This is a genomic window from Kaistella haifensis DSM 19056 (assembly GCF_000735695.2).
GTDB classification, from domain to species: Bacteria; Bacteroidota; Bacteroidia; order Flavobacteriales; family Weeksellaceae; genus Kaistella; species Kaistella haifensis.
Window position 1 is genome coordinate 1 of the sequence record NZ_JASZ02000016.1, and the last position, 51,301, is coordinate 51,301.

The window sequence follows — 51,301 nt, forward strand, 5'->3', positions numbered from 1 at the left end:
TAATAGACCAATTCCCATTTCGGAAAATCATTGGGTAACATCCTCCATTGGCAACCGGTTTTCACCAAATACATTATGGCGTTCCAAATGGTTCTTAAACCATATTTTCGCTTTCTGTCATTGAGGTTCAAAGTCTTTTTTATAAATTGCCACTGATTGTCAGAAATGTTTGTCGAGTAATTTTTCACTGTAATTTAATTGATTAGTAACCAACAAGTTACGGAAAATAAACAACATAAACAACTGACAATCAGTTTTTTATAAGATTATTTTATAAAATAAACGCCATACGAATTTTTCTAATTTAATTTTTAAACAGGCTCTTAATTTAATAAAATTAAACCCTCCTTCCGGTTAAAAGATTAATCACAGCCAATAAAATAATAGAACCAACAGCTCCGGTTAAAATCTGACCGATTACCGCTGTACCAAAAGTGGTCCCTAAAAGGTAATACCCAATTACACCACCGATAATTCCGACGATAATATTCCCGATTAACCCAAGACTTCCGCCTTTAAAAATCTGCGCACCAAGCCAGCCTGCAACTGCACCAATAATGAGTGTCCATAAAATTTCCATAATTCTATATTTTTAATGTTTGCTCGTTTTAATACATTAAATATGCCATTTTAGAATTCAAATAAAAAGTATCGGGGCTAAAAAGGCATTAAAATCCACCTTAAATCGCCATTAAATAAGATCAAAAATCACCATCAACTGAGATTTGAAAAAATAAATTCGCAGAAAAACCGTATATTTGCTCACGAAAATTTAAAACGATTAAATATTTAACCGCACTCAATACGGAGTGCCAAAGACGAAACCAATTTATGAATGCTCCACAAGCAATTATTGAAAAATTTCAATTAAAAGACGGCCGGGAAATCACGTTAGAAACAGGTAAACTGGCAAAACAAGCCGATGGTTCGGTAGTAGTAAAATGTGGCGGAACGATGTTGCTCGCAACAGTAGTAGCCAACAAAGAAGCCAATCCTGGTGTAGATTTCCTTCCATTAACAGTAGATTACCGCGAAAAATTCTACGCCGGCGGTAAAATTCCTGGAAATTTCTTTAGAAGAGAAGCAAGACCTTCCGACGAAGAAATTTTGACGATGAGATTGGTAGACCGAGTTCTACGTCCACTTTTCCCTGAAGATTTCCACGCGGAAGTTCAGGTGATGATCTCCCTAATTTCTTATGACAAAGAAGTAATGCCGGAAACTTTAGCAGGTCTTGCAGCTTCTGCAGCCATTGCTATCACTGATATTCCTTTCAACGGACCAATGTCTGAAGTAAGAGTTGTAAGAATCGATGGTAAATTTTCCATCAACCCAAGTCTTGAAAATTTAGCGAAAGCAGATTTAGACATTATGGTAGGTGCTACAAAAGACTCTATCGTAATGGTGGAAGGTGAAATGAAAGAAATCACCGAAGCTGAAATGATCGAAGCAATTCAGTACGCTCACGAAGAAATTAAAATTCAAATAGAAGCTCAAGAAAGATTTGCTGCAAAAGTAGCGTCTTCTCTTACCAAAAGAGAATATTCCCACGAAACTCACGACGAAGAGATTCGCGAAAAAGTTTGGAAAGAAACTTACGACAAAGTGTATGCAGTAGCTAAAACACCTTCTACTAAAGAAGAAAGAGGTGAAAACTTCAAAGCAGTTTTAGATGAATTTTTATCACAATACTCTGAGGAAGAACTAGAAACAGTAAAACCTTTCGCAAAAGTTTACTTCCACGATGTAGAAAAAGAGGCAATGCGCCAAATGATCCTCAACGAAGGAATCAGATTAGATGGTAGAGATCCGAAAACAATCCGTCCGATTTGGTCTGAAATCGATTATTTACCAGGAGCTCACGGTTCCGCAATCTTTACCAGAGGGGAAACTCAATCTTTAACAGCGGTAACTTTAGGTTCTGTGAAAGATGCAAACATGGTAGATTCTGTTGCGATTAATTATGATGAAAAATTCTTCTTACACTATAATTTCCCACCATTTTCAACTGGTGAAGCAAGACCTTTAAGAGGAACTTCAAGAAGAGAGGTTGGACACGGAAATCTTGCTCAAAGAGCCTTGGCAAATGTGATTCCTAAAGAAAATCCATATACCATCCGTATTGTTTCCGATATTTTGGAATCCAACGGTTCTTCTTCCATGGCAACAGTTTGCGCAGGAACATTAGCATTAATGGATGCCGGTGTACAAATTTCAAAACCGGTTTCCGGAATCGCAATGGGATTAATTACCGATCCTAAATCAGGCAAATTCACGGTACTTTCTGATATCTTAGGAGATGAAGATCACTTGGGTGACATGGATTTCAAAGTAACCGGAACTGCCGACGGAATCACCGCTTGCCAAATGGATATCAAAATCCAAGGTTTAACAATGGACATCATGGAAACCGCGCTAAACCAAGCAAGAGAAGGAAGACTTCATATTTTAGGAGAAATCCTGAAAACAATTGATAAGCCAAGAGTTGATGTGAAACCACACGCTCCGAAAATGGAAGTATTGGAAATTCCAAAAGAATTTATCGGTGCTGTAATCGGACCTGGCGGAAAAATTATTCAACAAATGCAGAAAGATTTCGAAACCGTAATCGCGATTGAAGAAATCGGTGAAATCGGAAGAATCGAAATTTCCGGTGTAAACAGAGAGAATATCAATGCGACCATCGCTGCGATCAACGAAATTACTTTCGTACCAACAGTTGGTGAAGTTTACAACGGTAAAGTGGTGAAAGTAATGGATTTCGGTGCGTTTGTAGCGATTGCAAAAGGTACTGAAGGTCTACTTCACATCTCCGAAATCGAATGGGCAAGACTTGACAAAGTTCCTTACAACGAAGGCGACATGGTGGAAGTGAAATTCATGGGTTATGATGACCGTAAGAAGATGAAACTTTCAAGAAAAGTGCTTTTGGAAAGACCTCCGAGAACTGAGCGTAAAGAAGGTGAAGGTGAGAACCGTGGCCCAAGAAACGACAGAAGAGATGACCGCAGAGACGGCGGCGACAGAAGACCGGGCGGAAACAACCGAGGCGGTAACGACCGACCACAACACAGCGGAAGAACTGAGGAAAGACCAGCTGGCGAAGATACCTTCAAGCCACTGAACGAAAGTGAAAATACTGACGATGTGAAGCCGGAAGGATTCTAATCTAACAGATAAATAATAATGAAACCACCGATGATTCGGTGGTTTTTTTTGTTTTATACGATCGATATATAATCTATGATTAGAAACCGTTTTCCCTTTTCACGATAATGCCAAGTTTTTCCAGGGTTTGATCATTGGGGAAAAGCACCTTGGCAAAACCCACGAGCTGCGTATATTTTGGATAAAGCAGATCCAGCGCGGCATCCCGCGTATCGGTTGCTCTCTGCGCCTCGCCGAATTCTTTTTTCTGAGATTCTTTCAACGCCGAAACTTCCTCCAGCGCGGCTTGTTGCGCAGCAATTGCGGTATCGTCAATATTCACTGTGGCGGCTTTGGTTTTGAAATCCGGATTCGCTAAAATCTGAGAATAGAAATTATTGACCTGCTGATACCACGCCGCATACGCCTGTTTGCGACCATCATCTATACCCAGCGTTGTATTGGCCTGGCGGTCGCCTTTAAAAATAATTTTTGCCAGATTGCGGTGGCGGGCAAAGGTGGTATCGATCGCTGCTTTCTTTTCGTTAAACAGATCGGTCGCGGCAAATTGCTCCCCGTATTCCTGAATCTGTTGCTGGCTAAGCTGTTCCAGGTTGGTAATATCGGCCAGGTGAGCATCCAGCTGGGTTTCGGTAATGCCTACCGTGGCAAGTTCTGCTAAAATTTCGGGCTGTTTGGCGTTGGTAAAAGCGACTTTCATTTTCGCAATTAACTGTTCAGCGGAAACATATTGGTTTCTGGGAGAATTACCGCTTTGCGGATTTGTGTTTTCAGGATTTTCCATTATTTTATGTATTTAATTGTAAATATAACAAATAAATAGTAAAATAAACAAATTATCAATTACAGAAATCATTCCGCAATGTTGTTTTACCATTTCCTGCACTTGCGGAACCATTTCCTGCACTTGCGGAATGATTTCTTACAGTTGCGGAACCATTTCCTGCAGTGGCGGACTCATTTCCTGCACTTGCGGAATGATTTCTAACGCTTGCGGAAGAATTTTTTGGGGTTGCGGGAGGATTTCTTGGGGTTGCGGGAGGATTTGGCAGCGCAAAAAGAAACCTCCGAAGTGGGAACTTCGGAGGTTGGGTTTAGTGGGGGCTACGCTATGGAATCGCGCGGGAGCGGGGGATTCTATAAATCTCAGCCATTACGTTTGGTTACACTAATCCAAGATTTATCAAAACCTAATGCCGTTAAGACATCTTCTTTATTTAGCGGTTCGGGCTCTTTAATTTTTATTAGTAAACTATCTTCTGGAATTTCCTCAATTATGGTAAACTGGGATCCATGAGGTTGCCATGTAAACCGGTGTTCTGTTGTAGATTTCTCAATCCCAACAAGATTATCATTTTTGTTCCATTCCCAAGCAAAAAGCTCCGGATCATATCGAATAGTGTCAAATTCAAATACCACAACTTCAGTCAGGTCGTTAGATTTTACTAAAACTACTGTTCGTAAATTTTGAAATTTTTCTCTAACAGCAGAAACTCTTTCATTCCATATTTCTAAAACGGATTGTCCAACTGCATTTGGATCATGCTGTGTATCAATCGTTTCACCGAAAGAATACACTGGGGAGTTTCGGCCTGAAATTAATCTTACCTTTTTCTGCGTTACAGGTTTAGTTGCTTTAACAGTTTTTGCTCCCCAAGCAGTATTTCCAAGAATAATATCATCAAGGCCAACATTGGAGGGTTTCCATTCAGCACCTATACAAGTTGCAAAAATTGCCTCGAACTCGGAGCCTTCGAGTATCGCCTTACCTTTGGATGCTAGTAGATAAACTAGTTCTTTTCCAAGGATAAATGGAAAATTTTTTGGAAACTCATTTAAAGGAAATGGTGGTAACGATTTCTCTACCGTTCTTAGCTTGGGTTTATTTTTTGCCATATTCTACTTGATATTCTCTCAAAACAGTTGTCATATCCAAAGTTGTTGCAACATAAGGCAATAACTTTAAAATCGTGGCTTTTACCAGGTTTACAGGAACTGCGTTTCCTGCTTGTTTTCTCGCCTGAGTATCGTTATTAATAATATGGTATGTGTCCGGAAAACCTTGTAATCTAAACATCTCTCTTGGAGTTAACCTTCTTTCGCCATTTACAAGTAAATAATTATAGGAAGCTCCCGCTCGTAATGCACAAGAATATGGATAGCTGCAAATATTTCCAGATTTGTTTTCGTGCCAAATGGATAGTTTATATGCGGATTTATGGCTGTTCTTTCTTTTTTCTCTTATATATTCAGAAGCATGATACTTTTGGTCAACCTTTTTCTCTAATATTTCAGATAGAGGTCTAAATGGACGCACAGGTGAAGGAAAAGAAAACAGAATTGGTTCCCTATGTCCTACTATTAAAACTCTTTCTCTTTTTTGTGGGAGACCGTAATCAAGGGCATTTAATACTGCATATTGAACGTGATAACCAAGATCACTTAAGGTTTTAAGGATAACCTTTAACGTTTGGCCTCCATTATGTCCTACCAATTGTTTCACATTTTCAAGAATAAATGCCTTGGGCATTTTTTCTTTCAAAATGTTAGCAATATGAAAAAACAATGTTCCTCGAGTATCATCAAAACCTTTCATCTGTCCGATGATACTAAAAGGTTGGCAAGGAAAACCCGCAAATAGGATATCATGATCAGGAATTGATTTTACGTCAACTTGTGTAATATCCCCTGCAGGCCTATGTCCAAAATTATTTTCGTAACTATCTTGGCAATATTTATCTATGTCAGAAGAGAAGACACACTTGGGAACAATGTTGTTTTCAGTACAAGCCTCATCCATTGCAACTCTGAAACCGCCAATCCCACAAAACAAGTCAATAAATTTTATTGTTTCCATTTTGAAAATTATATTATGCAAACTTAATGTATTTAAGATTATTAAGAAAGTATGTATTTAAATTACCTGCAAAATCAATCTAAAACATTCCAACTTTACTACAATTCGTTAGCAGTCAAATCACAGAGCAAAATTTCATTAGAAACAAAGCTACTTTCTCAAATAAACTTTATTTTTGAAAAAAAATTTAAACATGATCTTAAACCAACTCAAAACCTCCCCTACGACCATCAACTTTAAAGAGGTGATCGCCTATATTGATGAACATTACGTATTCGTGCCGACGAAATTCAGAAACGGAACTGCGGTGAATGAAGCGGGGGAAAATAACGGCTAGTGTAAGGTTTTCAGTTTTGCAAAGCTGAAGGGGCTTAACGAAGAGGAAACGCTGGCGCTGTTCGGGGATTTCTACAGAACTGATGTGCTGGAAAATCCTGAAGGCAACGACCACCAAAACATCCGCAACTTTATGCAATATGGCTGGGACGGAATTGCTTTCGAGGGCGAGGCACTGGCTGAAAAGAACTAACCTGCAAAATGTTTGGCGTAATTCTTGAAAGTGCTAAGTCATAAAAAAATATTATTATGAATCCAGCACTTTTAAGAAAAATCCTGATGTGGGTTGCGCCAATTGCAATCGGTTATTTTATGAAAAAATACGAAGAACGACAAGCCAAAAAACAACAGGAAAAAGCAATGGCAAACGCCAAGTAAATAAAAATACCGCATCTTATACGATGCGGTATTTTTCTTATTTTTAAAGTTCAAAGGCTTTTGCTTCTCGATATTCTTTCAAAAGATTTTCAAACACCTTTTCTACCGGCAATATCTCATCAATTAATGCGGAAACCTGGCCGATTTCCAGTTCACCATCTTCTAAATCGCCTTCGAACATGCCGCGTTTTGCGCGCGCTCTTCCGAGGGTATTCTTTAAAGCTTCGGCATCTCTTCCCTTTTCATAAAGTTCTTCCAATGCGTAGAAAAATTTATTTTTAATCAATCGAACGGGTGCTAATTCTTTCAAGGTAAGTTGAGTATCTCCTTCCCCTAAAGAAATAATTTTATTTTTAAAATCAGCATGAGAGCTCGCTTCTTCGGTTGCTGCAAAGCGAGAACCGATCTGTACGCCATCTGCACCGAGAATCATCGCAGCTTTCATCTGAGAACCCAAAGCAATTCCGCCGGCGGCAATCAGCGGTTTTGTGATGTGTTTTCTCACATTCGGGATGAGGCAAAATGTAGTTGTTTCATCTCTTCCGTTGTGACCTCCGGCTTCGAAACCTTCGGCTACAATTGCATCAACTCCCGCTTCTTCACATTTCATTGCAAATTTTGTTGACGAAACCACGTGCGCCACTTTTATGCCTTCTTTTTGTAAAGTTTCTGTATAAACTTTAGGATTTCCGGCAGAAGTGAACACGATTTTCACGTCTTCTTCCAAGATAATATTGATGATTTCTTCTAAATTTGGATAGAGCAATGCCACATTTACCCCAAAAGGTTTGTCGGTTGCAGCTTTGCATTTCCTGATGTTTTCGCGCAAAATATCGGGATACATACTTGCGGAACCAATGAGTCCCAAACCACCGTTATTGGAGACCGCAGATGCCAATCGCCACCCGGAATGCCATATCATTCCACCTTGGATGATGGGATATTTTATTTGAAATAATTCTGTGATTCTGTTTTGCTTTTCCATGTAGATTTTTTCGGCGATTCCGAAATCGATAAAATTGCTCATGATGTAAATTTAAAAAAAATCTGAGAAGCTTGGAACCTTTATATTTCAAAAAAAAATCTCCGCAATTGCAGAGATTATAAAATTATTTGGCTTCAGCTTTGCGCCAATCGGTTTTGAAAGTACAATCTTTATATCGATCGTTGATGGAGATAAATACATCTGGTAATTTCTCTTTCACCCATTTTTCAACCATTTCGTTTTTCTTTTTATTAAGCGCCATTTGCTTAATTCTGTCGTAATCGGTCACAAGGTCCAGTTGGTGAGCTGCGATGATATCGTCAACTTTCACGATACTTACTACTTTTTTATCTTGTTGCAAAGTATCTTGGAAAACATCAGTAATATCCCCTTTATTTAAACCAGCAATCTGATAAGAGATGGATGGAGGGAGATTCAGTTTTTCAATTCTGTCGGATCCATCTTCTGCAGTTATAATACCAGCATTGAACTTCGTTTTCTTGTCATCAGAAAATCGATAAGCTGCTTCCTTAAAGGTAAGTCTGCCATTTAAAATTAAAGTTCTTATACTATCGAGTTCTTTTTTTGCCGCTTCAATTTCTGCATCATTAGGTTCAGCTTTCAATAAAATGTGTCTTGCATCGTAGTTCTTACCGCTTTTTTTCACTAATTGAATTAAGTGATAACCGAATTCAGATTCTACTGGATCAGAAATTTCACCTTCCTGCAGATTAAGCGCCGCAGCTTCGAAAGGTTTCACCATTTTCCCTTTAGAAATATTCTTGTACAGACCACCGTTCGCTGCGGAACCCGGATCTTCGGAGTAAATTCTAGCCAGATTTTCGAAAGATTCGCCGGCTTGAATGTCTTGTTTTATTTTGTTGAGTTTAGCGATGATTTCGTCTTTATGAGCATCTGTAAGCTTCGGATACATCGTAATTTGTGACAAACTCACCTCGTCTTTCACTTCGGGCAGCTGAAATTTGTACGTATTGAAAAAATCAGTTACTTCGTTCGGAGTTACGTCGGCTTTCTCGGTAATTCTACCATATTTCATTTGCCCGTAATAATTATCGGTATCAATTTTTTCGATGGCGTTTTTCATCTCATAGCCTGTACGGAATTTATAAGTTGCCAACATGGTTTTTTCGTCGGGAAACTGACCTAGGATCTGCTCGTACTTTTGGTTAGCAGCTTCTTTGATGGCTTCGGATCTGTTTTCGATCAAAGTATCTCTTTTGGCTTCATAAATCATCAATTTGTTGCTGATGATGCTTTCTACAAATTCGCAACGATCGGACACTTGCGCACCTTGTTGTTTAGCATAATTGGCTTGATCCTCGATATCCGATTCCAAAATAATTTCGTTTCCTACTACCACTGCAATACCATCCACCAAAGCTCCGGATTGTAATTGTGCATTTAATTTCACCCCAAAAAAGGCAAAAATCATGGTAAAAAGAAGCGCAAATTTTATTTTCTTGTTCATATTCATTTTTTAACGATTTGCAAAATTATCATTCTAAACGAGATAAACTGCATTTTTTATTATAATTATTTCTTAAAATTCTTTTCCAAATCTTTCATAAACTCGGGCTGAATCACAATATTGGTGTTGGCTTTTTGCTGAGCGATAATCTCGGAAAGCTTCGCTTCAGTTACTGCATCTTTTAGCAATTCTTTAGCTTCTTCCTGCGTCATTTGGGTAGGCGGAAGGATTTGGTCGATTGCGATAACCAAAGATCTTTCCTCCATTTTAGTTTGATGAACACCGGTTTTGAAAGGAACTTTGTATTTGGTAAAAACATCTGCATCTTCCGACATTTCCCCTTTTTCGAAATGCACGAGGATTTGCTTTTTATCATTGAGTTTACCATAATATTTAGCTTTCAAGTTTTCCCAGTTTTTAGGATTCTTGATTTCCTTTTGAATTTCGCTATTGAGTTTTTCATCAGCAATGATGGCCACTCTACCTTCTGCTCTGTTACCCCAAAAGTATTTTGCTTTGTTTTTATTGTAATATTCGGTAAGCCATTCCGGATGTTTTGCAATTTCTTCGTTTAGATATTTTGAAAAAATATAATCTGAAAACAAACCTTTTCTGAAATCGGTAAGTTCTTTTTTAATCTCTTTTTGATTGGTGAAATCTTCGCTGTAAAACCTCATCACATCTTGATTATTAACCCCTTTCAAAGCTTCTGCCCACAATTCCGGAGTTAATTTTTCTGCTTCACTTTTTTTATCAGCAATTAATTTTTTTAAATCACCTACAGTTGTTTTATACTTTTTATACTGGTAAAGAACCGTATTATCTTTCGCCGCGTTGAATGCTTGGTAAGATTTTTTGACGGTCTGAAATTCCGGAAATTCCTTATAAGATGGATCGGATTTTACGAAAGCAAGCATTTTTTCCTGAAGATTTTCGCCATACAATGCGCTGTTCATGTCTTTTAAGAAAAATTCTCTGTTTTTATCCGTCAAAATATAAGGTTCAACATTATAAAGATTAAAAACAAAATAATTTTCCCCGAAAAGAATTGGTTCCGGCAAATAATACCCGGATTTTTTTCCTTTGAAAGCTTCATACACGTCATCAGGAAGCGTCGGTGAACCCATGACTACTCCACCGTTTTCTTTTTCATGCTCGTTGGCTCCGTACAATTTAGCAACTTCTTGGAAGCTTTTTCCGGATTTCAAATCGGTGTAAATTTTGGTTTTCATCGCTTCGGACTCGGCATTTTTCGGATAAGAAATAGTTCCGAAAATCATATATCCCAAACTTGGTCTTGAGCTTTGAACTTTAGCAAAAGCTATATAATTTGGAGTATTTTGCAATTTGGTAAGTGAATTATTTGGCAAAACCTTTATTTCAGAATACAAACTGTTATCAACACTTCCCGGTTTGATGTAAATCCCTTTCGGACCGCTTTTCGTGTACTTCGAAATCGCATCTTCCATCGTCATCTTCCCGGATTTCACGTCATCGTAAATCTGTTGATAATTATTTTTATCGCCTTCCGCTTTTTGCACCATGAAAATTTGCACCAATTTCTCGGTCTGGCTGTCTTTCAAATATTGGCTCAAAACCGGATCTACCACATTTTTAGGATAGAAAAATTTCGACCGCAATTCACCTTCTTTATCCATCATTTTCTCGCGGAAAGCTGCCGTTGTATCAATCTGTTTTTGGGCTGCAAACTGTTGCAAAAGAATAAAATCTTCTGTTGCTTTGATGGTTTTTGTGATGCCTGCATTTTGCAAACCATATTGGTACTCCTTCTTGAAATCGGTAAGCGAAATACTATCTTTCCCGATAATCATATACTGCGCAGAAAGGGCGTTTCCCAAACCTGCCAACATCATGAAAGCAACTATTTTTTTCATACTTCGGTCTTCTTATGGTGAAGATTTAATTTATTTAAAATTTCGATTTTTTTTGAAATAATTTATACTTCTACTTCAAAAGTCGTTAAATCTTTGAAATCCTGGATTCTCTTCATCATTTCAGCCTCGGTAACTTCCTGTAATTTTTCGGTTCCGAATTTTTCAACGGTGAAAGATGCCATCGCCGAACCTACGATCAAAGCAGATTTCATGGTTTCGAAACTGAAATCTTCTTTTTTGGCAAGATAAGAAGCGAAACCACCTGCAAAAGTATCTCCTGCTCCGGTTGGATCGAAAACTTCTTCCAAAGGAAGCGCAGGAATTGCGAAAATTTTCCCTTCGTGGAAGAGCAATGCGCCGTGTTCTCCTTTTTTAATGATGACAAATTCCGGCCCCATTGTATGGATTTTTTTTGCTGCTTTTACCAAAGAATATTCTCCGGAAAGTTGGCGCGCTTCTTCGTCATTAATGGTAATCACATCGGTTTTGGCGATCATTTGCATCAACACATCCCAAGCTGAATCCATCCAGAAATTCATGGTGTCGAGAATAACTAATTTTGGACGTTTGTTCATTTTTTCCAAAACAGAAAGCTGTACTCCAGGATGAAGATTTCCTAAAAGCAAAATCTCGGAATCCTGCATAGATTCTGGAATTTTTGGATCGAAGTTTTCTAAAACATTCACTTCAGTTGCTAAAGTATCTCTAGAATTCAAATCGTTGTGGTATTTTCCGCTCCAGAAGAAAGTTTTTCCGTCTTTCACAACTTCAATACCTTCGATATTTACGCCTCTTCCGCTCAACATATCTAAATCGGATTGATGAAAATCGCCTCCTACAACCGATACAATTCCTGATTTCACATTCAAAATTGAAGCTGCAATACCAATGTAAGTTGCGGCTCCACCTAAAATTTTATCTGTTTTTCCGAATGGCGTTTCAATGGCATCAAAAGCGACTGATCCTACGACTAAAAGTTTCATTTATAAAGTTTTATTTTAATTAAAAATTATGGGTTTGTTATTCTTTCTACTGCTTATTTCCACTGAAAAGTATCGATTAAATGCAGCATATCTTTTTTGATATATTCTACCGCAGGTGCCAAAGAATCCGGTTTTGGCCGAGAATTAAAATATAAATTGGCGGTCACATAATGCCTTGTGGAATCGGTGACAAAAAACTGGAGATTCGATGCTGTTGGACCTTTCAGCTCATAGAAATTCCCGAAAACTTTGCGTTCCGGATAACTGAAAGATTTGGTATCAATCGAGCTGGCTTTGATCGTATGTTCGTACACCATTTTCTCGGATTCTTTAACATGAAGAGCAAAATCGTTCTTTATCGGAAAATAAGTGATGAAAACTTTGGCTTTCATTTTTGGGTAATAAATGTAATACCAACAAGCATTTTTGGCATTTTCAATTTTGGCAAAATCCGAATATTCGAAAGTAAAATTACATGGCGAAGAAAAAGCCTGATATTTGGGTTGCGGATATTCCAAACGTAGTTCACCGGAAGGTTTCGGCTGCGTTTCTGGACTGCATGAAACCAAAACAAATCCTAAAAAAGTGAAAATGAGTTTTTTAAACATTGCGCAAAAGTACAAATTAGATTTGAGATGGTGAAGCAGATTTCCCAAGAGTGATTTCTTGTTAATTTTCATTGTTATTTTAAACAAAAAAAGACTTAGGAATCCCGGTTTTGTGGTATCAATCATTCAATTCTATGAGATTCCTAAGTCAGATTAAAAAGTTGTGTTTTTAAGGCAACTTTTGTTTTTAGATTTTATACAAATACATAAGTTAAACCTCTGTTAATCAATATTTTTTAAATAATTTTCTAAAGGTTTTGGGAAAGATTTTTGATGAGAATCTTCGAGATTGGCGATTGTATAATCATATTCTTTAGCAAAATCATTCAATAATTTTTTCGTTGGTAAATTGACCTTATATATATGTATCTTCAAATTTTTATGGGTGAGTTTGTGCAAAACCGTCTTCATCGATACTACATATTTCGAAAAAGATTCAGGAATTTCAATCGGAAATTCATACAATTTTTTCCAGATAAAATCTTCTTTTCTTTGTTTAATTAAAAACGAATCGCCGAACTCAACAAAATAATAAGTAAGTTCCAAATCCTGCGGCTTCACCTTCTTCGATTTCACCGGAAAATCCTGAATTTTTCCTAAATTAAATGCCAAACAATCTTTATTTAAAGGGCAAATTTCACATTTCGGATTTCGAGGTTTGCAAATTTCCGAACCCAAATCCATCATCGCTTCATTGAAAGGACCGGCATGCTTTTCAGGCATGATCAGCAAAGCCAATTCGGAGAAATATTGAAACGCTTTGGAATTCGACACATCAAAATCATCTGCAAAAACCCTTGACAATACCCGATAAAAGTTACCATCAACCGCCGGAATTTTCGCACCAAAACAAATACTGGAAATCGCTGCGGCTGTATATTTTCCGATCCCTTTTAATTGTAAAATATCATCATACTTTTTAGGAAATATCCCTTGATAATCTTCGATAATTTGTTGTGCCGCTTTATGAAGATTTATTGCGCGAGAATAGTAACCAAGTCCCTTCCAGTAGAGCAAAACCTCGTCTGAATGTGCATTTGCTAAGGTTTCTACATCTGGAAATCTGTTAATGAAATTATGATAATGATTAAGACCTTGTTCGATTCTGGTTTGCTGAAAAATAATTTCGCAGATCCAAATTTTGTAGGGATCATTTGTAGATCGAAAAGGCAAGTCTCTTCCGTGCGTTCTGTACCAAGCCAATAGTTTTTCACCAACGTGAAGAAAATCAGCATTTTGTTTTTTAGTTTTCAAAAAATGTTCTTATATTTGCACACCAAAAATATAAATAAATAAAGGAAATGACAAAGGCAGAATTGGTGAACACCATCTCAAATAAATTGGGAACTGAAAAGAATGAGACACAGAAAGTTGTAGAGGCGTTCATGCAGGAAATCAGAACTTCAATGTATAATGGCGACAATGTTTATTTAAGAGGATTCGGATCATTTGTAATCAAAACCAGAGCAGCAAAAACGGGAAGAAACATTTCTAAAAATACAGCAATTGAAATCCCAGCTCACAATATCCCGGCTTTCAAACCATCAAAAACATTCGTTGAGAAGGTGAAAACCAAAGTAGCAATTAAATAGTAAACTGAATAAAACGATAAGTTACAAATTAAAAATTTATAAATTATGCCAAGCGGAAAGAAAAGAAAGAGACACAAGGTTGCAACTCACAAAAGAAAGAAAAGAAGAAGAGCGAACAGACACAAGAAAAAATAATCTCTTCGCGATTTACAATATAACAATATAGTTGGTGTTTTTATATTCATAAAACCTCACCAACTATATTTTTGTTTTATCTAAAATTTGAAAACTCTCAAATCATTGCAGATTTTTCTCACGAAAATCTCCCATTAATCAATCTTTTTCAAATATCCTTTAAACAGATAAAACATCATTAAGCAATAAAAAACAATTAAATAATTTTAAACAATAGCCATAAAATCCAGAAATCTTTATTGACTATCCCTCTAAATTTTTTAATTCCTTAACTCAACAATGAAGAAAGAACTGATTATTTCACATGAAGATGAGAACTCCAAAATCGCCCTACTCGAAGACGGTCGGCTGTTCGAATTACACGAGCAGGAAGACAAAAGCGACTTCGTAGTTGGGGATTTATTTATTGGTAAGGTAAAAAAACTGGCTCCCAACCTCAACGCAGCTTTTGTAAACATCGGTTACGAAAAAGATGCTTTCTTGCACTATCAGGATTTGGGACCGCAATTTCTCACGTATAAAAAATTCCTTAAAGATACTCTCGCTAAAAAACAGCAGAATTCTTCACTGAAAAACTTCGAAATTCAGCCGGAAATCAACAAAAATGGAGCGATAGACAAAGTTCTCGCAAAAGACGATAGCGTAATTTTGCAAATCACTAAAGAACCGATTTCCACAAAAGGCCCTAGAATTTCTACCCAAATTTCTTTAACCGGAAGATTTCTAGTATTAATTCCTTTCGACAAAAGCGTTTCAATTTCCAAAAAAATAAGCAATGCTGAAGAAAGAGAACGCTTACGTACTTTAATTGAAAGCATTAAACCAGAAGGTTTCGGAGTGATCATCAGAACCGTAGCCGAAGGTAAAAAAGTTGCCGAACTGCACAATGACATGAATCAATTGGTGCAGAAATGGGAAACAACCTTCAAAAATCTTCAAAAAAACAAAGTTCCAAGCAAAATTTTAAGTGAAGAAGATAAAGCTTCTGCGATTCTTCGCGACAATTTCAATGCAGATTTCGTTTCTATTATTTGTGATGACGAGCAAATGGTGAACGATATGGAAGCTTACCTGGAAGTTATCGCTCCGGAAAGGAAAAATATCGTGCAATTCTACGACAAACCAATTCCGCTGATGGAATATTACAACGTAGAAAAACAACTGAAACAAAGTTTCGGCAAGCACGTAAATATTCCAAGTTCTAAAGGCGCCTATTTGGTCATCGAACACACCGAAGCACTACATGTGATCGATGTAAACTCCGGAAATAACATTTCATCAGGAACTTCGGCGAGCAAAGAACACGCATTGAATGTGAATAAAATGGCCGCCACAGAAATTGCTCGCCAACTGAGACTTCGCGATATGGGCGGAATTATCGTGGTAGATTTTATCGACATGATCAACGCCGATCACCGAAAAGATTTATACGAACATCTGAAAGCGGAAATGAGCCGCGACAAAGCGCGCCATAAAATTTTACCACCAAGCAAATTCGGACTCATCCAGATAACGCGACAAAGAACGCGACCCGAAAACCAAATAGAAACCAAAGAAGAAAACCCAAATATCGACGGCGAAATTCTAGCCCCGATTGTGGTTGTGGAACGCATGGAAGAAGTGATAAGAAACATCATCCAGAAGGAAAAAGGCAAAATCTTCCTACACGTCCACCCATTTGTCGAAGCTTATCTTACTAAAGGTTTCATAAGCACCCAAATGAAGTGGTTTTTAAGATACAAAAAGTGGGTCACCATCATCCCAAGAGATTCCTTTAAATACTTGGAATACAAGCTGGTGAACTCAAAAAAAGAAGAATTAATGAGTTATTCGAATTAAAAATTTGAAACTCAGAAAGTCCCATTTTTTTATAAAAATTCAGAACTCTCGTAAATTTTCGGGAGTTTTTTTTTGATTTTTTGATAAAAAATCCTTTGAAAACATTTCAATTTTAACATCTATTTAAAACAAATTCCATCCTCAATTTCATATATTTGGGATATGGAATTATATGGACGAGATTTAGTAAAAAAAATACAAACCGCCGAACTTTCAGGCGAAAATGCCCACGCCATTTATTCGCCACCATATCGCCCCGTATTTTCTTATGACGAAATCCTTACCAAAAACCCAAAATTTGCGGCGGTAAATATTGTTCTTTACCTGAAAAACAACGAATGGCATTTCCCATTGATGGTAAGAAGCACGAACCAGCGCGACCGTCATAGTGGCCAAATTTCACTTCCGGGTGGAAAAAAAGAAGAAAACGATCTTAATTTTGAATCAACCGCAAAACGCGAAACTTCTGAAGAAATGGGAATTCCAGAACATTACATCCGGATTATTCGGGAAATGTCGCCTATCTACATTCCGCCAAGCAATTTTTATGTAAGACCATTTATTTCCTATACGAAGAAAAATCCGGAATTTATTTTACAAGAGAGCGAAGCTGTCGAATTAATTGAGTTTCCGGTTTCCTCTATCCTCTCGCTTTCCGATAGGCCGGAAATGATGGTTTTGCCAAGCTCCAGAGGGATTGAAGTTCCGGTAATTAACTTCAATGGATACATAATTTGGGGAGCAACTTCAATGATTTTAAGCGAATTCAGTACATTAATGAAAAATTTGTAAATTCGCAGATTATGATAAACTGATAATGGCGAAGAAAAATATTTTCACGGATGCATTTGGCAATCTGTATTTCCTAAAAAGACTCATCATTTTCATTCTGGGGATCGTGTCTTACAGAAGATTTAATGGTTTTAATAAACTTAAAATTTCTGGAACCGAAAATCTGGTAAATCTTCCGGATTCCAATGTTCTTTTCGTCTCCAATCACCAAACGTATTTTGCCGATGTAGCGGCGATGTATCACGCTTTTTGCGCGGTGAACAATGGTTACCTTAATTCCATTAAAAATCCGATTTACCTGCTGAATCCGAAAGTAGATTTTTATTACGTAGCTGCCGAAGAAACGATGAATAAAGGGTTGATGACCAAAATCTTCAAACTTGCAGGTGCTGTTACCGTAAAAAGAACTTGGCGCGCAGAAGGGCAAAATGTGAATAGAATGGTAGATTTAACCGAGGTTGAAAATATCATGAAAGCACTAGATAACGGATGGGTAATCACTTTCCCACAAGGAACAACCTCGGCTTTCGCGCAGGGAAGAAAAGGAACCGCTAAGCTGGTAAAAAACCAAAGACCGATCGTGATTCCTATTAAAATTAATGGTTTTAGAAGAGCTTTCGATAAAAAAGGTTTGCGAGTTAAAGTAACCGGCGTTAAACCTACGATGGAATTTAAGAAGCCTTTAGATATTGATTATGATAATGATGATGCACAAACCATTCTGAATAAAATAATGGTCGCCATCGAACAGACCGAAGATTTCAACGTTCTACATGAATACGATGAAACCTTGAAAGCTCAAAAAGCTACTGTAAAATCTTAAAAATTCTCTTAATGAAAAAAATTATTGCATTATTCATATTTGTAATTTTAGCTGCCTGTAATTCGCAGAAGAAATATTCTGATTTCGATTACAGCTATTCCCGAAGCGGCGGTTTTGCTCCGATCTACGAAAACCTTTTAATCAAAGGGAATAATGCGCATTATTCTTTCGAAGGACAGGGCAAGAAATTCAAAAAAGATTTCAAAATTACATCCGAGGAGCGCAAAAAAATTGAAAATGCACTTTCGCAAAACAATTTCCGAATGATTCGCGAAGATTATCAAAAAGTTTACGACAATATTTCGACAAGCATTAATGTAAAAATCGGGAAGCAATCGGGAAGCAAATCCGATGCATCGATGATTATGGAAGGCGATAAAAACCGTTGGAACAATATAACTTCGGTTTTTCAGGAAATCATCAAAAATAAAATTAACGCTACTTCATAACTTTTCGATCAAAGACCATGACCTTTTCAGAAATCTTGCAATATTCTACAAGCAAAACTCGTGTAGTACTTTATACATCTCAGTTTTCTATTGCCAAATTGGTTTTTCACGTACTTGATTTTTCAGGAAAAGAATATGATTTTTTTCTAATGAATGGCGAAAATCGATTTTCAAATCATGATTTTGTAATTTTAGAAACGGATGATGCCGAAAAAGCGAAAGATTTTGAACCAAATATCATTTTAATATCCGAAGAAATCAACTCAGATGATTTAGTTTCAGTATTAGAAAAAATTACTCCCGGCGGAGTTTTGATTTATCCTGAAAACAAAGAAGTGCTTATAGAAAAGGCAGAAAATTATTTCCGTAAACTTCCTTTTTCACCTACCGAAATCGGTAAATCCGACGATAATTTTATCCTGCATACGGATATGGGAAATATCCCTTTAATTTCAAAAGAGGAAGATCTCCTAAAAAACATCAATGGAATTCAGCTTCTTTGTCAGCAATTCGGCGTGATGGAGGAAGATTTTTATGAGCCGATGATGACTTTTGAATAAATATCCAACTCCTTTTTCGTTTGATTTTCAACCATTAAATATCTGAAATTAAACCAGATATATTCATTCCCTCAAGATCAGGAAAATTTCATTAAATTTACGATAATTAAAAAGTAAATAAAAATGAGATACCACCATTCCGGAAAAATACCTCAGAAAAGACATACGATTTTCAAGTCTGAAAACGACCAATTTTATTACGAACAATTGTTTGGTACCGAAGGTTTTCACGGAATTTCATCCCTACTCTATCATATCCATCGTCCAACGCAAATCAAATCGATCAGCGAACCTAAAGATGTGACGCCGAAAATTGCAGTTGAAAAAAATGTGACTCCCAGAATGCTTAAAGGAATGAATATCACTGCAGAAAACGACTTTATCGACAGCCGAAAAGCACTTTTGCTGAACAATGATCTGAAAATGGGATTGGCAAAACCGAAAAAATCCACCGAATATTTCTACAAAAATGCGGAATGCGACGAGTTACTCTTTATTCACGAAGGTAAAGGAACGCTGAAAACTTTTCTTGGAAATCTGGAATTTTCCGTGGGCGATTATCTTATTATTCCTCGTGGTACCATTTATCAAATCGAATTTGAAACCGAAAACAATGTATTATTCTTCATTGAAGCGCACTCGCCTATTTACACCCCAAAGCGCTATCGAAACGAATTTGGGCAACTTCTGGAACATTCTCCGTTTTGCGAAAGGGATATCATTGCGCCAACCTTTGTAGATCCCAAAGATGAAAAAGGTGAATTCACGATTAAAATAAAAAAGGAAAACCAAATTTGGGATTTCGTATACGCAAGCCACCCTTTCGATGTGGTTGGTTGGGACGGATATTTTTATCCTTTTAAATTTAATATCAAAAATTTCGAACCTATTACCGGTCGAGTTCATTTACCACCGCCTATTCATCAAACATTTGAGGCGCACAACTTCGTAGTTTGTTCGTTTGTGGCAAGAATGTACGATTATCATCCGCTTGCTATTCCGGCTCCTTACAACCACTCAAATATTGATTCGGACGAAGTTCTTTTCTATACTGAAGGCGATTTCATGAGCAGAAATCATATCGATTTGATGGATTTTACCCTACATCCGGGAGGAATTGTACATGGCCCGCATCCGGGAGCGATGGAACGCAGCATTGGCAAAAAATTTACCGAAGAGTACGCCGTAATGGTTGATCCTTTCCGCCCTTTGAAGCTTACCGAAGAAGCAATGAAAGTCGAAGATCCTTCGTATGCGACTTCGTGGCTCGAAAATTCAGATAATTATTTAGGGGATCGTTCCCAAGAATAATCATTATTTTTTTTCCTAAAACATGACAGAAATTAGCGATAATTTCTTCAAAAGCTGAGATTCCTCATTTCGGCTCTTAGCGGAATTTAGTAAATTTGAGAAATCAAACAACTGAAAATATGATTCAATATGTAAGCGCAGAAGAAGCCGTATCTCTCATAAAAAGCGGAGATAGAATTTTTTCGCATGGCAGCGCATGTACCCCAAATTTTTTGATTAATGAACTTGCAAAGCACTCGCCACGCCTTTCCAATATAGAATTTGTATCGATTACCCAACAGGGAAATGTAGAGATTGCAAAACCTCAATATAAAGATCATTTTTTCGTTAATTCCTTATTTGTTTCCACGCCGGTTCGCGATGCCGTAAATTCTGATCACGGAGATTTCGTTCCTGTTTTTTTAAGTGAAATTCCATTGCTCTTCAAAAACGGACACTTACCGATTGATGTTGCAATGATTACTGTTTCGCCTCCGGATCAACACGGATATTGTACCTTGGGAACCTCTGTAGATGTCGCTAGAAGTGCTGTAGATACTACGAAAACAATTATTGCTCAGGTAAATCCAAAAATGCCGAGAACTCATGGTGATGGGTTGATTCATGTTTCTAAAATACATAAAATGGTTTGGCATGAAGAGGAACTTTTAACCGTAGATTATGGCGCAAAAGTAGACGAAGAAGAATTGCTAATCGGTAAAAATGTAGCAGAACTAATCGATGACAGATCCACGCTGCAAATGGGAATCGGCACCATTCCTGATGCGGTCTTGAAATGCCTGCACAATCACAAAGATTTAGGAGTTCATACCGAAATGATCAGCGATGGCATTGTAGATTTGGTGGCAAAAGACATCGTAAATAACAAATATAAAGGAACTCACCTGAACAGAACCATCACCAGTTTTGCCTTCGGAACCAAGAAATTGTATGATTACATTGATGACAATCCTTCATTTGCTTTCATGGATGTGGAACATGTGAATTATCCGATCAATATTATGAAAAATAAAAAAGTTGTGGCCATTAATTCCGCAATTGAGATCGATCTTACAGGACAAGTTTGCGCAGATTCTATCGGAACCTATCAGTTCAGCGGAATTGGTGGCCAGATGGATTTCATGCGTGGCGCAGCACTTTCCGAAGGAGGAAAACCTATTATCGCAATTTCATCAAGAACGAAAAAAGGAGTTCCACGAATTGTACCGTTCCTAAAACCAGGAGCAGGCGTGGTAACCACAAGAGGCCATATTCACTATGTGGTAACTGAATTCGGGACAGCCTATCTCTACGGAAAAAATTTAAAACAGAGAGCAAAAGCCCTTATCGAAATTTCTCATCCTGATGACCGGGAAATGCTCGAAAAAGCAACCTTTGAAAGATTTTATCAGTAATAAAAAATGCCCCAAAAGAGTTTATAACATTTTGGGGCATTTTCTTTCTACGGGAATTTTTGTATCGTGTAATTATAATTAAAATGCATCCCTGGAAAATGTAATTTCGGCTATCCTAAAAATTTTGTACATTGGCATATCTAAAAAAAGAATAAAATGTCAACACTTACTTTCGCAGAAAAAATAGCACAGGCAGAAAATTTTTTACCAATTAATGGTACTGATTATATCGAGTTTTATGTTGGAAATGCAAAACAAGCAGCCCATTTCTACAAAACAGCTTTCGGATTTCAATCAGTAGCTTACGCAGGACCGGAAACGGGCGTTCGAGACCGCGCTTCTTACGTTCTTCAACAGGGAAAAATTCGTTTGGTTTTAACCTCTGGTTTAAACTCTGATTCCCCGATTTGTGAGCATCAAAAAAAACATGGCGATGGAGTGAAAATTTTGGCACTTTGGGTTGATGACGCTTACGCCGCTTTCGAAGAAACCACCAAACGTGGCGGGAAACCTTATATGGAACCAACTACAATTACCGATGAACACGGTGAAGTACGAATGTCTGGAATTTACACCTACGGCGAAACCGTTCATATGTTTGTAGAAAGAAAAAATTACTCCGGAGATTTTATGCCGGGTTATCAAAAATGGGAAAGCGATTATAATCCATCGGAAGTTGGGTTACTGTATGTGGACCATTGCGTAGGAAATGTAGCATGGGATCGAATGATTCCTACAGTTGAATGGTACGAAAAAGTAATGGGATTTGTGAATATCTTAAGTTTTGATGACAAACAAATCAATACAGAATATTCTGCGCTAATGTCGAAAGTGATGAGTAATGGAAATGGTTACGCGAAATTCCCGATCAATGAACCTGCGGAAGGTAAAAAGAAATCTCAAGTTGAAGAATACCTCGATTTCTACGAAGGTGAAGGCGTACAACATATTGCGGTTGCCACCAAAGACATCATCAAAACCGTAACCGAATTGAAAGCACGAGGAATAGAATTTCTTCCGGCACCGCCAAACGCTTACTATGAAATGGTTCCCCAAAGAGTCGGACAAATCGACGAAGACCTGAAAAAATTGGAAGATTTGGGAATTTTGATCGACTGTGATGAAGAAGGTTATCTGCTACAAATCTTCACCAAACCAGTAGAAGATCGCCCTACTCTTTTCTATGAAATTATCGAAAGACACGGCGCACAAAGTTTTGGTGCAGGAAATTTCAAAGCGTTATTTGAAGCTTTAGAAAAAGAACAGGATCGTCGCGGAAACTTATAATAAAGACATCTAGATCGTGTAGTTTTCTTCAAATTATTTAAAATCATCCATGAAAAAATTAATTTTCAGCATCGTTTTTTGTATTTCCACACTTGGGTTGAATGCTCAATATGGCACGATCAATGCGATTATCCAAAGATTGGAAGAAAAACGCGGAATCAACCAAAACCTTTCCGACGTAAACATCGATAACAGAAAATTTGTTCTGATAAAGGATTTTGAGGATCACACCGAACGAAGTTTCATCATCATTAAAGGAAATTTGGTGACTTATGTAGAGATGTTTGATGACAAAAAAACCGGAGAATCGTCTTCCAATGTTTTTTCCGGCGATATCGTTCGTCCAAAATCCAATTTGATTTCGATGCGGGCCGACAAACTCGAAGGCATCAAAATTCCATTGCCAGTGACGAAAACTTTACTCATGACGAAACAAAAACAATTCCTTTACCTGGTCGATATTGATACCAAAGAACGATGGATAGAGGAATCTGCCATCAATCAAAAATAAATTTAAACATAAAAAAGGTTCAAGATAAAAGCACATTTTACCGTTGAACCTTCTTTTTAAAAAATACCAAAAAAAAATGAAGTCTTTTGTAAATTACGAACAAAACTCAGATTTTTCGATCCACAATATACCGTTCGGAGTTGCGGCTTTCAATAAAGAATATATCGCTTGTTGCACGCGAATTGGCGATATCGTGATCGATTTGGCAACGCTTTACGACTACGGTTTTTTTGATGAAATCGAAGGTCTTAATGAAAATGTTTTTGAGGCTTATACATTAAATGAATTCATCGAGCTTGGCAAACCGGTTACCAATGCTGTAAGACTTAAAATCCAAGAACTTCTCTCAGAAAATTCTAAAATGGCCAATGATGAAAGAACTTTAGAAGAATGTTTTTTCAGTTTAGATCAAGTGAAAATGATGATGCCACTGCATATTCCGAATTATACCGATTTCTACAGCAGTATCGAACACGCAACCAATGTAGGAAAAATGTTCCGCGATCCAGCAAATGCGCTCCTTCCGAACTGGAAACATCTTCCGGTAGGATATCACGGTCGCGCTTCATCTATCGTGGTTTCCGGAACCGAAATTATTCGTCCGAAAGGTCAAACAAAACCTGCGGATTCCGAAAAACCTATTTTCGGGCCATCAAAACAACTCGATTTCGAGCTGGAAATGGCTTTTGTGGTGAATAAACATACCGAAATGGGCGAAAGTATTTCCACTTCGGAAGCTGAAAATGCTATTTTCGGAATGGTGCTTTTCAACGATTGGTCGGCGCGAGATATTCAAAGTTGGGAATATGTTCCGCTTGGACCATTTTTAGGGAAAAATTTCGGAAGTTCTATTTCACCTTGGGTTGTGACAATGGAAGCTTTAAACCCATTCAGAACTTCATCTCCAAAACAAGAACCTGAAGTTTTGGATTATTTAAAATTTACAGGAGAACAGAATTACGACATCAATCTTGAGGTTTATTTGCAACCCGAAAATGGTACGGAAAACCTCATTTCGAAAAGCAATTACAAATTCATGTACTGGAATATGTTGCAGCAATTGGCCCATCATACGGTAAATGGTTGCAATGTGGAAGTGGGCGATCTTTATGCATCCGGAACGATTTCCGGAGAGGATCCAAATTCTTTCGGTTCCATGCTTGAACTCACGTGGAGAGGGCAAAATCCAATCCAATTAAACAATGGACAGGAAAGAAAATTTATTGAAGACAACGATACCATCATCATGCGTGGTTTTGCTGAGAAAGACGGAGTTCGAGTAGGTTTTGGTGAAGTTTCAGGGAAAATATTGCCTGCTAAATAATGCTTTCAATTCATTTTCATCATGAAAACAATTTCACCAAAGGATTTAAACAATCGTCAATTGCAAACCCTTCTACAGACGGCAATTGCACCACGACCAATTGCCCTTGCATCTACTATTGACGCAGAAGGAAATGTGAATTTAAGCCCGTTCAGTTTTTTTAATCTTTTTAGTTCTAATCCACCGGTGGTGATTTTTTCTCCGTCACGAAGAGTTCGAGACAATACCACCAAACATACTTTAGAAAACGTTTTGGAAGTTCCGGAAGTCGTGATTGGGATTGTGAATCATCAAATTGTACAACAAATTTCGCTTGCATCTACCGAATACGAAAAAAGCGTAAATGAGTTTGTAAAATCGGGTCTTACAATGAAAGATGCAGAATTAATCCGACCAAAACTTATCGAAGAATGCCCTATAAATTTCGAATGTAAAGTATTAGAACTAAAACATTTAGGAACAGAAGGAGGAGCCGGAAATTTAGTAATTTGCGAAATCATTAAAATTCATCTTCACGAAAAATACTTGAATGATGAAGGCAATTTAGACCAAATAAAACTCGATTTGGTGGCGAGATTAGGTGGAAATTGGTACGCCAGAAACAATGAAAGCAATTTATTTGAAGTTCCGAAACCGTTAGTAACTAAAGGAATCGGTTTTGATTTGTTGCCGAACGAAATCAAATACAGCAAAATTTTCACAGGAAACGATTTGGGAATGCTTGCCAACATTGAAAAATTGCCGGGAGGAAATTTTACCGATAATGAAATTCTGCATCAAGAAGCTCAACAATTGCTTCAGCAAAACAACATTGAAAAAGCTTGGGAAACCTTGATATTGTAAACAAAAAAAAGAGTGAATAAATTCACTCTTTTTTTATTACTCGTTTTCTTCTTTTAGACTTAAATCCTTGTTTAAATCCGGGTTTAGTTTCAGGTATTTCTTCTTCTGATTGTTCCGGAATTTGATGTTGAGCATTTCTACCACCAAACTAAATGCAAGACAAGAATAAATGATGTTTTTGCTCACATGTTGGTGAATTCCTTCCGCAACCAACATCACACCGATTACGACCAAGAAAGAAAGCGCCAACATCTGCAAACTCGGATATTTGTTGATAATTGCAGAAATTGGTCCCGCAAAAGCCATCATAATTCCGATAGAGATAATTACCGCGATAATCATCAGTAAAACACTATCAACCAATCCAATAGCTGTAAGAATAGAATCCAGAGAGAACACCATATCAATCAGGATAATTTGAAAAACCACCATCGCCATCAGTGTGGACGCGCCGGATTTTGGTTTTGGAGCATCATCGTGCCCTTGCATTTTTCCGTGAATTTCGAAAGTACTTTTTCCGATAAGGAAAATACCTCCGGCAAGAAGAATGATATCTTTCCAACTTAGAGAAAGTGGCAATTCCGATCCAGGTTCATTGAACCAAGGTAATGTGATAACAGCTTCTTTCAAACCGATGATCCAGTTGATCATCAACAAAAGTCCGATTCGGAAAATCATCGCAAATGCTAAACCGAGATTTCTGGCAAAACGCTGTTTTTCTTTGGGTAATTTGTCGGAAATGATTGAAATAAAAATAATATTGTCTACTCCCAAAACAATTTCGAGGAAGGTAAGTGTAAGCAAACTGATCCAGATTTGAGGATCTGCAAAATTGGGTAAATCTATTACTGAAAGGAATTCCATTGATTATATAAATTTCAACAAAAATAGCAATTAAATACTATATTGAATGTTAATTTTACGAGTTTTAATAAAAAAAAATCACCCAAAAAATTGAGTGATTTTTTGTGATTACCAGATTTTAATTCTTTCTTCTGGAGCTTTATAGAGTTTGTCTCCTGGTTTTACGTCAAATGCTTTGTAGAAGGCATCATGATTAACCAACGGCCCGAAACTTCTGAAATACCCCGGCGAATGCGGATCGGTTTTGACCTGATTGGTCATATATTGCTCAGTAGATTTTGTACGCCAAACCGTAGCCCAACTCATGAAAAATCTTTGATCTTGATTGAAACCACTGATTAAACCTGGATTTCCATGATCTTTCAAATACATTTGCAACGCGGTATAAGCTACTGCAACACCGCCCAAGTCGCCGATATTTTCACCGCTGGTGAATTTTCCGTTCACGAAACTGCCTTTTACTGGCTCATATTGATCATATTGAGCTGCCAAAGCTCCCACTTTCGCATCGAAATTTTTTCTGTCAGCTTCCGTCCACCAATTGTTGAGGTTTCCATCACCGTCAAATCGCGAACCAGAATCATCGAAACCATGGGAAATTTCGTGCCCGATTACTGCGCCAATTCCACCGAAATTTACCGCTGGATCAGCTTTGAAGTTGAAAAATGGCGGTTGCAAAATAGCTGCAGGGAAAACGATTTCGTTGTTGGAACCGCTGTAATAGGCGTTTACTGTTTGAGGCGACATTCCCCATTCCGTTTTATCAACAGGTTTTCCTACCTTGTCCAAGTTTTTCGCATATTGCCATTCGCTTACTTTCATCAGGTTCCCGTAGTATGTTCCGCCATCTTTTGGAGCGGTGAGCTGCAGTTTAGAATAATCTTTCCACTGATCAGGATAAGCAATTTTCACACTGAATTTCGCGAGCTTTTCCTGCGCTTTTGTTTTTGTAACATCCGACATCCAATCGAGGTTATCAATATGCTGTTTGAAAGCTTTTTTCAGGTAATCGATATAAGTTTCCATCTGCTCCTTTGCACCAGCTGGGAAATATTTTTCTACGTAAAGTTTACCAAAAGCTTCGCCCAAAGTGCCGTTTATTACACTTAAAGCTCTTTTATCCATAGAGCGTTGTTCTTTTTGTCCTTGAAGATATTTGGAGTAGAAATTGAAATTGATATCATCCAACTTTTTATCAAGATTGGTTGCGTTTCCGGCAATCATTCTAGCTTTCATGTATTCTATAATTAAAGGCAGTGTGCGCGCATTCATCCAAGAATCCATGTTTTGATAATATTTCAATTCGCTTACAATCACTTTATCGGTCTTCACTCCTGCTGCAGAAAGATATCCTTTCAGATCGATATTCTTCACCAGTCCAGGAAGTTCTGCTACTGTTTTCGGGTTATAGCGCAAATTTGCATCCCGGTTTTGCTCGTTTGTTAAAAGATCATTCGCAAGACGTTTTTCGAAAGCAACTACTCGTTGAGCGGTTTGATCAGCTTTTGTGTCGCCTAAAACAGTGAATAGTTGAGCCACATAATTTTTATATTCATTTAAAGTTTTCGTGTTGGCTTCATTTTCTTTTTGATAATAATCTCTTCCTAATCCCAAACTAGGTCCTCCAAAATAAACCGCATTCATCTTAGAGTTTTTCATATCAGAACCTACGCGCCAAGCATAAAAAGGGTTATCTCCGGTTTTTGTGGCATCAATTAAATATTTCTGCAATTCTGCAATCGTTTTGATTTGATCAATTTTAGCCAAATCTGATTTGATAGGGTTGATTCCATCCGCATTTCTTTTATCCCAATCCATGAAAGTTCCGTAAAGTGCTTGGATTTTCTGACCTTCAGAACCTTGAGCAAAATTATCGGATAAAATTTTATTTAAAATTTCCAAAGAAGCAACATCCACATCTTCACGAAGTGCATTAAAACTTCCCCAACTCGATTTGTCTGACGGAATTTCCGCAGTTTTGATCCAATTGCCGTTCACATAATTAAAGAAATCGTCCTGTGGACGCACCGAAGTGTCCATAAATGCAAGATTAAGACCTTCTTCTTTTGCAGTTGCCGGTGTGGTTTGCGTTTCAGGAGCAGTTGTAGATTGTGCTGTATTCTTACTCGAACATGAACTGAGAAAAACGATTCCTGAAAATGCAAGAATACTTATTGAAATTTTTTTCATTAGATAAAATTTAGAATTGATCATTAAATAGTCGCTTCGCAAAGCGATTTGTTACCTCTTTGTCTAAAAATAAAAATATATTTTAAACCCTGCAAATAAAAAATCACCCGGAGAATTTCACAAGGTGATTTGTATACAATATTTTCGAATCTTTCTTTACCAGATTTTAATTCTTTCTTCCGGTTTTTTGTAATGTTTATCACCTTCTTTCACATAAAATGCTTTGTAGAAAGCGTCGGTATTCACCAAAGGTCCAAACGCGCGGTTTTGCGGTGCATGAATTTAATGCAATGATTCCTGCAAAAGCAAGCACGGTTATGTTGATTTTTTTCATTGATGAAATATGATTTATCGTTTAGTCTGAAAGAAATTTTAAATGTTACATTTTCTTAATAAAAAAACCATCCTTGAAAAAGAATGGTTTCTGGTTTTATTTGAAATTTATTTTTCCGCCAATCACATTTTTTACTTTTCGATCGTCTGGATCTCCGTATATATCAATGATTCCACCAGCGCGAGTGGTTGCTTTTACGGAATCTTTAACATATACTTCAGCAAAGCCACCTGCATTCGCAGTAACACTGGTGTTTTTCGAAACTGCATTTTGTCCGTAATATTTCCCTCCGGAATTCACTACAATATCCTGATTATCGGCTTTTCCAGAAACTTTCACTTCGCCGCCAGAGTTTGTTTTCACATTCAATTTTTCTGCATCTACATTCATATCGATTTTCGAACCTTCATTTGAGGTTAGCGAAAGCATGCTGGTTTCCATTTCATCGGTTGAAGTAATCGTTGAACCCTGACTTGCTTGAATATCATTGATTTTTTGGTAATATACTTTAACTGAAATTGTTCCGCCTTGAAGGATTTTTGCCGGCGATAATTTAATTTTTAGTTCACCATTTTTGTTAATGGTTTCTACGTCCGCATCTTCTGTTTCGGTTTCCACTTTGTTTTCGTTGGATGGAATGAGCGTGATGTTAAGCTTATTGTAAACCTTCAGCGAAGTGAATGAACCTACATTTCTAACGGATTGTGCAAATGATAACTGAAATGCCAGAATCAAAAAACTTCCTAATACTTTCTTCATAATGATATTGATTTTTTCTTTTATGTAAACGTTTTCTCTATTATTTTATTTCTTTTCAATCTTTATAATAATCACCTAATTTCTTTCACCAAAATCTCCACTAAATCCTGCAAAACTCGTTGAGAAACAAAATTTGCAAAATCATTTCGCTCTAAATGAGGAAGAAAAAGCCGATTGGTTTTCTCAAAATCCCTCACTCGAATAGAATAGAAAACAACCCCAATTTCATTATTAAATTCATCAGAGTTTGGTCCTGAAACCCCTGTCGTCGAAACCGAAATATCGGTTCCGAACAATTTTTGGCAACCCAAAGTCATTTCCTGAGCTACTTCTTTGGAAACCACCGTTTTTTCCGAAATCGTTTCCGCGGAAACACCTAGAATTTTTATCTTTTGATGATAATCGTAAGGGACAATTCCTCCCTGAAAATACTTCGAACTTCCGGAAACCGAAGTAATCAATCGCGCGAGTTCGCCTCCGGTACAGCTTTCGGCAGTAGATATGGTGAGATTTTTTTTCGTTAATATTTCTTTTAAAATTTCCTGAATTTCATTACCATTCCATGAAATTACTTTTTCTTCAATTAATGGTCGAAGTTTTTCAACCTCTTTATCTAATTGATTTTCCACAATCTGAAAATCATCTCCAACCCCTGTTAATCTCAATTTCACACGATTTCCAATTGGCAAATAGGACAAAGAAATATTTTCGGGAAGCGCCAATTCCCAATTTTCAATCGTAAGCGAAAGCAAACTCTCCGGAAAATCAACCACCGAAATAATGCGTGAAACGATGTATTGCAACGCAAAATGCTCTTTTAAATAAGGAATAATTTTGTTCTGAATCAGCGGTTTCACTTCATAAGGAACTCCGGGCAGGCAAATTGCAATTTTATCATCTTTGCTAATCATTTGGCAAGGTGCGGTTCCATTTTCGTTTTGAAAAATCTGTGCTTTCGAAAGTACAACTGCTTGATTCTTATTGATTTCCAACAAATGTTCGCGTTTTCTTTTAATCATTAATTTTCTGAGATGCTCGAAAGTTTCTTCATCCAGCTTCAATTCATCTTCAAAAAATTCCGCAAACGCAATTTTCGTTTTATCATCTTTGGTCGGACCCAAACCACCGGTTGTTATCACGAGAGTCCCAATTTCAAAAGCTGATTTCAAAGCTGTTTTAATGGTTTCAACATCATCTGAAATCGTGAAAATCTGTTGAACTGCAATTCCAATATTTTTAAGTTGAGCTGCGATATAATTGGAGTTTGTATCTACGGTATTTCCGGACAAAATTTCGTCGCCAATGGTGATGAGAACTGCTTTCATATAAAGGTTTGAGATGTAAATTTACTAAAATTGAAAGGAACACTACCTCGTCAACCAATATTTAATTTCTCTTTTGTATTTTATCTTCCAAATTTAAAAAACTCGGTGAGCGGATGTTTTTTATTTTTCATAAATGCAGACACCATCGCCATTCCCGTTACCGAAAAAGTGATTCCGTTGCCCCCAAAACCTAGTACAAAATAGGAATTCTTGAATTTCCGGTGTTCCCCGATGTACGGAAGTCCGTCTTTTGTTTCACCGAAAGTTCCTGCCCAAGTAAAATCGGTGTAAAATTGATGTTCCGGAAGTAATTTTTTCAAGGTTTTCAGAATTTCTTTTTCTTTTTTTACTATCATTCTATCGCGTTTTTCGGGATCCTGAAAATCTTCATCTCCTCCACCGATCAGTAATCTCCCATCGTCGGTTGTTCTCATATATAGATAGGGCTCATCGGTATTCCAGAAGAGTGTTTTGTTTAAATTTTTGATGTTTTCCTTATCAATTTCCGAAACTGCTGCGAAAGTGCTTTTCAATTGGACAAAATTTTCTTTTATTAAATTTTTACTTTCATAACCGTTGCAATAAACAATCTTTTTAGTTTTAATTTTCACTTCATTACTGGTCATCACTTCATTAAATCCCTCATGATATTTCACGGATTTCAATTCGGTTCTATCGTAAATTTTGAGTCCTTTTTTAAGGTTAAAAGCCAAAAGTTCGTGCGCTAAAATGAATGCATCGATACTCGCACCTTTATCTGATAAAATGCCGCCAAAAGTATTCTTCAGTCCATATTTTTTTTGGATTTCATCAGAATCAATCCATTTTACATTAAAACCGGCAGAATTTCTCGCGTCGAATTCCTTTTTTAGCCATGCAACATCTTGCTTTTTAGAAGCGAAATACAGCGATTTTTTTCTTTGAAAACCTGCTTTGGATTTTATTTTTTTCGAAAGGTTTTCCAGGATATCAATCGAATCAGAACAAGCTTGATAACTTTTCACCGCGCCATCTTTTCCAATCATTTCCGATAATTCGTAAAGCGGAATATCGATTTCATATTGCAACATCGAAGTGGTTGCAGAAGTGCTTCCGTTTGCAATTTCACGTTTATCGATGAGGATTGTTTTGTAACCGTCTGCAATCATTTGGTGCGCCATCAAACTTCCGGTAATTCCGCCTCCGACGATTAACACATCACAATTTTCGTCAGACTTCAAAGAAGGAAAAGAATTTAAAATTCCGTTTTTCACCAACCAAAAAGGTACATTCGATTTCAGATCCATAGATTTAATTTTTGTCAGACCTATCAAAATCTGAGCCTTAATTTTTTAAATATTAATTAAAAAAAAATGAATTTTCCTTTTATTATAGATTTAAGAAAAAATTAACACTGAAACAGGCTTTCTACTGCATCATTGGTTTAAAATTTGTTATGTAAAGAACACCGCATCGACCATTCCCTTGCTCGATGCATTTCATCTTAAATATCATTCAATAACATTAAAAAAAATATTATTATGAAACCAGACTTAGGAATTACAGACAAAAATTTGACTTCAGTAAATGACCTTCTAAACCATGTATTGGCTGATGGAAACGTACTTTACATCAAGTTGAGAAAATTCCATTGGAATCTTTCAGGAGATAATTTCATGGAACTGCACAAATTATTCGAAGAACAGTACGATGCTGTTGCGGAAGCGATTGACGAAGTTGCGGAAAGAATCAGCACTTTGGGCGGAGTTGCAGTAGGAACAACTTCTGAGTTTGCAGAATTATCACTATTGATTGAAAATCCAGGAAAAATCCCAACCAACCAGGAAATGATTAAGGAATTGGTAGCTGATCACGAAACTATTGTGAAAGCTTTGCGTAAACATGTTGACGATACGGAGGAAAAATATAAAGATAAAGGTACTTCCGATTTCTTGACCGGCCTTATGCAACAACACGAAAAAATGGCTTGGAAACTGAGAAAATATTTCAAAGGATCGTAGAAAGTTTTTGATATTTAAATAAATCTCCGGCGCAACTTCATTGCGCCGGAGATTTTTATCAGAAAAAATTTACTTCAAAACTCCCGCTAGAAAAGTTTTCATTTCCTGCCAGGATTTTTCATCAGCTTCTTTATTGTAGGCAATCGGAAGATTAAATTTCTTTCCTGTTGCAGTTGCATCCGGATTGGTAAAGGCATGCAGCGCATTCGGATAATCTATAAATTTATAATCGATTTTTGCACTGTCCATTTCTTTGTTGAAGGCTGCAATTTCTTCTTTCGGAACAAAGTTATCCGCAGCACCGTTCAGGACGAGATACTTTACTTTATTATTTTTAGGGCGTATTCCTGTCTTCAGATTTCCGTGGAAACTTACGACTCCTTTGAAATCGCTGGAAAGCCTGGCCATATTCAGCGCCTGCGCACCTCCAAAGCAATAACCGATAATGGCCATTCTGCTGTAATCAGACTTTTCAGCTAAAATCACCTGGTGTTTTGCTGCATCAAACATTCTGCGGGCATCCACAGGAATATTATAAAAATGTGAAGAAAGTTGCTGCGCTTCTTCGGGAGTTTCAACTACTTTCTGGTCACCATAATAATCGACACCCACTGCGTAATAACCCAATTCGGCAAGCTGTTTCACACGGTTTTTTACATAATCATTTAGTCCCCACCATTCCGGCAGTACGAAAACTACAGGCAATTTTCCTTCAATATCAGGATTGTAAGCTGCAAAAGAGCGGTGAGTAACACCGTTGATCTCGGTTTTCAATTCTTCAGTTTTAATATTACCGCTTACATTTTCTGCGGTTGTTGTATTTTCTTTTTCAGAAGCAGTTTTCTCTTTACAGGAAGCGGCGGAAAACAAGATCGAAAGCGAAACGGTGAGTAATAAAAGTTTCATAATAATATTTTATTTAAATGTAAAGAAAATATTTTGAACAAGTATCTGCTGACTATTTAAAAATGAGAAATTGTAACCTTGGGATTTTTTTATGCCTGCAAAACTTTTGGTAAAAAAATAGAAAACATACCGGAATGGTGTGTTTTATTTTTAGTTTTCAGTTAATTACTATTGCTAATTAATGAATATGTTTTTCCGCATGATATGAACTTCTTACCAGCGGCGAACTTTCTACATGTCGAAATCCTAAACTTCTGGCAAAATCACCAAACTCACTGAATTCTTCCGGAGTGATAAATTTCTTTACCGGCAGATGTTTTTTTGTAGGCTGCAGGTATTGTCCGATCGTAATGACGTCAACATTCGCATTTCTGATATCTTCGATGGTTTGGAAAACCTCATCTCTTTCTTCGCCTAATCCGAGCATTAATCCTGTTTTGGTGCGGTTTTGTCCCGCTTCTTTCATGTAACGCAATACTTCCAGACTTCTTTCGTATTTCGCCTGAATTCTCACTTCGCGCGTCAATCTTTTTACGGTCTCCATGTTGTGGGAAATCACTTCAGGAGCTACATCAACCAATCGGTCGATATGTTTTGTGATCCCTTGAAAATCCGGAATTAAAGTTTCCATCGTAGTTCCCGGTGAAATTCTTCGCACCGCGTTTACCGTTTCTGCCCAAAGAATTGAACCCATATCTTTCAGATCATCCCGATCAACAGATGTGAGTACGGCATGTTTTATTTTCATCAATTTGATAGATCGGGCTACTTTTTCAGGTTCATCCCAATTTACATCCAGTGGTTTTCCGGTTTTCACGCCACAGAATCCGCAACTTCTGGTACAAATATTACCTAAAATCATGAAGGTTGCAGTACCTTCACCCCAACATTCGCCCATATTCGGGCAACTTCCGCTTTGGCAAATGGTGTTGAGTTTATATTTATCCACCAAACTGCGAAGTTCGCGGTAGTTTTTCCCGGTCGGGAGTTTTACGCGGATCCATTTGGGTTTTTGGTTTGGGCTTTCTATTGTGGTTTCGTTCATCTTTTTCTTTAAAATAAAGCACAAATTTACAAATTAAGAAATTGGTTTCATCAATCCTCAAACTCATTGTTTTTCAATAATTCCGAGAGCACTTTTTTAGCGCGCATGATTCTCACTTTCGTGTTCGAAATGGTGAGACCGAGTTCGTCGGCAATTTCTTTAATACTTTTCTCTTCAAAAAATCGTAGTCTAATGATTTCTTGGTAGTTAAAATCCAGACTTTCAATGATGTTTAAAATTTGCTTATGATCTTCTTCTGAAATCAAAAGTTCTTCCGGCGAACGCGCAAACTGGTTTTTGAAATCATCAAAATTGTCGGTAGAATCTTCGTTTTCACGGTTTTTCTTGCGCCAATAATCGATTACTGTATTTTGAGCAATGGTCAAAATCCACGTTTTAAACTGAAAATTAGGATCGTAAAGATCTAATTTTGCTAAAACTTTAGAGAAAACAGAAACGGTAATCTCGTCTGCAACATTCTCATCCTGAACTTTTTTCATCACAAAACTGAAAACATCCACCCAAAAATAATTGATGAGCTTGGTTTGCGATTTTTGATTTTTGTTTTTCGCTAAAATAATCAGCGATAAAAGTTCGTTTTTATCCATCAGAACGACAAAGATAATAAATTTTACTCCGTTGAATATAGAAAAAAACGAGCGAATAGGTTTGAAACACAGAGATTCTCAGCGAAAATCCGTATCTTGCAATGCTATAAATGTTTACTATGAAAGCGAAAAAAAAATATAAAAAACAGCTCCTTGTTTTACTAAAAGAACTTGCAATTTCCGAGTATGTTTCTCTGGAAACAATGACTAATCTGATGCTTTTGAAAGAAATGAAAAAAAACAACATCTCTTTCAAAAAAGGCGATACATTCTCTTTTGAAGATAATATCTTCGATTACAGCGAAGACAAAAATGTGAGAAAAATCGCAAAACTTCGCAAAAAAATGATCAAAACGATCAATAAATTGGTTGATAAAAATAAATTTACCGATAAAGAGATTGAGTTTTTAGCTTAATTTCAATTGCCCCAAAAAAAGACTCACGTCTCCAGAAAAATAATCTGCAAATGTGAGTCTTTTTTTTATATTACTTTAAATATAAGGATATTTTGGATCACGTACATTTTAAGTAAATTTACCGTAATATTTTACTTTTAAAATTATGAATTTCGGAAAAGTCGATGACCCGACCACTGTAGATTTTTCTTTGCCAAAAGATCATCCCAAAACGGCCCAAATTTTACGAAAAACCACATCAAAAAACCTGGAAATTTGTGTTGGTGCTGCACAATGGAACAAAACCAATATGAAAGGATTTTATCCGAAAGGCATTAAGGATGAACTCACGTATTATGCCACTCAATTTAATTCAATAGAGCTGAACGCCACGTTTTACAGAATGCCCAGTCCCGAGCAAGTACAAACCTGGAAAGAAAAAACGCCTGCTGATTTTAAATTTTTCCCAAAAATAACCAATACCGTTTCACATTATCGAAGGTTAATAAATATTACCGATGCAGTTACTCAATTTGCTACTGCTGTTATCAATTTTGAGGAAAAATTAGGAATGGTTTTCCTTCAACTGCACGATAATTTCAAACCGAAAGATTACGACAGGCTTGAAAAATTCGTGAAAGATTGGCCAAGAGAAATTCCGCTTGCAATAGAACTTAGAAATGATGAGTGGTTCAGTTATGAAGTTGCTTTTAATAATATTTGCGACCTTTTCGAGGAATTCAAAATCACCAATATTATCGTGGATACTGCGGGAAGAAGAGATATGCTTCACATGAGATTGACGACTCCGGTAGCATTTGTTCGATTCGTCAGTGCAAATACTAATATTGATTACCACCGGCTCGATGATTGGTTGGAACGCATCAAAACTTGGAAAGAAGAAGGCTTGGAAAAACTGTATTTTTTTGTTCATCAAAAAATCGAACCGTCTTCTCCTCTTTTATCTGCCTATTTCATTGAAAATTTGAATAAGGAGTTTGGAACGTCCATCCACATTCCGGAAATGGCTGAAGTAAAAATGAAATTTTAAGAATAATGTCTTGTCAAAAAAAAAGCCGCAGAAATTCTGTGGCTTTTTTTAGTATTGATTATTTTAGTTTATGCTTCGCAAGAAGAGCAAGTCACGAAATTGACCATTAATTCTTTTGAAACAGATGAACTTCTTTGGTAATACAAGGTTTTCACACCTTTTTTCCATGCTTCAATGTAAAGATAATTCACGTCTTTCACTGGCATTGTCGATGGAATTTGCAGGTTCAAAGATTGCGCTTGATCGATGTATTGCTGTCTTTGTGCGGCTTGCGAAATAATTTCCATCGGAGAAATCTCTCTGAATGTTTTGAAAACTGCTTTTTCCTCATCGGTAAGTTCTGTTAAATGCTGTACAGAACCGTGATTCAACATGATCGTTCTCCAGGTTTCTTCGTTGTCGATTCCTTTTTCCTGAAGCAACTTTGCAAGATATTTATTTTTACGCATAAAGTTTCCTTTCGCCAAACCAGCTTTGTAATAATTGGACGCAAACGGCTCAATTCCCGGTGAAGTTTGCCCTAAAATAGCAGAACTTGAAGTCGTTGGAGCAATTGCCATCGTGGTGGTATTTCGCATTCCGTAACCTTTCAAAATTTCCGGTTCGCCGTAGATATTTGCTAATTCCTGGGAAGCTTGCAAAGATTGTTCTTTGATTTGTCTGAAAGCTCTTGCATTAAACTGAGTTGCCTCGAAACTTTCAAAAGGAATCATGTTTTTCTGAAGGTAAGAATGGTATCCTAGAACTCCCAAACCTAGCGCTCTGTGACGCATTGCGAAATTTCTAGCTCCGGTTAAGTAATAATTTCCTTCCGTTTTTTCGATGAATTCAGACAATACCGCATCCAAGAAATAAATCGCAAGTTTCACAGCATTGGTATCTTTCCATTCGTCATACAATTCAAGATTCATGGAAGACAAGCAGCAAATAAAAGATTCTTCCGCATTAGACGGCAACATGATTTCCGAACACAAATTACTCGCATTAATCGGCAATCCAAGGTCTTTATATACTTGCGGCTTATTTCTATTCACATTATCTGTAAACAAAATATATGGCAAACCTTTTTGCTGACGACTTTCGAGAACTCGCGCCCAGATTTTACGTTTCTCCATATCTCCATCGATCATATCCTGCATCCAATAATCTGGAACACAAATACCTGTAAAGAGGTTCTGAATCGGACTTCCGATATCTTTGATCGACAAAAATTCTTCGATATCACCGTGGTCAATATCCAAATACGCAGCGAAAGCCCCACGACGTACTCCGCCTTGCGAAACCACATCCATCGCGGTATCATAAAGTTTCATGAACGAAACCGCTCCGGAAGATTTTCCGTTGTCAGTTACCGCGGTTCCACGATTTCTTAGTTCACCAAAATAACCGGAAGTTCCACCACCGATTTTGGTTTGCATGATTACTTCGCCCAATTTATGCGTGATTCCCTCGATATTATCTGGAACGTGTACATTAAAACAAGAAATTGGCAAACCTCTTTGCGTTCCCATATTGGCCCAAACCGGCGATGAAAAACTGATCCAACCTTTGGTAATCATTTCTTCAAAAGCGGGTTGTAGCTCAGGTTTGTATAATCTTTTTGCAGCAGCAGTGGTGATTCTTTCAATGGCGCCTTTTACAGTTTCGCCTTTCAAAAGATAACCGCGGTTCAGCATTTGCTCCGACTCTTCGTTGAGCCACCAGATGTTTGTATTTTCTTCCATGTATTGTATGCTTTTGGGCAGTTGGCTTTAAGCTTTCTGCATAATTATATTTATATTTTTTAGGAGCAACCGGTTTTTCGCATTCTCAGAAAACCCGTCCCGCTTTCCGCTGTATCTTTTGCTTCACTGCGTTACGCAAAAGGATGCCGCTGCAATCGGGGCTAAAACGTTCTGTCTTTTCTCTTTCGAGGCAGAACTAGATTTTGGCTAAAGCCAATTGCAATTTTTTTTTAAAAACGGGCTAAAGCCCGTTAATAATGCTATTTGCTGTAATTGGCGCTCGCTTCGCTCGCGCCACTCAACTTAAAACAAATCGTTCTCCGTAATACTCTTGTCGTGCTTGGTATAATCAACCGGTCTTTTTGCGAAGAAATCGTCCATTGAATTGGCGAAAACTTCCTCTTCAAACCACACCATTGGTCGGTATTGTTCCGGGGTAATATTGTATCGGGGTTTCATGTTGATTTTCTTTAAACTATCATCAACACGATATTTCATGAAATTGAGAAGATCTTCTTTTGAGACATTATCAATTTCTCCCATTTCGAAAATCCAAGAGAGAATATCACCTTCTCTTTCGATAGATTCCTCTACCAAAGTATAAATATCTTCGATGTCGCTATCTGTCAAAAGATCCGGTTGCTCTTCACGGATTTTGTTGATTAAATAAATCCCTGCATTGGCGTGAATTTGCTCATCTACAGATGTCCATGCAATAATATTGGATACGTTTTTCATATACCCTTTAAATCTTGTAAAAGATAAAATGATGGCAAATTGTGAAAAAAGAGAAACGTTTTCAACCAAAATACTAAACAACAAAAGAGCAGAAACATACTCTTTCGGAGTTGCTGAATTAGCGTGTTTCAGGGCATTTCCTAAAAATTCGATTCTACCTTTTACGGCAGGAGTTTCAATCACGTTGATAAATTCTTCGTTATATCCCAAAACCTCCAAAAGTCTGGAATAAGCTTCGGAATGCCGAAATTCGCATTCGGCGAAAGTAGCTCCCAAACCATTAAGTTCAGGTTTTGGTAGGTGATGATAGAGGTTTCCCCAGAAGGTTTTCACATTGACCTCAATCTGTGCAATGGCAAGAAGAGCATTTTTTACCGCGTTTTTTTCATGTGGTTCCAACTGAGAGTGGAAATCTTGGATATCTGCGGTGAAATCAACCTCAGAATGCACCCAAAAAGATTTATTAATAGCTTCTACGAATTGCAAAACCTCCGGATATTCGAACGGTTTATAGCTTACTCTTTTGTCAAAAATTCCCATATCGTAATTGTATTAAAAAAAATTAAATCCAAGATCATTGTGGAAAAAGTATTATTTATTGTAATTAATTGATTTTCATTTAATTAAACTGTAAGATAATCCCCAATTTTTTCCTTAGATTTCAGAAATGTGAGTCACAAAAATAGAAAAACGAAGCAGATCTGGAAAGGTCTTCGTATTAAATCTCTGACTGTAAGCTATAAAAGTTTTCCACAATCACACAGACCTTGCGCTGTTATTGATTTTCACAACTTCAATGCTCGCAAACAAGCTATTTCCGCTAAATAATATTAAACAAAACCCATCAACCGTATTAAATAAAGCGGAAAGAAATTAAACACCCAAATAAAAAAAAGAAATCGACTGTTGTAACAAACAATTCGTTATTGATACTTATCTTTAAACTAAATTCCATCACCGCATGTTAGTAATAAAAGACTTACATAAATCATACGATACCGGAAAGAGCAAATTACACGTTCTGAAGGGGATTAATCTTACCATCAACGAGGGCGAGTTTGTCTCGATTATGGGAAGTTCCGGCTCCGGAAAATCTACACTTCTCAACATCATCGGGATTTTGGATGAAAAAGATTCCGGGATTTATGAACTCGACGGAATTCCAATTGAAGATCTTTCCGAAATAAAAGCTGCGGAATACCGAAGTAAGTTTCTGGGATTTATTTTTCAATCTTTCAACTTAATCGGTTACAAAACCGCTTTAGAAAACGTCGCGCTTCCGCTCTATTACCAAAATGTAGCACGAAAAGAACGCAATCAAAAAGCTTTAGAATATTTGGAAAAAGTAGGATTGGCGGAATGGGCAACTCACCTTCCGAACGAACTTTCTGGTGGACAAAAACAACGTGTAGCCATTGCGAGAGCATTAATTACCAACCCAAAAGTAATTCTTGCCGATGAACCAACCGGTGCACTGGATTCCAAAACGACTTACGATATTATGAAACTCCTCCAGGAAATCAACGAAGAAGGAAAAACCATCATCATTGTAACCCACGAACCTGATGTTGCCGCCGAAACCAAAAGAAATGTGATTCTGAAAGACGGATTGATTGAAAGCGACGAATACATCACGCAAAGAGTTTTGTCTTAATTCTAAATAAAAAATATGTTTGATCTGGACCGTTGGAGAGAAATTTTTGAATCCATTCGCAGCAATATTTTGCGAACGGTTTTATCGGGCTTCACAGTCGCGCTAGGTCTTTTCATTTTCATTGTACTCTTCGGAATTGGAACCGGGCTTAAAAATGCCTTTACAGAAGGTTTTACAAGAGATGCAGCCAATTTAATTACCATTTTCACCGGAAAAACCTCCATCGCTTACGGTGGATTACAATCGGATCGGCAAATCGTTCTAAAAAATGATGATTACGAACAGGTAAAAGAATCTGAACCATCAAAACTAGAAAATTCTACTGCAAGATATTCCACCAATATGACCGTGAAATATGGTAAAGAAAGCGGCAGTTACCAAATCAGCGGCGCTAATCCTGAAGAAAAAATCATCGAAAACAGAAACCTCACCGAAGGTAGATATCTGAACGCGATGGATATGGAACGCAAGCAAAACGTAGCCGTAATCGGACGAATGGTACAGCGGGATTTAATAAAAAACGGAAGTCCAATTGGGAAAGAATTAGATATCAACGGAAGTTTTTTCAAAGTTGTCGGCGTTTTTTCTGACGACGGCGGCGATTGGGACGAAAGAATGATCACCGTTCCCATCACTACTTTGCAACAAATGAAAAAAGGTTCGGATACGGTGAGTACCATTTTCATCACCTACGACTCGAAAATGTCGCCTGATGAAGCCATAAAATATGGTGATCAGATTCAGAAAGAACTCAAAGCAAAAAATAAAGTCTCCCCCGAGGACGAAAATGGAATTATTGTAAGAAATAATGCTAAAAATATGGGCGATACGATTCAGTTTTTGTTCATCATAACGCTGATTGTCGGTTTTATCGGGATGGGAACATTACTCGCAGGAATCATCGGAATCAGCAACATCATGGTGTACATCGTGAAGGAAAGAACCCAAGAAATTGGTGTACGAAAAGCCATCGGTGCAAAACCGAGCAGTATTGTAGGATTAATCATGCAGGAAAGCGTGGTAATAACAGTGATTTCTGGGTTTGTAGGAGTTGGATTAGGCGTTTTATCATTATCCTTAATTGGCGACAATTTAGAAAAATATTTCATCAAAGATCCATCGGTTGGTTGGGGATTAATCCTGGCCGCATTTATCAGTTTAGTGATTTCGGGGCTCATTGCAGGCTTTGTACCTGCGTATCGCGCGAGTCGAATTAAACCTATTGAAGCCCTAAGATCGGAATAAATAAAAGACCAAAAAATTATCAACCAAATGAACATCATTTTTAATATAGATACTTGGCAAGAAATTTATCATTCCCTTCGGAATAATAAGTTGCGTACCTTTCTTACCATGATTGGTGTAGGTTGGGGAATGTTCTTGTTTGTGGCGCTTTTGGGAGCTGCAAAAGGTATGGAAAACGGCTTTGATAAAGTATTTTCGGGGTTTGCGACCAATTCTATTTTTCTTTGGGCTCAAAACACCACCATTCCTTATGATGGATTTCCAAAAGGAAGAAAAATGGATCTGCATTTGAGCGATATGGAAATGCTTACCAAGAAAATTCCGCAAATCGATTATATTTCTCCGCAAAACGCAAGAGGAAATTTCGGAACACCAGGTGAAAGTTTCTCTAGAAATGGAAAAAAAGCAACCTACACCCTCACCGGAGATTATCCGATCGGAAATAAAATTTCGCAGAAAAAACTCATTTACGGGAGGTACCTCAATGACGCGGATGTATCTGCAAACAAGAACGTCATCGTCATTGGCGAAGAGATTTATAAAAACTTTTTCGATGCCAAAAAGAACGAAAACCCGCTAGGAAAATCAGTCAATGTAAAAGGTATTTTCTTTAATGTAATTGGCGTTTTCCGGGTGAAAAAAGGTGGCGGAATGGAGAACGACCAATCTGCATTTATACCACTTTCCACCTTTACCAAAATGTATAATGACGGCGATAAAGTAGGATTTTTTGCGATTGTAAGTAAACCTGACGCCGATCTCAATACGGTGGAAGAAGGCGTAAAAACAACCCTTAAGAAAAAATATAATGTTTCGCCAGAAGATACAAACGCTTTCGGAAGTTTTAATCTTGGGAAAGAATTCAAAAAACTCACCGGATTTTTGACCGGAATGCAACTTTTAACCATCGTAGTGGGAACTTTAACGATTTTGGCCGGAATAATCGCTATTTCTAACATATTATTAATCACCGTAAAAGAAAGAACAAAAGAAATTGGAATTCGACGTGCTTTGGGAGCTAAACCCGCGGAGGTAAGAAATCAAATTCTCTTGGAAAGTGTTGTAATCACCTTGGCTTCCGGACTTCTGGGATTTGTTTTGGGAATTTTCTTATTAATGATTCTTAATTTTTTAACCAAAGATCAAGATACTTTTCCATTCTACAACCCAACGGTAAATTATGGCGAAGTTTTCGGAGCGATGGCGGTGATGGTCATTTTGGGATTAATTATTGGTATGATTCCCGCACAGCGAGCCGTGCGAATTCGTCCAATAGAGGCTTTGCGAAGCGAGTAATTTAGAAAGAAAAGCAGCATCGCAAATGATTTATTGGAAGTTATTTGCCTTTAAAAAATATTATAAAAAAGAAATAAACTATTCACATGAAAAAGAAATTCACTTTAAAAAAAGCAATTTATATCGTTCTGGGATTACTCCTCGCTGCTGCTTTAATTTCGGGAATCAGCTATTTGGTTTCCTCTAACAGCAAAGAAAGCGAGATGTTTCTTACCAAAAAACCAGTGGTGCAAAACATGGACGATAAAGTAATGGCAACCGGCGACATCGTTCCTCGCGAGGAAATCGAAATCAAACCGAATATGTCGGGAATTATCGATAAAATTTTGGTGGATGAAGGAGATCAAGTAACTGCAGGACAATTGGTTGCAACGATAAGAATTGTTCCGAGTGTTCAGAACGTAAATTCCGCTCAGCAGGAAATCAACAATGCTAATTTGCAGATTAGCAATGCGAGAATGAACATGCAAAACCAGCAAAAACAATTTGCTATGCAACAAAGTTTGTACAACCAAGGCGTTATTTCTAAGCAAGAATTCATCACCGCTCAACAACAATTGCAATCTACGCAACAAGCCTTGAAAAACGCAACACAGCAGCTGCAAACCGCAAAGAAAAACCTTCAAATTGCCAGAACTGGCGCTACACCTGAACTGGCAAGTCTCGCTACCACACAAATTCGCTCAAAAGCAACAGGAACCGTGTTGGAAGTTCCTGTGAAAGTGGGAAGCCAGGTTATTGAGGCAAACTCTTTCAACGCCGGAACCACAATTTGCTCCATTGCAGATTTGAATTCCCTGATTTTCCAAGGAACCATCGATGAAGCACAAGCCGGAAAATTAAAAGAAGGCATGGAAATGAACGTAATTATCGGAGCTTTGCAAAACAAAACTTTTCCAGGAAGAGTAACCATGATTGCGCCGAAAGGAAAAGATGAAAACGGAACCATCAAATTCCCCATCGAGGGAGATGTTTTCAACAAAACCAATGAATATATCCGCGCAGGATTTTCTGCTAACGGTGAAATTATCTTGAGTTCACAGAAAAATGCTTTGCTTTTGGATGAATCTCTAATTCAATATGAAAAAGTAAATGGTAAGGACAATCCTTTTGTAGAAGTGAAACAACCCGACGGAAAATTCAAGAAAGTAAACGTGAAACTCGGTGCAAGCGACGGAATCAACGTGCAAATCCTTTCCGGAATCAACAAAGATTCTGAAGTAAAAGTTTGGAATCCTTCCGACAAAGACAAGGAAGCTTTGAAAGAACAAAAAGGAAAATAACATAAAAATTTCAACAAAAAATCCTGTCTTTCGGCAGGATTTTTTTTATTTTGAACGTCTCAATAAAAGAATAATATTAAGGAATAACAGAAGCAAATCTAAGGTAAACCAAATTGCAGTTTTCATGTTTTCCGACTTCAAAACCTCAATTTGTGTCTGGGCAATTTCTGAAAGTTTCTGGCTTTGGTTGATGTAATTTCGAATCTCGATAATTTGATCTTCATTTTTATTGGGAACCGCATGTTGCGAAAAATAAACCATATTTTTTCTTCCCATAAAACCCGCAACCCAAAACTGATCGGAATTCTTCATATCCAAATATTCGATCCGGTAATAATCGGTTCGAATGCTACCAGATCTTGTTGTAACATATTTTTCCGCTGAATTTTTATCATTATTAACCTTTACGATATAAAAATCCAAAGGAAAAGGCAAAGTATTGATGAGCTGAACCGTGAGCGAATCTTTCCGAAACTGATTGATGCTTTTCGTTACAAAATAATAACTGAAAACGGATATAGAAATTATGACTACCGTAATTCGGAAAATGGTAGCGGCAATACGGAATCTTCCTTTTTTAAAAATGGAAAAAACCAATCCCAAACAAAGCGCGATAAAAAGCAGAAAAAATAAATAAAACATGGGTAAAGATAAAGAAAATTACAAAGTGAATATTTCCTAAAAACCAAGATTTTTCAACAAAAAATCAGTACAAAAGCAAGGTTAGATGTTCGAAAATCATTCAGTAACATTCCATTCTTTGTAGAATCGCTCGAGGAATTTCAGCATAAAATCATGTCTTTCAGCAGCAATTTTTTTTGCAGAATTGGTATTCAATAAATCTTTCAAAAGCAGCAATTTTTCATAAAAATGATTTACCGTTGTTCCTTCATTTTTTTTGTATTCTTCCTTCGACATATTCAGTTTCGGTGGAATTTCCGGATGATACATCAAATTATTTTTAAACCCTCCGAAGTTGAACGTTCTGGCAATTCCTATCGCTCCAATTGCATCAAGGCGATCCGCATCTTGAACAATCTGCAACTCAATCGGCGGATTTTCGGGACTTTCTCCGCGGTTTTTAAAAGAGATATTTTTAATGATAAATAAAACTTGCTCCACGACATCTGGTGAAACCTTCAGCGAGTTCATCCATTCCTCGGAAATTTTCAATGCTAAAGTTTCATCACCATTATGAAATTTAGGATCAGCAATATCATGCAACAATGCTGCAAGTTCCACTACTTCACTATTTCCGCCTTCTGTTTCTGCTATTTTCCGGGATAGTTTCCACACTCTTTCGATGTGAAACCAATCGTGACCAGCTTCTGCACCTTCCAATGTTTCCTTCACAAATGCGATGGTTTTCTGAATAATTTCCGTCATTTTTCTATTATTTTTTCACTTCTACAAACTGATAAACCATCTGCGTTTTCGGATTATAAATCACCGTACTCACGTTCGGGAAGCGTTTTATTTTGTAAAATTCGATATTTTGATCGCTTTTAAGATCTTCGAAAAACTGAGTTTCGATGGTATTCGCAGGAAGAAATTTCTCAAAAAACATCATCTTCTCGATAATCGAAGAACCATCGACTTTTTGAAATTGCTTTTCCGACTTCGATTCATCGGTTGTGGGTTGTTCAACCAAAGATTTTAGTAACGCCTCTTTGTCGGCGGTTTTATATTTAAAAACATAAAATGGAGAGCCGTTTGGAAACGATAATTTTCGCCCTTTCACTTGTTCCAAAGTCAAATTTTGTTGATTCGGGAACACGCTATCAAATTCTACGGTTTGAGCATTCACTAATTTGTTCAGCTGTGCGTCGACAGTTTCCTGAATGGTTTCGTTAGCTTTTTGTTGTGCCTTTTCTTTTGCAATGGTCACGGTTTGGTTTACGGTTTCTTCGATTTTATTACAAGAAACGAGTGCAAAAGTTGAAACAGCAACGAGAAATATTTTTTTCATAATTAAATGGTATCAGAAAATTAAAATGATCTTAACTTCGGTAAGAACTCACCAATTTATCAAGGTTTAAACTTCTTGCGGAAGCATCGAAAATCTCGCGGTAAGTACCATGGAAACTGATTAATTCATCGTGGGTTCCGCTTTCTACGACTTCGCCTTTTTTCATCACATAAATCCGGTCCGAATCTAATATCTGAGAAAGCGAATGCGAGATAATCACCACTGTTCTGCCTTTTTTAATGGCATCGAGAGAGTTTTTGATTTGTTCGGTCGCGATTGCGTCGAGACTTGCTGTGGGTTCATCCAAGAAAATAATGGGTGGATTTTTCAGAAATAATCTGGCGATGGCGATTCTTTGCTGCTGTCCACCGGAAAGCTGCGTTGCATCGTGCTGATATTTTTCCGGAAGATCGAGAATTTGATCATGAAGATAAGCTTTTTTTGCAGCAATTTCTATTTCTTCGAAAGTCGCGTTCATATCACCATACCGGATATTGTCTTCAATACTTCCCTGGAAAATATGATTTTTTTGCAAAACCAAACCAATATCATCGCGCAAAAAAGTATTTTCATACTCGTTCAAATTCACCTCATCCAATAGGATTTCACCGGAATCCGGAAGATAAAATTTACAAAGTAAATTAATGATTGTTGATTTCCCAGCACCGCTTAATCCGACTAAAGCGGTAGTTTTTCCTTCTTCAATCAGCATCGAAACATTGTTCAGTGCTTTGGTTCCGTTCGGATAAGTAAAATCGACATTCTTCAATTCAAACCTTCCCTGGATTTTTTCTTTTACAAAATTCCCGTTGGGTTCTTTTTCTGTATCAGCATTGAGAATATCGAAATATCCTTCGGCATAAATCATTGCATCATTCATATCATCATAAATCCTGTGCAATTGGCGAATTGGCGCAGAAACATTATTAAACAAAAGAATATGTAGCATGATTGCACCGATTGTCATTTGCTGATCGAGTACCAAATAAACGGTTAACAAAATAATCAAAACCACGCCAAATTGCTCGATGAAAGTTTTCAAACCATCATAAATAAAGTTGGTTCTTCTTGTAAACAACTGACTTTCCATTAATTGCATTTGAAGATCAAATTGTTTTTTGCCTTCAAATTTTTCTCGCACAAAACTTTTAATCACCATAATTGAATTAATCAGGTTTAAAAGTCCCGAGGTTTTCTGTTCCCTCTGATTTCTGAGCGTTCGTCGAACTCCCGCCAATTTTTTAGCCTGCAAAGCACTTACGTAAAAATAAATGGGAACTACGATTGTTGAAACAATTCCTACATATATATTTTGCATATACATAATGATCAGCGCGATGATTGCATTGGAAAACAGCGGCAAAATATCGATGAAAAAGTTCTGAACTAATTTTGTTAGACTTTCAATTCCTCGGTCAATTCGGATTTGTAATTTCCCTGACTCATGGTTTTCGTCATTAAAATAGGCTACACGATACAACAAAATTTTATCGATAACCGATTGTGCCAAAACGCTGCTGGTATTAATTCGGATTTTTTCGCCATAAAATTTCTGCCCGAACTGAATGAAAATATTCAACAACTCCTTACCGAGCAATATCGCGGAAATCACCACCAACACATGGATTCCTTCCTGCATAGGATCGGTATGTTTGGTAAGTTCGGTGACTTCATCTACGGTATATTTCAGAACCAGCGGATTCACCTGAGCCATCAAAGCGCCCAAAAAAGTAAGAAAAAGCGTTCCGTAAATCATTAAACGATAAGGTTTAATGAAGGGAATCAATTGCTGATAAATGTGGTAAAGTGTGATGGTTCGGTTGAAAGGTTTTGCCATAATATCTGTCTGTAAAATATCTCATTTACAAAAAGTATGCTTTGAGCTTTACCCTTCGTAAGAAAAAGTCGTTAGATAATGAAGTTGTGACTTGCTAAGTTCTCTTGCATCCGCTTCGACTTGGTCTTTTTTATAAACTTCCGATATTTCTTTTTTCTGAAAAAGAAAAGAGTTATTAGCATTTTTGTCGATCACTTCATTAAAGATATATTCAATTTGCGAATTGGAAAGCGATGCAAAGCTGATATCTTCGAAACCATACATTACCCGGAGATTTTCGGCACCAGCAAAATTTTCGTTTACGAAATCCTGAAGTTGTTGTTTGGAATCGAAATTCCCTGCCCAAATATTGTAAACAAACGATTTTTTCTTTGGTTTATTGAGAATATCTTGGTACACAAAATTCTCTCCCAAGTATGCTTCTCTTACCAGCGGGTCGTTTGCTAAATCTTGCGGAAGACCTTCTTTCAGTATTCTTCCTTCGAACATAATGTACGTTTTATGAGTGATTGCGAGGGTTTGCTGCACATTGTGATCGGTGATTAGAATTCCGATATTTTTATCAACCAAACTCCTGACAATTTTCTGAATATCTTCAACCGCAATTGGATCTACACCGGCAAAAGGTTCATCTAAAAGAATAAAATTAGGACTTGTGGCAAGACAGCGCGCAATTTCGGTACGTCTTCTTTCCCCTCCGGAAAGTAAATCGCCGCGGTTTTTTCGAACGTGTTGCAAAGAAAATTCTTCAATCAGTTCGTCGCATTTCATTTGCTGTTCTCGTTTTGAAAGTTTGGTGAGCTGCAAAACGCCGAGAATATTATCCTCCACAGAAAGTTTACGAAAAACGGATGCTTCCTGCGCCAAATAACCGATTCCTTTCTGCGCACGGCGATACATGGCGTCATTGGTAATCTCCTGATTATCGAGGAAAATTTTCCCGGAAGTGGGCTTTACCAAACCTACAATCATGTAGAAAGAAGTTGTTTTACCGGCTCCGTTCGGACCTAAAAGCCCTACGATTTCACCTTGTGAAACTTCCACTGAAACGCCTTTTACGACTTTTTTCGGGCCGTATTCTTTAATTAAATTTTCTCCGCGTAGAATCATAAAGCAAATATAACAAAAATGCGGGAAGCGGAAGATTGTATCTTGTAAGTGTATACTAAAATTGAATGGTGGATTTTTGTCAGAAAAAGATTGGTTTTGTAGGCTAAAGTTAATCTTTGCGGGCAAAAAAATCATATATTCGCTACTTAATTCCGCATTGGCATTGAGCAAAGAACAAGAGTTTTCGAAACTAATAAAAGATAATCAGGGACTGATTATTAAGGTTTCGCGGCTTTATACCAATTCGCTGGAAGACGAACAGGATCTCTTTCAAGAAATTGTGTTACAACTTTGGCGCTCCTACGACTCATTCAAAGGACAATCGAAAATCTCAACATGGATGTATCGGGTTGCTTTGAATACAGCAATTACACTTTTCAGAAAAAAAACTAAATCACCACAAACCGACGAGTTGATGGATTTTCACCACAGTGATTTTGTGGAAGATGATGATGAAAAACAACAACAAATTTCATTGCTTTACAAAGTAGTGAAAATGTTGCCCAACATCGAAAGAGCAATTGTAATGATGTATCTGGACGATTTGCCGTATCGTGACATTGCAGAAAACTTGGGAATTACCGAAGTGAACGCGCGTGTGAAAATGAATAGATTGAAGAAAACCCTAAAACATTTAATGGAAAAACATGCCTGACTTTGATTTAGATAATTTCAAGAAAACTTGGCAGGAACAGAACATTCAGCCAAAATATAACAGCACTGAAATAGAAGCGATGCTGAACAAATCATCCAGAAACTATGTGAAATATATCCTCTGGATTTGTATTGCGGAATTCTCCGTGTTTTTCTGTTTGAATCTTTATTACGCTTTTATCGGGAACGACAACAATAGTTTTATCCGTATTATGGAAAAACTTGGCGTAAAAAATACAACAAGTCTGGAAAACGGTTTTTCAAATCTTTTTCTAAGCATGAAAATCATAAGTCTTGTCCTTACTGCTTTTTTTGTACTTAAATTTTTCCAAAATTACCGTAGAATTAATATTGAATCGAACCTTAAAAAACTTATTTTACAAATCATCAGTTTTAAAAAAACGGTTAATCTTTTTATATTAACCAATATCATTCTCATCATTTTATTTACGATTGTGCTTACCGCATTCACCTTTAAGATATTATCACAACAGAATATTCACCTCAACAATCCCACATTAGTCGTTCCTTAACAAAACCCACTATTTAATTTATATTTAAAAACAGGATTAGAAAACAGCATAATTTGTATCTTATAAAATAAGAAAATAATTTTCTGTTTCAGTAGTTCCATCATTTTCTTCATGTTCCAAGCGGTTGCAGCTAGTAATGCATTGATTTGTGGTCCCGTTTCTCCCATGAAGTAATTTTTTGCCAGCCTAAAATCGGTTTTTAAATGTCCGATGATAGGTTCT

49 protein-coding genes and 4 pseudogenes are annotated in these 51,301 nt (G+C 37.2%); 24 read left to right on the top strand and 29 right to left on the bottom strand.

Features of this window, described 5'->3' with window-relative positions; translation table 11 throughout:
• Positions 1–188 (bottom strand): transposase (locus AP75_RS08225; RefSeq protein ID WP_143755819.1); only part of this gene is annotated, 188 nt, incomplete at its 3' end.
• 149 nt (positions 189–337) lie between these two features.
• Positions 338–580: a GlsB/YeaQ/YmgE family stress response membrane protein gene (locus tag AP75_RS08230; protein ID WP_031501857.1), complete on the bottom strand. Its 243-nt coding sequence runs from the start codon at positions 578–580 to the stop codon at positions 338–340.
• Positions 581–831: 251 nt separating this feature from the next.
• On the opposite strand from AP75_RS08230, the gene AP75_RS08235 reads away from it, so the two are divergent.
• Entirely contained in the window at positions 832–3,168 is a 2,337-nt protein-coding gene (locus AP75_RS08235) for a polyribonucleotide nucleotidyltransferase (RefSeq protein ID WP_088264232.1), read from the top strand.
• Between the two features lie 79 nt (positions 3,169–3,247).
• Here AP75_RS08235 and AP75_RS08240 read toward each other — a convergent pair whose 3' ends face one another.
• The 4 genes from AP75_RS08240 to AP75_RS08250 form a co-directional block, all read right to left on the bottom strand.
• Positions 3,248–3,952 (bottom strand): hypothetical protein, encoded by a 705-nt coding sequence (locus AP75_RS08240; protein ID WP_088264234.1) that lies wholly within the window; start codon positions 3,950–3,952, stop codon positions 3,248–3,250.
• A gap of 138 nt (positions 3,953–4,090) precedes the next feature.
• Positions 4,091–4,225: a hypothetical protein gene (locus AP75_RS14770; protein WP_262488056.1), complete on the bottom strand. Its 135-nt coding sequence runs from the start codon at positions 4,223–4,225 to the stop codon at positions 4,091–4,093.
• An 89-nt stretch (positions 4,226–4,314) separates the two neighbouring features.
• Positions 4,315–5,064: a hypothetical protein gene (locus AP75_RS08245; RefSeq protein WP_031502396.1), complete on the bottom strand. Its 750-nt coding sequence runs from the start codon at positions 5,062–5,064 to the stop codon at positions 4,315–4,317.
• Entirely contained in the window at positions 5,051–6,025 is a 975-nt protein-coding gene (locus AP75_RS08250) for a DNA cytosine methyltransferase (protein WP_088264236.1), read from the bottom strand. The genes AP75_RS08245 and AP75_RS08250 overlap by 14 nt, the downstream gene beginning before the upstream one ends.
• 193 nt (positions 6,026–6,218) lie before the next feature.
• Between AP75_RS08250 and AP75_RS08255 the strand changes: the two are divergent.
• Both AP75_RS08255 and AP75_RS14775 read left to right on the top strand, forming a co-directional pair.
• Positions 6,219–6,554, top strand: a pseudogene (locus AP75_RS08255) (HopJ type III effector protein).
• A 56-nt stretch (positions 6,555–6,610) separates the two neighbouring features.
• The gene (locus AP75_RS14775; RefSeq protein WP_262488057.1) at positions 6,611–6,739 is read left to right on the top strand and encodes a hypothetical protein; all 129 of its coding nucleotides are present in this window, start codon (positions 6,611–6,613) and stop codon (positions 6,737–6,739) included.
• Positions 6,740–6,782: 43 nt separating this feature from the next.
• Here the strand turns inward: AP75_RS14775 and AP75_RS08260 are convergent, their stop codons facing one another.
• From AP75_RS08260 to mutY, 6 genes are all read right to left on the bottom strand, one after another.
• Positions 6,783–7,766 (bottom strand): NAD(P)H-dependent flavin oxidoreductase, encoded by a 984-nt coding sequence (locus AP75_RS08260; protein WP_242589793.1) that lies wholly within the window; start codon positions 7,764–7,766, stop codon positions 6,783–6,785.
• Between the two features lie 82 nt (positions 7,767–7,848).
• Entirely contained in the window at positions 7,849–9,213 is a 1,365-nt protein-coding gene (locus AP75_RS08265; protein WP_031502392.1) for a peptidylprolyl isomerase, read from the bottom strand.
• Positions 9,214–9,278: 65 nt separating this feature from the next.
• Complete coding sequence (locus AP75_RS08270; protein WP_088264238.1) at positions 9,279–11,108, bottom strand: peptidylprolyl isomerase; 1,830 nt, start codon at positions 11,106–11,108, stop codon at positions 9,279–9,281.
• Positions 11,109–11,170: 62 nt separating this feature from the next.
• Complete coding sequence (locus AP75_RS08275) at positions 11,171–12,091, bottom strand: PfkB family carbohydrate kinase (RefSeq protein WP_031502386.1); 921 nt, start codon at positions 12,089–12,091, stop codon at positions 11,171–11,173.
• A 53-nt stretch (positions 12,092–12,144) separates the two neighbouring features.
• Positions 12,145–12,699: a gliding motility lipoprotein GldD gene (gene gldD, locus AP75_RS08280; protein ID WP_088264276.1), complete on the bottom strand. Its 555-nt coding sequence runs from the start codon at positions 12,697–12,699 to the stop codon at positions 12,145–12,147.
• Between the two features lie 222 nt (positions 12,700–12,921).
• The gene (gene mutY / locus AP75_RS08285; protein WP_088264240.1) at positions 12,922–13,953 is read right to left on the bottom strand and encodes an A/G-specific adenine glycosylase; all 1,032 of its coding nucleotides are present in this window, start codon (positions 13,951–13,953) and stop codon (positions 12,922–12,924) included.
• A gap of 47 nt (positions 13,954–14,000) precedes the next feature.
• Between mutY and AP75_RS08290 the strand changes: the two genes are divergently transcribed.
• The 12 genes from AP75_RS08290 (at position 14,001) to AP75_RS08345 (ending at position 25,559) form a co-directional block, all read left to right on the top strand.
• A complete protein-coding gene (locus AP75_RS08290; RefSeq protein WP_088264242.1) occupies positions 14,001–14,291 on the top strand; it encodes an HU family DNA-binding protein in 291 nt (96 codons plus the stop codon).
• A 414-nt stretch (positions 14,292–14,705) separates the two neighbouring features.
• On the top strand, positions 14,706–16,265 hold the full coding sequence (locus AP75_RS08295; protein ID WP_088264244.1) for an Rne/Rng family ribonuclease: 1,560 nt from the start codon (positions 14,706–14,708) through the stop codon (positions 16,263–16,265).
• Between the two features lie 162 nt (positions 16,266–16,427).
• Entirely contained in the window at positions 16,428–17,057 is a 630-nt protein-coding gene (locus AP75_RS08300; RefSeq protein ID WP_031501673.1) for an NUDIX hydrolase, read from the top strand.
• Positions 17,058–17,082: 25 nt separating this feature from the next.
• Entirely contained in the window at positions 17,083–17,880 is a 798-nt protein-coding gene (locus AP75_RS08305) for a lysophospholipid acyltransferase family protein (protein ID WP_088264246.1), read from the top strand.
• An 11-nt stretch (positions 17,881–17,891) separates the two neighbouring features.
• Positions 17,892–18,329 carry a hypothetical protein gene (locus AP75_RS08310; protein ID WP_031504605.1) on the top strand — a complete coding sequence of 146 codons (438 nt, stop codon included), beginning with the start codon at positions 17,892–17,894 and terminating at the stop codon, positions 18,327–18,329.
• A gap of 17 nt (positions 18,330–18,346) precedes the next feature.
• A complete protein-coding gene (locus tag AP75_RS08315; protein ID WP_031504602.1) occupies positions 18,347–18,889 on the top strand; it encodes a hypothetical protein in 543 nt (180 codons plus the stop codon).
• A gap of 123 nt (positions 18,890–19,012) precedes the next feature.
• A complete protein-coding gene (locus tag AP75_RS08320; protein WP_031504600.1) occupies positions 19,013–20,200 on the top strand; it encodes a homogentisate 1,2-dioxygenase in 1,188 nt (395 codons plus the stop codon).
• A gap of 119 nt (positions 20,201–20,319) precedes the next feature.
• Entirely contained in the window at positions 20,320–21,594 is a 1,275-nt protein-coding gene (locus AP75_RS08325; protein WP_088264248.1) for an acetyl-CoA hydrolase/transferase family protein, read from the top strand.
• A 156-nt stretch (positions 21,595–21,750) separates the two neighbouring features.
• Positions 21,751–22,881 carry a 4-hydroxyphenylpyruvate dioxygenase gene (hppD, locus tag AP75_RS08330; protein ID WP_088264250.1) on the top strand — a complete coding sequence of 377 codons (1,131 nt, stop codon included), beginning with the start codon at positions 21,751–21,753 and terminating at the stop codon, positions 22,879–22,881.
• Positions 22,882–22,930: 49 nt separating this feature from the next.
• Positions 22,931–23,392, top strand: a complete 462-nt coding sequence (locus AP75_RS08335; protein WP_031503395.1) for a hypothetical protein — start codon at positions 22,931–22,933, stop codon at positions 23,390–23,392.
• A 76-nt stretch (positions 23,393–23,468) separates the two neighbouring features.
• Positions 23,469–24,716, top strand: coding sequence for a fumarylacetoacetase (gene fahA / locus AP75_RS08340; RefSeq protein ID WP_031503393.1), 1,248 nt, complete (start codon positions 23,469–23,471; stop codon positions 24,714–24,716).
• A 21-nt stretch (positions 24,717–24,737) separates the two neighbouring features.
• A complete protein-coding gene (locus AP75_RS08345; RefSeq protein ID WP_031503391.1) occupies positions 24,738–25,559 on the top strand; it encodes a flavin reductase family protein in 822 nt (273 codons plus the stop codon).
• A 36-nt stretch (positions 25,560–25,595) separates the two neighbouring features.
• Here the strand turns inward: AP75_RS08345 and AP75_RS08350 are convergent, their stop codons facing one another.
• From AP75_RS08350 to AP75_RS08370, 6 genes and pseudogenes are all read right to left on the bottom strand, one after another.
• A complete protein-coding gene (locus tag AP75_RS08350; RefSeq protein ID WP_088264252.1) occupies positions 25,596–26,423 on the bottom strand; it encodes a TerC family protein in 828 nt (275 codons plus the stop codon).
• 108 nt (positions 26,424–26,531) lie between these two features.
• Positions 26,532–28,613, bottom strand: a complete 2,082-nt coding sequence (locus tag AP75_RS08355) for a M13 family metallopeptidase (RefSeq protein ID WP_031503388.1) — start codon at positions 28,611–28,613, stop codon at positions 26,532–26,534.
• A gap of 156 nt (positions 28,614–28,769) precedes the next feature.
• Positions 28,770–28,877, bottom strand: a pseudogene (locus AP75_RS14850) (hypothetical protein); the annotation flags it as partial.
• Positions 28,878–29,043: 166 nt separating this feature from the next.
• A complete protein-coding gene (locus AP75_RS08360; protein ID WP_031503387.1) occupies positions 29,044–29,706 on the bottom strand; it encodes a head GIN domain-containing protein in 663 nt (220 codons plus the stop codon).
• Between the two features lie 71 nt (positions 29,707–29,777).
• On the bottom strand, positions 29,778–31,031 hold the full coding sequence (locus tag AP75_RS08365) for a CinA family nicotinamide mononucleotide deamidase-related protein (protein WP_031503385.1): 1,254 nt from the start codon (positions 31,029–31,031) through the stop codon (positions 29,778–29,780).
• Positions 31,032–31,111: 80 nt separating this feature from the next.
• On the bottom strand, positions 31,112–32,317 hold the full coding sequence (locus tag AP75_RS08370) for an NAD(P)/FAD-dependent oxidoreductase (RefSeq protein WP_088264254.1): 1,206 nt from the start codon (positions 32,315–32,317) through the stop codon (positions 31,112–31,114).
• 234 nt (positions 32,318–32,551) lie between these two features.
• Between AP75_RS08370 and AP75_RS08375 the strand changes: the two genes are divergently transcribed.
• Positions 32,552–33,031, top strand: coding sequence for a Dps family protein (locus tag AP75_RS08375; protein ID WP_088264256.1), 480 nt, complete (start codon positions 32,552–32,554; stop codon positions 33,029–33,031).
• Positions 33,032–33,100: 69 nt separating this feature from the next.
• On the opposite strand, the gene AP75_RS08380 is transcribed toward AP75_RS08375, so the two are convergent.
• The 3 genes from AP75_RS08380 to AP75_RS08390 all read right to left on the bottom strand — a co-directional run bounded on the left by AP75_RS08380 (position 33,101) and on the right by AP75_RS08390 (position 35,590).
• Positions 33,101–33,937 carry a dienelactone hydrolase family protein gene (locus AP75_RS08380; protein WP_088264258.1) on the bottom strand — a complete coding sequence of 279 codons (837 nt, stop codon included), beginning with the start codon at positions 33,935–33,937 and terminating at the stop codon, positions 33,101–33,103.
• A 178-nt stretch (positions 33,938–34,115) separates the two neighbouring features.
• Positions 34,116–34,982, bottom strand: coding sequence for a lipoyl synthase (gene lipA / locus AP75_RS08385; RefSeq protein ID WP_031503244.1), 867 nt, complete (start codon positions 34,980–34,982; stop codon positions 34,116–34,118).
• Between the two features lie 50 nt (positions 34,983–35,032).
• Positions 35,033–35,590 (bottom strand): RNA polymerase sigma factor, encoded by a 558-nt coding sequence (locus AP75_RS08390; protein ID WP_031503242.1) that lies wholly within the window; start codon positions 35,588–35,590, stop codon positions 35,033–35,035.
• A gap of 119 nt (positions 35,591–35,709) precedes the next feature.
• Here AP75_RS08390 and AP75_RS08395 point away from each other — a divergent pair, with 119 nt between their 5' ends.
• Positions 35,710–36,006, top strand: coding sequence for a hypothetical protein (locus AP75_RS08395; protein ID WP_143755843.1), 297 nt, complete (start codon positions 35,710–35,712; stop codon positions 36,004–36,006).
• A 145-nt stretch (positions 36,007–36,151) separates the two neighbouring features.
• The gene (locus tag AP75_RS08400; protein ID WP_088264260.1) at positions 36,152–37,036 is read left to right on the top strand and encodes a DUF72 domain-containing protein; all 885 of its coding nucleotides are present in this window, start codon (positions 36,152–36,154) and stop codon (positions 37,034–37,036) included.
• A 68-nt stretch (positions 37,037–37,104) separates the two neighbouring features.
• On the opposite strand, the gene AP75_RS08405 is transcribed toward AP75_RS08400, so the two are convergent.
• Both AP75_RS08405 and AP75_RS08410 read right to left on the bottom strand, forming a co-directional pair.
• The gene (locus tag AP75_RS08405; RefSeq protein ID WP_317043841.1) at positions 37,105–38,769 is read right to left on the bottom strand and encodes a ribonucleoside-diphosphate reductase subunit alpha; all 1,665 of its coding nucleotides are present in this window, start codon (positions 38,767–38,769) and stop codon (positions 37,105–37,107) included.
• A gap of 294 nt (positions 38,770–39,063) precedes the next feature.
• Positions 39,064–40,038, bottom strand: coding sequence for a ribonucleotide-diphosphate reductase subunit beta (locus tag AP75_RS08410; protein ID WP_088264262.1), 975 nt, complete (start codon positions 40,036–40,038; stop codon positions 39,064–39,066).
• A gap of 421 nt (positions 40,039–40,459) precedes the next feature.
• Here AP75_RS08410 and AP75_RS08415 point away from each other — a divergent pair, with 421 nt between their 5' ends.
• The 4 genes from AP75_RS08415 (at position 40,460) to AP75_RS08430 (ending at position 44,976) form a co-directional block, all read left to right on the top strand.
• Positions 40,460–41,152 (top strand): ABC transporter ATP-binding protein, encoded by a 693-nt coding sequence (locus tag AP75_RS08415; RefSeq protein ID WP_088264264.1) that lies wholly within the window; start codon positions 40,460–40,462, stop codon positions 41,150–41,152.
• Positions 41,153–41,167: 15 nt separating this feature from the next.
• The gene (locus AP75_RS08420; RefSeq protein WP_031503236.1) at positions 41,168–42,397 is read left to right on the top strand and encodes an ABC transporter permease; all 1,230 of its coding nucleotides are present in this window, start codon (positions 41,168–41,170) and stop codon (positions 42,395–42,397) included.
• A gap of 27 nt (positions 42,398–42,424) precedes the next feature.
• Entirely contained in the window at positions 42,425–43,693 is a 1,269-nt protein-coding gene (locus tag AP75_RS08425) for an ABC transporter permease (RefSeq protein ID WP_088264266.1), read from the top strand.
• Between the two features lie 86 nt (positions 43,694–43,779).
• Positions 43,780–44,976, top strand: coding sequence for an efflux RND transporter periplasmic adaptor subunit (locus AP75_RS08430; RefSeq protein ID WP_185116476.1), 1,197 nt, complete (start codon positions 43,780–43,782; stop codon positions 44,974–44,976).
• 45 nt (positions 44,977–45,021) lie between these two features.
• Here the strand turns inward: AP75_RS08430 and AP75_RS08435 are convergent, their stop codons facing one another.
• From AP75_RS08435 to lptB, 5 genes and pseudogenes are all read right to left on the bottom strand, one after another.
• Entirely contained in the window at positions 45,022–45,618 is a 597-nt protein-coding gene (locus tag AP75_RS08435; protein WP_088264270.1) for a hypothetical protein, read from the bottom strand.
• Positions 45,619–45,714: 96 nt separating this feature from the next.
• Complete coding sequence (locus tag AP75_RS08440; protein WP_031504766.1) at positions 45,715–46,362, bottom strand: HD domain-containing protein; 648 nt, start codon at positions 46,360–46,362, stop codon at positions 45,715–45,717.
• Positions 46,363–46,369: 7 nt separating this feature from the next.
• Entirely contained in the window at positions 46,370–46,945 is a 576-nt protein-coding gene (locus tag AP75_RS08445; protein WP_088264272.1) for a hypothetical protein, read from the bottom strand.
• A 31-nt stretch (positions 46,946–46,976) separates the two neighbouring features.
• Positions 46,977–48,701, bottom strand: a complete 1,725-nt coding sequence (locus AP75_RS08450; protein WP_088264278.1) for an ABC transporter ATP-binding protein — start codon at positions 48,699–48,701, stop codon at positions 46,977–46,979.
• 465 nt (positions 48,702–49,166) lie between these two features.
• Positions 49,167–49,892, bottom strand: a pseudogene (gene lptB, locus AP75_RS08455) (LPS export ABC transporter ATP-binding protein); the annotation flags it as partial.
• A 163-nt stretch (positions 49,893–50,055) separates the two neighbouring features.
• Here lptB and AP75_RS08460 point away from each other — a divergent pair.
• The gene (locus tag AP75_RS08460) at positions 50,056–50,547 is read left to right on the top strand and encodes an RNA polymerase sigma factor (RefSeq protein ID WP_031501816.1); all 492 of its coding nucleotides are present in this window, start codon (positions 50,056–50,058) and stop codon (positions 50,545–50,547) included.
• A complete protein-coding gene (locus AP75_RS08465) occupies positions 50,540–51,079 on the top strand; it encodes a hypothetical protein (RefSeq protein WP_051872535.1) in 540 nt (179 codons plus the stop codon). The genes AP75_RS08460 and AP75_RS08465 overlap by 8 nt, the downstream gene beginning before the upstream one ends.
• Here AP75_RS08465 and AP75_RS14280 read toward each other — a convergent pair.
• Positions 51,076–51,301, bottom strand: a pseudogene (locus tag AP75_RS14280) (hypothetical protein); the annotation flags it as partial. The gene AP75_RS08465 and the pseudogene AP75_RS14280 overlap by 4 nt on opposite strands.

What these genes read in the sequence shown, in the direction of transcription:
- AP75_RS08230 (WP_031501857.1), bottom strand. Translation starts at nt 580, where the DNA reads ATGGAAATTTTATGGACACTCATTATTGGTGCAGTTGCAGGCTGGCTT.
- AP75_RS08235 (WP_088264232.1), top strand. Translation starts at nt 832, where the DNA reads ATGAATGCTCCACAAGCAATTATTGAAAAATTTCAATTAAAAGACGGC.
- AP75_RS08240 (WP_088264234.1), bottom strand. Translation starts at nt 3,952, where the DNA reads ATGGAAAATCCTGAAAACACAAATCCGCAAAGCGGTAATTCTCCCAGA.
- AP75_RS08245 (WP_031502396.1), bottom strand. Translation starts at nt 5,064, where the DNA reads ATGGCAAAAAATAAACCCAAGCTAAGAACGGTAGAGAAATCGTTACCA.
- AP75_RS08250 (WP_088264236.1), bottom strand. Translation starts at nt 6,025, where the DNA reads ATGGAAACAATAAAATTTATTGACTTGTTTTGTGGGATTGGCGGTTTC.
- AP75_RS14775 (WP_262488057.1), top strand. Translation starts at nt 6,611, where the DNA reads ATGAATCCAGCACTTTTAAGAAAAATCCTGATGTGGGTTGCGCCAATT.
- AP75_RS08260 (WP_242589793.1), bottom strand. Translation starts at nt 7,766, where the DNA reads ATGAGCAATTTTATCGATTTCGGAATCGCCGAAAAAATCTACATGGAA.
- AP75_RS08265 (WP_031502392.1), bottom strand. Translation starts at nt 9,213, where the DNA reads ATGAACAAGAAAATAAAATTTGCGCTTCTTTTTACCATGATTTTTGCC.
- AP75_RS08270 (WP_088264238.1), bottom strand. Translation starts at nt 11,108, where the DNA reads ATGAAAAAAATAGTTGCTTTCATGATGTTGGCAGGTTTGGGAAACGCC.
- AP75_RS08275 (WP_031502386.1), bottom strand. Translation starts at nt 12,091, where the DNA reads ATGAAACTTTTAGTCGTAGGATCAGTCGCTTTTGATGCCATTGAAACG.
- gldD (WP_088264276.1), bottom strand. Translation starts at nt 12,699, where the DNA reads ATGTTTAAAAAACTCATTTTCACTTTTTTAGGATTTGTTTTGGTTTCA.
- AP75_RS08290 (WP_088264242.1), top strand. Translation starts at nt 14,001, where the DNA reads ATGACAAAGGCAGAATTGGTGAACACCATCTCAAATAAATTGGGAACT.
- AP75_RS08295 (WP_088264244.1), top strand. Translation starts at nt 14,706, where the DNA reads ATGAAGAAAGAACTGATTATTTCACATGAAGATGAGAACTCCAAAATC.
- AP75_RS08300 (WP_031501673.1), top strand. Translation starts at nt 16,428, where the DNA reads ATGGAATTATATGGACGAGATTTAGTAAAAAAAATACAAACCGCCGAA.
- AP75_RS08305 (WP_088264246.1), top strand. Translation starts at nt 17,083, where the DNA reads ATGGCGAAGAAAAATATTTTCACGGATGCATTTGGCAATCTGTATTTC.
- AP75_RS08310 (WP_031504605.1), top strand. Translation starts at nt 17,892, where the DNA reads ATGAAAAAAATTATTGCATTATTCATATTTGTAATTTTAGCTGCCTGT.
- AP75_RS08315 (WP_031504602.1), top strand. Translation starts at nt 18,347, where the DNA reads ATGACCTTTTCAGAAATCTTGCAATATTCTACAAGCAAAACTCGTGTA.
- AP75_RS08320 (WP_031504600.1), top strand. Translation starts at nt 19,013, where the DNA reads ATGAGATACCACCATTCCGGAAAAATACCTCAGAAAAGACATACGATT.
- AP75_RS08325 (WP_088264248.1), top strand. Translation starts at nt 20,320, where the DNA reads ATGATTCAATATGTAAGCGCAGAAGAAGCCGTATCTCTCATAAAAAGC.
- hppD (WP_088264250.1), top strand. Translation starts at nt 21,751, where the DNA reads ATGTCAACACTTACTTTCGCAGAAAAAATAGCACAGGCAGAAAATTTT.
- AP75_RS08335 (WP_031503395.1), top strand. Translation starts at nt 22,931, where the DNA reads ATGAAAAAATTAATTTTCAGCATCGTTTTTTGTATTTCCACACTTGGG.
- fahA (WP_031503393.1), top strand. Translation starts at nt 23,469, where the DNA reads ATGAAGTCTTTTGTAAATTACGAACAAAACTCAGATTTTTCGATCCAC.
- AP75_RS08345 (WP_031503391.1), top strand. Translation starts at nt 24,738, where the DNA reads ATGAAAACAATTTCACCAAAGGATTTAAACAATCGTCAATTGCAAACC.
- AP75_RS08350 (WP_088264252.1), bottom strand. Translation starts at nt 26,423, where the DNA reads ATGGAATTCCTTTCAGTAATAGATTTACCCAATTTTGCAGATCCTCAA.
- AP75_RS08355 (WP_031503388.1), bottom strand. Translation starts at nt 28,613, where the DNA reads ATGAAAAAAATTTCAATAAGTATTCTTGCATTTTCAGGAATCGTTTTT.
- AP75_RS08360 (WP_031503387.1), bottom strand. Translation starts at nt 29,706, where the DNA reads ATGAAGAAAGTATTAGGAAGTTTTTTGATTCTGGCATTTCAGTTATCA.
- AP75_RS08365 (WP_031503385.1), bottom strand. Translation starts at nt 31,031, where the DNA reads ATGAAAGCAGTTCTCATCACCATTGGCGACGAAATTTTGTCCGGAAAT.
- AP75_RS08370 (WP_088264254.1), bottom strand. Translation starts at nt 32,317, where the DNA reads ATGGATCTGAAATCGAATGTACCTTTTTGGTTGGTGAAAAACGGAATT.
- AP75_RS08375 (WP_088264256.1), top strand. Translation starts at nt 32,552, where the DNA reads ATGAAACCAGACTTAGGAATTACAGACAAAAATTTGACTTCAGTAAAT.
- AP75_RS08380 (WP_088264258.1), bottom strand. Translation starts at nt 33,937, where the DNA reads ATGAAACTTTTATTACTCACCGTTTCGCTTTCGATCTTGTTTTCCGCC.
- lipA (WP_031503244.1), bottom strand. Translation starts at nt 34,982, where the DNA reads ATGAACGAAACCACAATAGAAAGCCCAAACCAAAAACCCAAATGGATC.
- AP75_RS08390 (WP_031503242.1), bottom strand. Translation starts at nt 35,590, where the DNA reads ATGGATAAAAACGAACTTTTATCGCTGATTATTTTAGCGAAAAACAAA.
- AP75_RS08395 (WP_143755843.1), top strand. Translation starts at nt 35,710, where the DNA reads ATGAAAGCGAAAAAAAAATATAAAAAACAGCTCCTTGTTTTACTAAAA.
- AP75_RS08400 (WP_088264260.1), top strand. Translation starts at nt 36,152, where the DNA reads ATGAATTTCGGAAAAGTCGATGACCCGACCACTGTAGATTTTTCTTTG.
- AP75_RS08410 (WP_088264262.1), bottom strand. Translation starts at nt 40,038, where the DNA reads ATGGGAATTTTTGACAAAAGAGTAAGCTATAAACCGTTCGAATATCCG.
- AP75_RS08415 (WP_088264264.1), top strand. Translation starts at nt 40,460, where the DNA reads ATGTTAGTAATAAAAGACTTACATAAATCATACGATACCGGAAAGAGC.
- AP75_RS08420 (WP_031503236.1), top strand. Translation starts at nt 41,168, where the DNA reads ATGTTTGATCTGGACCGTTGGAGAGAAATTTTTGAATCCATTCGCAGC.
- AP75_RS08425 (WP_088264266.1), top strand. Translation starts at nt 42,425, where the DNA reads ATGAACATCATTTTTAATATAGATACTTGGCAAGAAATTTATCATTCC.
- AP75_RS08430 (WP_185116476.1), top strand. Translation starts at nt 43,780, where the DNA reads ATGAAAAAGAAATTCACTTTAAAAAAAGCAATTTATATCGTTCTGGGA.
- AP75_RS08435 (WP_088264270.1), bottom strand. Translation starts at nt 45,618, where the DNA reads ATGTTTTATTTATTTTTTCTGCTTTTTATCGCGCTTTGTTTGGGATTG.
- AP75_RS08440 (WP_031504766.1), bottom strand. Translation starts at nt 46,362, where the DNA reads ATGACGGAAATTATTCAGAAAACCATCGCATTTGTGAAGGAAACATTG.
- AP75_RS08445 (WP_088264272.1), bottom strand. Translation starts at nt 46,945, where the DNA reads ATGAAAAAAATATTTCTCGTTGCTGTTTCAACTTTTGCACTCGTTTCT.
- AP75_RS08450 (WP_088264278.1), bottom strand. Translation starts at nt 48,701, where the DNA reads ATGATTTACGGAACGCTTTTTCTTACTTTTTTGGGCGCTTTGATGGCT.
- AP75_RS08465 (WP_051872535.1), top strand. Translation starts at nt 50,540, where the DNA reads ATGCCTGACTTTGATTTAGATAATTTCAAGAAAACTTGGCAGGAACAG.